Origin of the sequence: Leisingera sp. ANG59 (assembly GCF_013317235.1) — a bacterium.
Classification (GTDB): Bacteria; Pseudomonadota; Alphaproteobacteria; order Rhodobacterales; family Rhodobacteraceae; genus Leisingera.
On the sequence record NZ_WLCM01000004.1, the window covers coordinates 111,726 to 166,605 of the forward strand.

Annotated in this window: 57 protein-coding genes and 2 tRNA genes (1 of these 59 running past the window's edge); 39 read left to right on the forward strand and 20 right to left on the reverse strand. The window is 62.8% G+C overall.

Features of this window, described 5'->3' with window-relative positions; all coding sequences use genetic code 11:
* Together GKC28_RS04890 and argE are read left to right on the forward strand one after the other, a co-directional pair.
* A protein-coding gene (locus tag GKC28_RS04890) for an FAD-dependent oxidoreductase (protein WP_174145575.1) crosses the window boundary here: on the forward strand, positions 1 to 404 show its 3' portion. The gene continues 1,666 nt to the left of window position 1, outside the view; the window shows 404 of its 2,070 coding nt (coding positions 1,667–2,070); its start codon lies beyond the left edge, outside the window; it ends in the stop codon at positions 402 to 404.
* A 2-nt stretch (positions 405 to 406) separates the two neighbouring features.
* Positions 407 to 1,546 carry an acetylornithine deacetylase gene (gene argE, locus GKC28_RS04895; protein ID WP_174145577.1) on the forward strand — a complete coding sequence of 380 codons (1,140 nt, stop codon included), beginning with the start codon at positions 407 to 409 and terminating at the stop codon, positions 1,544 to 1,546.
* A 152-nt stretch (positions 1,547 to 1,698) separates the two neighbouring features.
* Here the strand turns inward: argE and GKC28_RS04900 are convergent, their stop codons facing one another.
* The gene (locus GKC28_RS04900; RefSeq protein ID WP_174145580.1) at positions 1,699 to 2,148 is read right to left on the reverse strand and encodes a lyase family protein; all 450 of its coding nucleotides are present in this window, start codon (positions 2,146 to 2,148) and stop codon (positions 1,699 to 1,701) included.
* A 370-nt stretch (positions 2,149 to 2,518) separates the two neighbouring features.
* Between GKC28_RS04900 and GKC28_RS04905 the strand changes: the two genes are divergently transcribed.
* The 4 genes from GKC28_RS04905 to GKC28_RS04920 are packed head-to-tail and all read left to right on the forward strand — an operon-like array spanning position 2,519 to position 6,410.
* Complete coding sequence (locus tag GKC28_RS04905) at positions 2,519 to 3,610, forward strand: ABC transporter ATP-binding protein (RefSeq protein ID WP_174145582.1); 1,092 nt, start codon at positions 2,519 to 2,521, stop codon at positions 3,608 to 3,610.
* Positions 3,610 to 4,539 (forward strand): ABC transporter permease, encoded by a 930-nt coding sequence (locus tag GKC28_RS04910; RefSeq protein WP_174145584.1) that lies wholly within the window; start codon positions 3,610 to 3,612, stop codon positions 4,537 to 4,539. The genes GKC28_RS04905 and GKC28_RS04910 overlap by 1 nt, the downstream gene beginning before the upstream one ends.
* A gap of 3 nt (positions 4,540 to 4,542) precedes the next feature.
* The gene (locus GKC28_RS04915) at positions 4,543 to 5,352 is read left to right on the forward strand and encodes an ABC transporter permease (protein WP_174145585.1); all 810 of its coding nucleotides are present in this window, start codon (positions 4,543 to 4,545) and stop codon (positions 5,350 to 5,352) included.
* Positions 5,353 to 5,372: 20 nt separating this feature from the next.
* Positions 5,373 to 6,410, forward strand: coding sequence for an extracellular solute-binding protein (locus GKC28_RS04920; RefSeq protein ID WP_174145587.1), 1,038 nt, complete (start codon positions 5,373 to 5,375; stop codon positions 6,408 to 6,410).
* A gap of 672 nt (positions 6,411 to 7,082) precedes the next feature.
* Here GKC28_RS04920 and GKC28_RS04925 read toward each other — a convergent pair.
* The 5 genes from GKC28_RS04925 to GKC28_RS04945 form a co-directional block, all read right to left on the reverse strand.
* A tRNA-Glu gene (locus tag GKC28_RS04925) sits at positions 7,083 to 7,157 on the reverse strand.
* Positions 7,158 to 7,261: 104 nt separating this feature from the next.
* A complete protein-coding gene (gene recJ, locus GKC28_RS04930; RefSeq protein WP_174145589.1) occupies positions 7,262 to 9,001 on the reverse strand; it encodes a single-stranded-DNA-specific exonuclease RecJ in 1,740 nt (579 codons plus the stop codon).
* A gap of 108 nt (positions 9,002 to 9,109) precedes the next feature.
* Positions 9,110 to 10,096 (reverse strand): class II fructose-bisphosphatase, encoded by a 987-nt coding sequence (gene glpX / locus GKC28_RS04935; RefSeq protein ID WP_174145591.1) that lies wholly within the window; start codon positions 10,094 to 10,096, stop codon positions 9,110 to 9,112.
* Between the two features lie 156 nt (positions 10,097 to 10,252).
* Positions 10,253 to 11,539: a homoserine dehydrogenase gene (locus tag GKC28_RS04940; protein WP_174145592.1), complete on the reverse strand. Its 1,287-nt coding sequence runs from the start codon at positions 11,537 to 11,539 to the stop codon at positions 10,253 to 10,255.
* Between the two features lie 115 nt (positions 11,540 to 11,654).
* Complete coding sequence (locus GKC28_RS04945; protein WP_174145594.1) at positions 11,655 to 11,909, reverse strand: hypothetical protein; 255 nt, start codon at positions 11,907 to 11,909, stop codon at positions 11,655 to 11,657.
* A gap of 167 nt (positions 11,910 to 12,076) precedes the next feature.
* On the opposite strand from GKC28_RS04945, the gene GKC28_RS04950 reads away from it, so the two are divergent.
* Positions 12,077 to 12,664 (forward strand): TetR/AcrR family transcriptional regulator, encoded by a 588-nt coding sequence (locus GKC28_RS04950; protein ID WP_174145597.1) that lies wholly within the window; start codon positions 12,077 to 12,079, stop codon positions 12,662 to 12,664.
* Positions 12,661 to 13,140: a GNAT family N-acetyltransferase gene (locus GKC28_RS04955; protein WP_174145598.1), complete on the forward strand. Its 480-nt coding sequence runs from the start codon at positions 12,661 to 12,663 to the stop codon at positions 13,138 to 13,140. Before GKC28_RS04950 ends, GKC28_RS04955 begins: the two co-directional genes overlap by 4 nt.
* A gap of 8 nt (positions 13,141 to 13,148) precedes the next feature.
* On the opposite strand, the gene GKC28_RS04960 is transcribed toward GKC28_RS04955, so the two are convergent.
* The 4 genes from GKC28_RS04960 to GKC28_RS04975 all read right to left on the reverse strand — a co-directional run bounded on the left by GKC28_RS04960 (position 13,149) and on the right by GKC28_RS04975 (position 16,734).
* Positions 13,149 to 13,451 (reverse strand): antibiotic biosynthesis monooxygenase, encoded by a 303-nt coding sequence (locus GKC28_RS04960; RefSeq protein WP_254604150.1) that lies wholly within the window; start codon positions 13,449 to 13,451, stop codon positions 13,149 to 13,151.
* 70 nt (positions 13,452 to 13,521) lie between these two features.
* Positions 13,522 to 14,433: a pirin family protein gene (locus GKC28_RS04965; protein WP_174145602.1), complete on the reverse strand. Its 912-nt coding sequence runs from the start codon at positions 14,431 to 14,433 to the stop codon at positions 13,522 to 13,524.
* 183 nt (positions 14,434 to 14,616) lie between these two features.
* The gene (locus GKC28_RS04970) at positions 14,617 to 15,804 is read right to left on the reverse strand and encodes a reductive dehalogenase domain-containing protein (RefSeq protein ID WP_174145604.1); all 1,188 of its coding nucleotides are present in this window, start codon (positions 15,802 to 15,804) and stop codon (positions 14,617 to 14,619) included.
* A gap of 54 nt (positions 15,805 to 15,858) precedes the next feature.
* Positions 15,859 to 16,734, reverse strand: a complete 876-nt coding sequence (locus tag GKC28_RS04975; RefSeq protein WP_174145606.1) for a LysR family transcriptional regulator — start codon at positions 16,732 to 16,734, stop codon at positions 15,859 to 15,861.
* A 120-nt stretch (positions 16,735 to 16,854) separates the two neighbouring features.
* Between GKC28_RS04975 and GKC28_RS04980 the strand changes: the two genes are divergently transcribed.
* Positions 16,855 to 17,811: an NAD(P)-dependent oxidoreductase gene (locus GKC28_RS04980; RefSeq protein ID WP_174146052.1), complete on the forward strand. Its 957-nt coding sequence runs from the start codon at positions 16,855 to 16,857 to the stop codon at positions 17,809 to 17,811.
* A gap of 104 nt (positions 17,812 to 17,915) precedes the next feature.
* Positions 17,916 to 18,392 (forward strand): hypothetical protein, encoded by a 477-nt coding sequence (locus GKC28_RS04985; RefSeq protein ID WP_174145608.1) that lies wholly within the window; start codon positions 17,916 to 17,918, stop codon positions 18,390 to 18,392.
* A gap of 20 nt (positions 18,393 to 18,412) precedes the next feature.
* Here GKC28_RS04985 and GKC28_RS04990 read toward each other — a convergent pair whose 3' ends face one another.
* The 3 genes from GKC28_RS04990 to GKC28_RS05000 are packed head-to-tail and all read right to left on the reverse strand — an operon-like array spanning position 18,413 to position 21,205.
* A complete protein-coding gene (locus tag GKC28_RS04990) occupies positions 18,413 to 19,042 on the reverse strand; it encodes a TadE/TadG family type IV pilus assembly protein (protein ID WP_174145610.1) in 630 nt (209 codons plus the stop codon).
* 4 nt (positions 19,043 to 19,046) lie between these two features.
* Positions 19,047 to 19,583 carry a TadE/TadG family type IV pilus assembly protein gene (locus GKC28_RS04995; protein ID WP_174145612.1) on the reverse strand — a complete coding sequence of 179 codons (537 nt, stop codon included), beginning with the start codon at positions 19,581 to 19,583 and terminating at the stop codon, positions 19,047 to 19,049.
* Complete coding sequence (locus GKC28_RS05000; RefSeq protein WP_174145614.1) at positions 19,580 to 21,205, reverse strand: TadE/TadG family type IV pilus assembly protein; 1,626 nt, start codon at positions 21,203 to 21,205, stop codon at positions 19,580 to 19,582. Before GKC28_RS05000 ends, GKC28_RS04995 begins: the two co-directional genes overlap by 4 nt.
* A gap of 336 nt (positions 21,206 to 21,541) precedes the next feature.
* Between GKC28_RS05000 and GKC28_RS05005 the strand changes: the two genes are divergently transcribed.
* The 17 genes from GKC28_RS05005 to ribD all read left to right on the forward strand — a co-directional run bounded on the left by GKC28_RS05005 (position 21,542) and on the right by ribD (position 38,578).
* Positions 21,542 to 22,972, forward strand: a complete 1,431-nt coding sequence (locus tag GKC28_RS05005; RefSeq protein ID WP_174145616.1) for a Glu/Leu/Phe/Val dehydrogenase — start codon at positions 21,542 to 21,544, stop codon at positions 22,970 to 22,972.
* A gap of 268 nt (positions 22,973 to 23,240) precedes the next feature.
* Entirely contained in the window at positions 23,241 to 24,494 is a 1,254-nt protein-coding gene (locus GKC28_RS05010; protein ID WP_174145618.1) for a sarcosine oxidase subunit beta family protein, read from the forward strand.
* A gap of 66 nt (positions 24,495 to 24,560) precedes the next feature.
* The gene (locus GKC28_RS05015; RefSeq protein WP_174145620.1) at positions 24,561 to 24,830 is read left to right on the forward strand and encodes a sarcosine oxidase subunit delta; all 270 of its coding nucleotides are present in this window, start codon (positions 24,561 to 24,563) and stop codon (positions 24,828 to 24,830) included.
* Positions 24,827 to 27,772 carry a sarcosine oxidase subunit alpha family protein gene (locus tag GKC28_RS05020; protein WP_174145622.1) on the forward strand — a complete coding sequence of 982 codons (2,946 nt, stop codon included), beginning with the start codon at positions 24,827 to 24,829 and terminating at the stop codon, positions 27,770 to 27,772. Before GKC28_RS05015 ends, GKC28_RS05020 begins: the two co-directional genes overlap by 4 nt.
* Complete coding sequence (locus tag GKC28_RS05025) at positions 27,765 to 28,310, forward strand: sarcosine oxidase subunit gamma (protein ID WP_174145624.1); 546 nt, start codon at positions 27,765 to 27,767, stop codon at positions 28,308 to 28,310. The genes GKC28_RS05020 and GKC28_RS05025 overlap by 8 nt, the downstream gene beginning before the upstream one ends.
* 37 nt (positions 28,311 to 28,347) lie before the next feature.
* On the forward strand, positions 28,348 to 28,686 hold the full coding sequence (locus GKC28_RS05030; RefSeq protein WP_174145626.1) for a hypothetical protein: 339 nt from the start codon (positions 28,348 to 28,350) through the stop codon (positions 28,684 to 28,686).
* Between the two features lies 1 nt (position 28,687).
* Positions 28,688 to 30,679, forward strand: coding sequence for a DNA primase (dnaG, locus tag GKC28_RS05035; protein WP_174145628.1), 1,992 nt, complete (start codon positions 28,688 to 28,690; stop codon positions 30,677 to 30,679).
* A 131-nt stretch (positions 30,680 to 30,810) separates the two neighbouring features.
* Positions 30,811 to 32,796: an RNA polymerase sigma factor RpoD gene (rpoD, locus tag GKC28_RS05040; RefSeq protein WP_174145629.1), complete on the forward strand. Its 1,986-nt coding sequence runs from the start codon at positions 30,811 to 30,813 to the stop codon at positions 32,794 to 32,796.
* A gap of 50 nt (positions 32,797 to 32,846) precedes the next feature.
* Complete coding sequence (locus GKC28_RS05045) at positions 32,847 to 33,332, forward strand: hypothetical protein (protein ID WP_174145631.1); 486 nt, start codon at positions 32,847 to 32,849, stop codon at positions 33,330 to 33,332.
* The gene (locus tag GKC28_RS05050; protein WP_174145633.1) at positions 33,333 to 33,776 is read left to right on the forward strand and encodes a DCC1-like thiol-disulfide oxidoreductase family protein; all 444 of its coding nucleotides are present in this window, start codon (positions 33,333 to 33,335) and stop codon (positions 33,774 to 33,776) included.
* Positions 33,773 to 34,318, forward strand: coding sequence for a DUF4166 domain-containing protein (locus tag GKC28_RS05055; RefSeq protein WP_174145635.1), 546 nt, complete (start codon positions 33,773 to 33,775; stop codon positions 34,316 to 34,318). Before GKC28_RS05050 ends, GKC28_RS05055 begins: the two co-directional genes overlap by 4 nt.
* Before the next feature lie 83 nt (positions 34,319 to 34,401).
* Positions 34,402 to 34,698 (forward strand): hypothetical protein, encoded by a 297-nt coding sequence (locus tag GKC28_RS05060; RefSeq protein WP_174145637.1) that lies wholly within the window; start codon positions 34,402 to 34,404, stop codon positions 34,696 to 34,698.
* 105 nt (positions 34,699 to 34,803) lie between these two features.
* A complete protein-coding gene (locus GKC28_RS05065; protein ID WP_174145639.1) occupies positions 34,804 to 35,205 on the forward strand; it encodes a hypothetical protein in 402 nt (133 codons plus the stop codon).
* A gap of 784 nt (positions 35,206 to 35,989) precedes the next feature.
* The gene (locus GKC28_RS05070; RefSeq protein ID WP_174145641.1) at positions 35,990 to 36,415 is read left to right on the forward strand and encodes a hypothetical protein; all 426 of its coding nucleotides are present in this window, start codon (positions 35,990 to 35,992) and stop codon (positions 36,413 to 36,415) included.
* Between the two features lie 59 nt (positions 36,416 to 36,474).
* Positions 36,475 to 36,891: a secondary thiamine-phosphate synthase enzyme YjbQ gene (locus tag GKC28_RS05075; protein ID WP_174145643.1), complete on the forward strand. Its 417-nt coding sequence runs from the start codon at positions 36,475 to 36,477 to the stop codon at positions 36,889 to 36,891.
* A gap of 122 nt (positions 36,892 to 37,013) precedes the next feature.
* Positions 37,014 to 37,481 (forward strand): transcriptional regulator NrdR, encoded by a 468-nt coding sequence (gene nrdR, locus GKC28_RS05080; RefSeq protein ID WP_019294728.1) that lies wholly within the window; start codon positions 37,014 to 37,016, stop codon positions 37,479 to 37,481.
* On the forward strand, positions 37,481 to 38,578 hold the full coding sequence (ribD, locus tag GKC28_RS05085; protein WP_174145645.1) for a bifunctional diaminohydroxyphosphoribosylaminopyrimidine deaminase/5-amino-6-(5-phosphoribosylamino)uracil reductase RibD: 1,098 nt from the start codon (positions 37,481 to 37,483) through the stop codon (positions 38,576 to 38,578). The genes nrdR and ribD overlap by 1 nt, the downstream gene beginning before the upstream one ends.
* 44 nt (positions 38,579 to 38,622) lie before the next feature.
* Here the strand turns inward: ribD and GKC28_RS05090 are convergent, their stop codons facing one another.
* From GKC28_RS05090 to GKC28_RS05100, 3 genes are all read right to left on the reverse strand, one after another.
* Entirely contained in the window at positions 38,623 to 40,635 is a 2,013-nt protein-coding gene (locus GKC28_RS05090) for a capsular polysaccharide biosynthesis protein (RefSeq protein WP_174145647.1), read from the reverse strand.
* 6 nt (positions 40,636 to 40,641) lie between these two features.
* The gene (locus GKC28_RS05095) at positions 40,642 to 41,775 is read right to left on the reverse strand and encodes a polysaccharide biosynthesis/export family protein (RefSeq protein WP_174145649.1); all 1,134 of its coding nucleotides are present in this window, start codon (positions 41,773 to 41,775) and stop codon (positions 40,642 to 40,644) included.
* A 95-nt stretch (positions 41,776 to 41,870) separates the two neighbouring features.
* Positions 41,871 to 43,163, reverse strand: a complete 1,293-nt coding sequence (locus tag GKC28_RS05100) for a capsule biosynthesis protein (RefSeq protein WP_174145651.1) — start codon at positions 43,161 to 43,163, stop codon at positions 41,871 to 41,873.
* 163 nt (positions 43,164 to 43,326) lie between these two features.
* On the opposite strand from GKC28_RS05100, the gene GKC28_RS05105 reads away from it, so the two are divergent.
* From GKC28_RS05105 to GKC28_RS05130, 6 genes are all read left to right on the forward strand, one after another.
* Complete coding sequence (locus GKC28_RS05105; RefSeq protein WP_174145653.1) at positions 43,327 to 43,914, forward strand: riboflavin synthase; 588 nt, start codon at positions 43,327 to 43,329, stop codon at positions 43,912 to 43,914.
* Between the two features lie 216 nt (positions 43,915 to 44,130).
* On the forward strand, positions 44,131 to 45,258 hold the full coding sequence (ribB, locus tag GKC28_RS05110) for a 3,4-dihydroxy-2-butanone-4-phosphate synthase (protein ID WP_039184167.1): 1,128 nt from the start codon (positions 44,131 to 44,133) through the stop codon (positions 45,256 to 45,258).
* A gap of 1 nt (position 45,259) precedes the next feature.
* Positions 45,260 to 45,811: a 6,7-dimethyl-8-ribityllumazine synthase gene (locus GKC28_RS05115; protein ID WP_174145655.1), complete on the forward strand. Its 552-nt coding sequence runs from the start codon at positions 45,260 to 45,262 to the stop codon at positions 45,809 to 45,811.
* Positions 45,808 to 46,290, forward strand: a complete 483-nt coding sequence (gene nusB, locus GKC28_RS05120) for a transcription antitermination factor NusB (protein ID WP_065269835.1) — start codon at positions 45,808 to 45,810, stop codon at positions 46,288 to 46,290. Before GKC28_RS05115 ends, nusB begins: the two co-directional genes overlap by 4 nt.
* A 171-nt stretch (positions 46,291 to 46,461) precedes the next feature.
* Positions 46,462 to 46,791: a hypothetical protein gene (locus GKC28_RS05125; RefSeq protein ID WP_174145656.1), complete on the forward strand. Its 330-nt coding sequence runs from the start codon at positions 46,462 to 46,464 to the stop codon at positions 46,789 to 46,791.
* Between the two features lie 351 nt (positions 46,792 to 47,142).
* Entirely contained in the window at positions 47,143 to 47,625 is a 483-nt protein-coding gene (locus GKC28_RS05130; RefSeq protein WP_174146053.1) for an MmcB family DNA repair protein, read from the forward strand.
* 106 nt (positions 47,626 to 47,731) lie between these two features.
* Here GKC28_RS05130 and GKC28_RS05135 read toward each other — a convergent pair whose 3' ends face one another.
* Both GKC28_RS05135 and GKC28_RS05140 read right to left on the reverse strand, forming a co-directional pair.
* Positions 47,732 to 49,267, reverse strand: coding sequence for a hypothetical protein (locus GKC28_RS05135; protein ID WP_174145658.1), 1,536 nt, complete (start codon positions 49,265 to 49,267; stop codon positions 47,732 to 47,734).
* A 125-nt stretch (positions 49,268 to 49,392) separates the two neighbouring features.
* A complete protein-coding gene (locus tag GKC28_RS05140) occupies positions 49,393 to 49,578 on the reverse strand; it encodes a DUF6324 family protein (protein ID WP_065269838.1) in 186 nt (61 codons plus the stop codon).
* A gap of 90 nt (positions 49,579 to 49,668) precedes the next feature.
* Between GKC28_RS05140 and GKC28_RS05145 the strand changes: the two genes are divergently transcribed.
* The gene (locus GKC28_RS05145; RefSeq protein WP_174146054.1) at positions 49,669 to 50,166 is read left to right on the forward strand and encodes a GNAT family N-acetyltransferase; all 498 of its coding nucleotides are present in this window, start codon (positions 49,669 to 49,671) and stop codon (positions 50,164 to 50,166) included.
* A 177-nt stretch (positions 50,167 to 50,343) separates the two neighbouring features.
* Positions 50,344 to 50,420 (forward strand) — tRNA-His (locus tag GKC28_RS05150).
* Between the two features lie 201 nt (positions 50,421 to 50,621).
* On the opposite strand, the gene GKC28_RS05155 is transcribed toward GKC28_RS05150, so the two are convergent.
* Complete coding sequence (locus GKC28_RS05155; protein WP_174145660.1) at positions 50,622 to 50,960, reverse strand: hypothetical protein; 339 nt, start codon at positions 50,958 to 50,960, stop codon at positions 50,622 to 50,624.
* 153 nt (positions 50,961 to 51,113) lie between these two features.
* Here GKC28_RS05155 and GKC28_RS05160 point away from each other — a divergent pair, with 153 nt between their 5' ends.
* Positions 51,114 to 51,695 (forward strand): hypothetical protein, encoded by a 582-nt coding sequence (locus tag GKC28_RS05160; protein ID WP_174145661.1) that lies wholly within the window; start codon positions 51,114 to 51,116, stop codon positions 51,693 to 51,695.
* Between the two features lie 9 nt (positions 51,696 to 51,704).
* On the opposite strand, the gene GKC28_RS05165 is transcribed toward GKC28_RS05160, so the two are convergent.
* Entirely contained in the window at positions 51,705 to 52,010 is a 306-nt protein-coding gene (locus GKC28_RS05165) for a DUF6476 family protein (protein WP_174145663.1), read from the reverse strand.
* Between GKC28_RS05165 and GKC28_RS05170 the strand changes: the two genes are divergently transcribed.
* The 3 genes from GKC28_RS05170 (at position 52,009) to GKC28_RS05180 (ending at position 54,880) form a co-directional block, all read left to right on the forward strand.
* A complete protein-coding gene (locus tag GKC28_RS05170; protein ID WP_174145665.1) occupies positions 52,009 to 53,034 on the forward strand; it encodes an RluA family pseudouridine synthase in 1,026 nt (341 codons plus the stop codon). The genes GKC28_RS05165 and GKC28_RS05170 overlap by 2 nt on opposite strands.
* A 161-nt stretch (positions 53,035 to 53,195) precedes the next feature.
* Positions 53,196 to 54,092 (forward strand): RNA polymerase sigma factor RpoH, encoded by an 897-nt coding sequence (rpoH, locus tag GKC28_RS05175; RefSeq protein ID WP_174145667.1) that lies wholly within the window; start codon positions 53,196 to 53,198, stop codon positions 54,090 to 54,092.
* Between the two features lie 518 nt (positions 54,093 to 54,610).
* Positions 54,611 to 54,880: a DksA/TraR family C4-type zinc finger protein gene (locus tag GKC28_RS05180; RefSeq protein ID WP_174145669.1), complete on the forward strand. Its 270-nt coding sequence runs from the start codon at positions 54,611 to 54,613 to the stop codon at positions 54,878 to 54,880.

Sequence of the window (54,880 nt, forward strand, 5' to 3'; positions counted from 1 at the left end):
GCGACTGGACCAACAACACGCTGGAGCAGGTGGCGATCCATCCGCGCCTGATTGAGGCCGGGGCGGAGATTGTGCTGAATCGCGGGGTGACTGAAATCCACGCGGGCCATGTGGTCAGCAACTGCACCTACACGGACCGCACCTGGACCATCGAGGCGGATGCCGTGGTGATGGTCGCCTCGCGGACCGGCAACGACAGCATCTACGAGGACCTGCGCGCCCGCGAGGCGGATTGGGCGGATGCCGGCATCAAGTCAGTCAAGATCATCGGCGACGCCAGCGCGCCGGGGCCGATCGCTTGGGCGACTTATGCGGGCCACCGCTATGCCCGCGAGCTGGACGGATCTGACATCGGCGATGCGCTGCCCTTTCGTCGTGAGATCACCGAGCTGGCCCTGGACTGACGATGACAGCGACGCTGGACATACTGGAGCGGCTGACCGGGTTCGACACGGTCAGCCGCAACTCAAACCTGGAGCTTGCCGCCTATGTGGAGGGCTTCCTGGTTGAGCGCGGTTTCGCAGTGATGCGGCTGCCGTCGCCGGATGGCTCTAAGACCGGGCTCTACGCCGAGAAAGGCCCGGCAGGGCAGGGGGTGCTGCTGTCGGCGCATACGGACGTCGTGCCGGTGGACGGGCAGAATTGGACCCGCGATCCGTTCCGGCTGATCCGGGACGGAGAACGTGTCTATGGCCGTGGCACCACCGATATGAAGGGCTATGTTGCCAGTGCCTTGGCGCTGGCGGACCGGGCGGCAACAGCGGATCTGAAAGAGCCGCTGAAAATTGCTCTGTCCTATGATGAGGAAATCGGCTGCGTCGGTATCCAGGAGATGCTGGAGCGTCTTGCGCCGCTGATCGGTCAGCCCCGCGCCTGCTTCGTGGGTGAGCCGACGGAGATGGAAGTCGCCATTGGCCACAAGGGCAAGGCGGCCCTGCGTGCTGTCTGCCACGGCCAAAGCGGCCATTCGGCCCTGGCGCCCAATTTCACTAACGCTTTGCACTTGGCAGGGGATTTCATAAGTGAGCTGCGCACGCTGCAGGATGATTTCGCCGCCATGGGTGCGCGGGATGCGGCCTATGCGGTGCCCTACTCAACGCTGCACGTCGGCAAAATGAGCGGCGGCACTGCACTCAACATCGTGCCGGACCGGGCCGAGCTGACCTTTGAATACCGCCATCTGGCCGCCGACCGCGGCGAGGACATCCTGGCCCGCATTAAGGCCGTTGCGGAGCGGGTCAGCAGCCGCTACCCGGCAAAGGCCCGCGTTGAGGTGGAAAAATACAACGCCTATCCCGGCCTCGACGTACCCGCGGACAGCCCTGTCGTCCTCTTTGCGCAGAAACTGGCCCGAAGCAATGGCACCACAAAGGCCGCCTTTGGCACTGAAGCCGGGTTCTTTGATCAGCTGGGCGTGCCGACAGTGGTTTGCGGCCCGGGATCGATGGCGGGGCAGGGGCACAAGGCTGACGAATACCTGGAACTGAGCCAGCTTGCCGCCTGCGACGCGATGATGGACCGGATCCTGGACGATCTGACAAATTGAGGGATCCTGCATGCCAATGACCACCTGCCCGCAGGCCATGGCGCGCAAGCCCCATCTGGCAGTCACCAGCAACCTGCCAGCATGATCGAAGATTTTGCCTGGTTCGGCGCCCTCGGGCTAATCGCCATCTTGGCGATCCTGCTGCACGGGCCTTAGCTTACCTTGGCGATGCCGTCGAAGGCCCGGCCGCGTTCGTCAAAGGCTTGCTGCACCCTGTGCAGCGCCTCGCAGAGCGGAGCGGTGCTGGCAAGTACTGCCAACCGGATCGGGGTCGGGTAGACGCCATTAGTTGATGGGCCGTGGTTCACATCGTCATTGGGGCGCAGATGAGTGTAGTCACCGGGCTGGCGCCCGATCCGCAACAGCGCCAGATTGGCGATCATCTCGTTGGTGTTCATGCTGGTGGAGGTGACGGCGCTGCCCTGAAATACATCGACGCTGAAGTGCTCGTGATGGCGATCATTCAGTACCTCTGTGCAGACAGCGGTGATCGCCGCGGCCTTGCCCGGTTCCAGCCCTTCAGTTTCTGCATTGGCGCGGGCGGCGGCGGTTTTCAACAGCGCCAGCGCCTTAACCAGTGCCGGGAAATGCGACAGCGGCACACCGGTAATTGGGAAATTTCCCGCGCCCGTTCCGTCTTAATGCCGTTCGGGCAGTCGGCAGGCAGTTCCACCTGGCCAATGGAGACTTGTTCCACGCGTGTCTTGTGCATTGTCTGCTGTCCTACTGCTGGGAGTTTTCCCCAAGGCCATGGCCAGATCCGCAGATGCGCCAAAGATGCGGTTTCCGTTGCAAGGAGAAGGGCCAGGCGAAGCAAGTGCGGCACCTTCTTGACCTTGCTAAGGCATTGCTTTGAATTGTTTTTTAAAGATTAGGCAAAGACTAACATTTGCTGAGGGAGTCAATTCTTAATGCCGCCCCCGGGCCTTCCTATGCTGGATCAAACGAAACGCGGCAGACGGGGAGGCGCAAGTGCCCGGTAACAAGACAGATGCGATTGATGTGCGCAATGCGGTCAAACGCTATGGGGATTTCACCGCCCTCAAGCGCATTTCGCTGACCATCAAGGACAATGAGTTTTTCACCCTGCTGGGGCCCTCGGGCTGCGGCAAGACCACGCTGTTGCGGATGATCGCGGGTTTTGAGGATGTGACCGAGGGCGAGATCCTGCTGTTCGGCGACGAGATCGAAAGCCTGCCGCCGCATCAGCGGCCGGTGAACACGGTGTTCCAGAACTATGCGCTGTTCCCGCATATGACGATCCTGGACAACGTCGCCTTTGGCCTGGAGATGCGCGGCAAGTCCAAATCCGCCGCCCGCAAACGCGCGGGCGAGATGCTGGAGCTGGTCCAGCTGTCGCAATTCGCTGCCCGCAAGCCGTCCCAGCTCTCAGGCGGCCAGCAGCAGCGTGTGGCGCTGGCGCGTGCGCTGGCGCCACAGCCTAAAGTCCTGCTTCTGGACGAGCCGCTGTCGGCGCTGGACCTGAAGCTGCGCAAGCAGATGCAGCTGGAGCTGAAGCACCTGCAGCGGGAGACCGGGATCACCTTCATCTTCGTGACCCACGACCAGGAAGAAGCGCTGACCATGTCCGACCGCATCGCGGTGATGTCGGCGGGCGAGATGCAGCAGCTGGGCACCCCGACCGAGATTTACGAGCAGCCGCGCAACATGTTCGTGGCGGATTTCATCGGGGAGACCAACCTGTTGGAGGTGTCTGTCGATCAGGTGATGAACGGCCGCGCGGTCTGCCATCTGGGCGGCGGCCACGCGCTGACCTGCAACTCGGTGGACGGCATCGGTGCAGGCGCCAAGGTGCATATGTCGGTGCGGCCCGAACGGCTGTTCATGTCCGACGTGCCGGTCGAGGCCGAGAGCCTCAAGGGCCGGGTCGCGGAGAACATCTTTGTCGGCACCGACATCAGCACGCTGGTTGATCTGGCCGAGGGGCCGCAGTTCATCGTGCGGACCTCCAATTCCGACCGCGGCAACAAGCGGATCTTTGAGCCGGGCAGCGAGATTTTCGTCAACATGGAGCTGGGGGCCGGGCGCCTCCTGATGGACTGATGGCAGCAGGCGCAGCAAGCGGCGGCTCAGCCCGCGCAGATACCTACAAGGACGCCCGCGGCTGGCTGCTGCTGCCGTCCTGGGCGGTGCTCGGCATCTTTGTGCTTGGTCCCGTCTGCATGATGCTGATCTATTCCTTCCTGACCAAGGAATTCCGCGGCGGGGTGATCTGGGAACCTTCACTCGCGGCTTACGATCAGTTCTTCTTTGACCGCGGGCTGTTCGGGGATGAGCCGCCGAAGCTCGAGTGGACCTATATCACCATCTTCTGGCGTTCGATCTGGCAGGCCGGGGCGGCGACGCTGCTCAGCCTTCTGATCGGCTTCCCCACCGCCTATTTCATCGCCACACGGCCGGAAAACGTGCGGCCCGTCTGGGTGTTCCTGATCACCATCCCCTATTGGGTGAATCTGCTGATCCGCACCGTCAGCATGAAGTTCCTGCTGCGTGATCAGGGGCCGCTCAATGACTTCCTGATCGGTACCGGGCTGATCGACAGCCCCATTCACATCGTCAACACCAACTTTGCGGTGCAGCTGGGGCTGTTCTACTCCTACCTGCCGTTCATGGTGCTGCCGATCTATGCCGCGGTGGAGCGCTACAACTTCTCGCTCAGCGAAGCTGCTGCGGATCTTTATGCCAGCAAATGGACCACCCTGCGCCGCATCGTGCTGCCCGCGGTGAAGCCGGGCGTGGTGGCGGGCTGCATCCTGGTGTTCGTGCCGTCAATGGGCTCCTTCCTGGCGCCGGATCTGCTGGGCGGGGCCAAGAACTTCATGATCGGATCGCTGATCGAGGAGCAGTTCAAGGGCAACGCGGGCAACTGGCCGTTCGGCGCCGCCGCCTCGATGATCCTGCTGACCATGGTGCTGATCATCCTGATGTTCTCCGCCCGCCAGCAGGCCAAAGCAGACAAGGCGGGAGGCTAAGCCATGGCGCATGTGAATGAAAATATCAAAACCTACAAAGGCTTCCGCGCGATCACCCTGCTGTGCCTGGTGGTGCTCTATGCCCCCCTGGTGATCGTCACCATCTACAGCTTCAACGCCTCCCAATCGATCACCAACTGGGAAGGGCTCAGCTTCCGCTGGTACGCCGATGTGTTCACCGGACCGGAAAGCGCCAAGTTCAAATCCGCGGCCTTCAACAGCTTCACCATCGCCATCATGGCCGCCACCGCCAGCACGATGATTGCCACATTGGCAGCCACCGCCATGGTGCGCGGCGGCCAGTTCAAGATGCGCACCGTGTCCTTTGGCCTGATCAGCCTGCCGCTGATGGTGCCGGAGATCGTGACCGCGGTGGCCACGCTGATCTTCTTCAATGCCATCGGCTTCACCCGCGGCTACTTGACCATCTTGGTTGCCCATGTCGCCTTCTGCATCCCCTTTGCCTATCTGCCGATCTCGGCCCGGATGCAGGGGATCGAGGACAGCTTCGAGCAGGCGGCGATGGACCTTTACGCCACCCGGCGGCAGGCCTTCACCAAGATCCTGATGCCGCTGATGGCACCGGGCATCATCTCCGGCTTTCTCTTGGCCTTCATCGTCTCGCTGGACGATTTCATCATCACCAACTTCGTCAAGGGCGCGGGCGTCGAGACCCTGCCCACCGCGATCTTCGGCTCGGTCAAACAGGGCATCAAACCCAACATAATGGCGATCTCGACCATGCTGCTGAGCGTCTCGATCGTGATGGTCACCATCAGCTACTTCGTCAGCAAATCCGACAGCACAAAATGATCCAACCTGGAGGGAAACACATGAAAAACCTGCTGAAATCCAGCGCCGCCGCACTTGCTCTGAGTGTCGCTGCCAATGCCGCCGCCGCCGAGGGCAAACTGGTCCTCTACCATTGGTTCGAATACATGCCGCAGGAGGTCCTGGACAAGTTCACGGCTGAGACCGGCATCGAAGTGACCATGGACACCTACGATTCCAATGAGTCCATGCTGGCGACGCTGAAGGCCGGCGGCATGGGCACCTATGACCTGGCGGTGCCGGGCGACTACATGGTCAGCATCATGGCGGGAGAGGGGCTGCTGGACACCATTGCCGATGGCGAACTGGCCAACAAAGGCAACATTGCCCCGGAGTGGGCCGACCCCAGTTTTGACCCGGGCCGCGCTTCCTCGATCCCCTACCAGTGGGGGTCGACCTCCTTTGCAGTGAACCGGGACGCCTACAGCGGCGACATCCAGACAACAGATATCCTCTTCAACCCTCCGGCAGAGTTGTCGGGCAAGATCAATATGCTGGACAGCCAGGGGGAAGTGATGGCGATGGCCTCCTTGCACTTGGGTATACCGCAGTGCTCCACAGACCGGGAACAGCTAAAGGCGCTGAATGCCATGCTGCAGGACGCCAAGCAGCATTGGGCCTCCTTCAATTCCGACACTGCCAAGGAAGTTCTGGTGTCGGGCGATGCCGCCGTTGGGCAGATCTATGACGGCTTTGCCGCCAAGGCCCGTGAGGAAGGCGCCAATGTGGAATATGCCTATCCCACCCAGGGCTATGTCGCATGGATGGACAACGTGGTGCTGCTGAAGGATGCGCCGAACCGCGAAAACGCGCTGAAGTTCATGGATTTCCTGCTCGAGCCGGAAAACATCGCCGCGGTCACCAATTATGCGCAGTATAATGCCGGGGTGACGGGCACAAGCGAGCACCTTGATCCGGCGCTGGCCGCCCAGCCGGAAAAGAACCCGCATGCACATGCGGGTGAGGGCGTGTTCATCGAGGTCTGTAACCAGGAAACCCAAGCGGTCTATGATCAAATCTGGACCAACCTGAAAAAATAAAATCCCCTGATAACGCCAAAGCCAGACTGCCCCGGGCGAGATAAGCCCGGGGCATTAGTAAAAACTCTCGTCTTAAGCGCCACTGCGAAATTGTTTCGAAGATGCTATGGTCCATGGGGCAGATTGCCTGGTGAAGGCTCTGCAGGATGAGCAAGTTCTGTACGCCAACGGGTTCCGTTACCTGATCGCTGGAAGGGCAGGCCCAATGTCACTTTGTTGGTGTGGATCCTAGCCTCGGGCCCCATTGATATCCGCCAAGTGAGATGATTAACGACCGCCAAATCGAGCTGTGATATGAGCTGTCGATTCTGGCTTGCCGAGAGCAGATGGCCGTCTGGAACCCTCCTTTCCCGCATTCCACGGCACCTCTCGTGTGGATGACCGGCGCGCCCGGAGCCTAGAATGGTATGCCGGCCAACAGGACTGAGAGTTCAACACTGGCACACCAAATTTTTTATCAGTGATGTCAAGCTGAGTAGAGTTTTCACAGAATGCCACGCCGATTTTCGGAGACCCTTAGTGCAAGCGGAGCAGAAACCAGCGCGCTTCAGTGAGTCTCCCAGGCCTTTTCCGGTGGTGGAAAGCGTCGGCGGGTGTGCTTAAGCTCTGCAGCCACGCAAATTTCGGCGGCGTCTGGACAGCACCCGAGTTGTCAGTTTTTGATTGGAAAAGTGGCAGCCCGTAGGGGAATCGAACCCCTCTTTCCAGGTTGAAAACCTGGCGTCCTAACCGATAGACGAACGGGCCACTCTGTGCGTGAGCGGGTATTTAGTTGTAAGCGCCGGAACCCGCAAGAGAAAAAATACGCCTTTGTGAAATTTCTTATCCACAGGCGGCAAGCCTTTGAAAAATCAAGCTTCGGCGGCGTCTTCCAGGCGGAGTTGCGGGCTTTGGCGGCCGCCCCAAGTATTGATTTCCAGCCGCCCGGCAAAATGAAATCGCGCCCCGCAGTGCTCCAGCAGGCGCGGGCCCAATGCGGTGTCGAAGGCGCCAAAGCAAATCGCGTCGACACCGCCGCCCATGCTGTCGCTGAGGGAGAGCTTCAGATGGCTTTCACCCACCTTTTTTGCAAACCGTACCTGCAGGTCCGGCAGTGCATAGCGCGGGGCGGGGGCGCCGGCACCAAAGGGGCCAGCCTGCTCAATCTGCTCAATCAGATCCACGGTGGCAGCGCCCGGCATCAAGGCGCCGTCCAGTTTGAGGTCCGCCGGGCCGCCCTGGCCTGCGCCTTGTTTGGCCAGCAGTTCGCTCAGCCGCTCCATGGCCGGTTCCAGTTTGTCCCGCATCACAGTCAGACCCGCGGCCATCTTGTGGCCGCCGCCCTTGACCAGCAGCCCTTCGGCCGCCAGCCGCTGGATTGAAGCACCCAGATCAACGCCGGACACGGACCGGCCCGAGCCCTTACCCTCTTCGCCGTCGAAGCCGATCACGATGGCCGGGCGGTTGGCAGCTTCCTTCAGGCGCGAGGCGACAATTCCGACCACACCCGGGTGCCAGCCCTCGCCTGCTGCCCAGACCAGGGGGGCGTCCAGGCCGCGTTCCTCTGCCTGTTCCAAAGCGGCGGCACGCACGGCGTTTTCGATGTCGCGGCGTTCTGTGTTCAACTCATCCAGCCGTTCTGCCAGCGCTGCAGCCTCATGCAGGTCGTCGGTCGACAATAGTCTCGCGCCGAGGTCGGCCTTGCCGATCCGCCCGCCGGCATTGACCCGCGGGCCCAGCAGGAAGCCGAGGTGGTAGGTGGAAGGGGCCGAATCCATGCGGGAGACATCGGACAAGGCCACCAGACCGGGACGTCTGCGGGCGCCCATCACCTTGAGCCCCTGGCGCACCAGCGCTCGGTTGGCGCCGATCAGCGGTGCCACATCCGCCACGGTCGCCAGCGCCACCAGGTCGAGCAGCGCCATCAGATCCGGACCCTTGGCGCCACCCTCGCGCATCTGGCGGCCAGCTTCGACCAGCATCAGGAACACCACGCCAGCGGCGCAGAAATAGCCGAGATCGCCGCTCTCGTCCTGCCGGTTGGGGTTCACAACCGCCACGCAGTCCGGCAGCGTCTCGCCGCCCAGGTGGTGGTCCAGAACGATCACGTCGGCACCTTTGGCGGCGGCAATCGGTTCGTGGCTTAAGGTGCCGCAGTCCACGCAGATGATCAGGTCATGGGCAGCGGCCAGTTCCTGCATGGCTGGAACATTGGGGCCATAGCCCTCGTCGATGCGGTCGGGGATGTAAAGCGTTGCCTGCAGCCCCATCTGCCGCAGCCAGACCAGCAGCAGCGCAGCAGAGCTGCCGCCATCGACGTCATAGTCGGCAAAAACCGCGATCCGCTGCTTGCGCCGCACCGCTTCCAGGAACCGTGTGGCGGCAGCCTCCATGTCCTTCATCTCGCGCGGGTCGGGCAGCAGTTCCTTCAGCTTCGGCTCCAGAAACCCCTTGGCCTCCATCGCCGGAACGCCGCGCCGCGCCAGCACCTGGCAGACAGAGCGGGGCAGGCCGGTCTGCTGCGCCATCATCTCGGAGGCGCGGTCCACTTCGACCCCGGGGCCAACCCAGCGGCGGCCGGTCAAAGACTGCTCAATACCCAAAAAGCTCATGCGTCTGCCCTCATGTGCAAAGACCGGACCCAATTGGATCCGGCCCTTCTTCTTTGCTCAAATACTCCTGCCGGAGGCAGCGGCGTAAGCCGCTTCCCGGGGGCCGGTTCACTTCTGATGCGGTTCCAGCGGCGTGCGGTAGGACATGCGGCGCACCGAGCCGGTCTTGGAGCGCATCAGCAGAGTGGTGGTCTCGACCCAGCCCGGGGTGCGCTTGATTGAGGGCAGCAGCGAACCGCCGGTCACGCCAGTGGCGGCGAAGATCACGTCCTGGGTGACCATCTCGTCGCGGGCATAGATCCGGTCCAGATCGGTGATGCCGGCCTTGGCGGCGCGGGCCCTTTCGTCGTCATTGCGGAACAGCAGGCGGCCGAAGATCTGACCGCCCATGCACTTCAGCGCCGCCGCTGCCAGCACGCCCTCAGGTGCACCGCCCTGGCCCATGTACATGTCGATGCCGGTCACATCGCTTTCGGCGCAATGCATAACGCCGGCCACGTCGCCGTCGGTGATCAGGCGGATGGCAGCGCCGGTTTCACGCACTTCGGCGATCATCGCCTCGTGGCGCGGGCGCTCCAGGATGCAGACGGTGATGTCGGACGGCGCGCAGCCCTTAGCCTTGGCCAGCGCCTCGACGCGCTCGCGCGGGGACATGTCCAGCGAAACGATGCCTTCTTCGTAACCCGGGCCGATTGCCAGCTTGTCCATATAGGTGTCCGGCGCGTGCAGCATGGAGCCGCGCGGGCCCATAGCGATCACGGTCAGCGCGTTCGGCATGTCCTTGGCGGTCAGGGTGGTGCCTTCCAGCGGGTCCAGCGCGATGTCGACGCCGGGGCCGTTGCCGGTGCCGACTTCCTCGCCGATGTAGAGCATCGGGGCCTCGTCGCGCTCGCCTTCGCCGATCACCACCACGCCGGCGATATCGAGCAGGTTCAGCTGCTCGCGCATCGCATTGACGGCGGCCTGGTCGGCGGCTTTCTCGTCGCCGCGTCCGATCAGCGAGGCCGAGGCCAGCGCGGCCTGCTCGGCAACGCGGGCAAGGCCCAGCGACAGCATGCGGTCATGAAAGGGCGCGTCAGAGGTGTTCGATGTCATACCGGAAATCCTGTCTCAACGGGTCAGATGTGAATGGGCGTTCCAAGCCGAATAGCGCGGGGCGGGGCTAGCTCGCAAGAGGCGATAGGCGCTGCTGCGGCAGGAAATCTCTGCCGCGGCGCGTAAATAAGCTCAATTTTGCCCCTTTGGCGCGGATCAGACCTCTTCGATGCGCAGGGCAACGGGGGTGCCGTCGACCACATCGGTGGCGGAAAGGCCCTCAAGCGCCGTGTCCAGGGTGGCGCGGGTGCATTTATGCGTCACGAACAGCACTGGCGCTACCGGCGCCTTGTGGCTGTACTGGCGCATCCGGTCGATCGACACGCCGGCCTCGCCAAGGATGGCCGCGACTTTGGCGAGCGCGCCGGGTTTGTCCAGCAGCCCCATGCGCAGGTAGAACGGCGCAGGCAGGCCGGTCTGGGCTGCGGGCACATCCTGCAGGGTGCTGGCGGGCTGGCCGAAGGTGGCAATGCGCAGGCCGCGGGCGAGGTCAAGGATATCGCCCATCACCGCGCTGGCGGTGGGGCCTTCGCCGGCGCCGGGGCCGCGCAGCACGACCTGCTCGATGGAGTCGCCTTCGATCACCACCATGTTGGTGCCGCCTTCCAGCTGGCCCAGCGGCGAGTCGGCCGGCACCAGGCAGGGCGACATGCGCTGTTCCAGCCCGCGGGCGGTGCGCTGTGCCACGCCCAGCAGCTTAATGCGGTAACCCATGTCGGCGGCGTCTCGGATATCTTCCAGCTGGATGCGCTGAATGCCTTCCAGCTCTACTTTTTCAAAGGCCGGTTTGGTGCCGAAGGCGATGGAGGCCAGCAGCGCCAGCTTGTGGCCCGCGTCGATGCCGCCCACGTCCAGATTCGGGTCGGCTTCCAGGTAACCCAGGCGGCCGCATTCCTCGAACAGGGCGTTGTAGCCCTGGCCGGTGGCCTCCATCTGGGTCAGGATGTAGTTGCAGGTGCCGTTCATCACCCCCATGACGCGGGTGATTTCATTTCCCGCCAGGCCTTCGGTCAGCGACTTGATCACCGGGATGCCGCCGGCGACAGCGGCCTCAAACCGGATCACCCGGCCTGCAGCCTCTGCCTGTTCCGCCAGTTCCTGGCCATGGATTGCCAGCAGCGCCTTGTTTGCGGTCACGACATCCTTGCCTGCCGCCAGCGCGGCCTCAGTTGCGGCCTTTGCAGCACCGTTGTGGCCGCCCATCAGCTCAACGAACACATCAACGTCATCACGCACGGCCAGCGCCACAGGATCAGCCTCCCAAGCGTAATCCTTGAGCGGCACGCCGCGATCCTTGTTCGGGTCCCGGGCCGATACGGCGGAGATCACGACAGAGCGTCCGGTCCGCGCCTCCAGCAGCGCAGCGTGACGGCGGATGATTTTCACCACGCCGATGCCGACGGTGCCCAAGCCTGCAATCCCTAGGCGAAGCGGTTCTGTCATGGCTGGAGGTCCTTTGTCCGAAACTTGTCCGTCCCGCCTTAGCGGGTTCGGCGCAAGCGTGCAACGCCGCTGCGGAACAAGGCGCATCCGTGCGGGCAGGAATGTCTCGGAGAGGTCAGAGTTCGGCGTTTTTGACAGATTCTGCACGGCGTTTCAGGCGGTCGCTGCGGGCATCAAGCTCATCCTGAAGCTCTTGGCCGGCCTGCTGCGGCGGGTCCAATGGTTCCAACGCGTCATCCAGCGGCAACAGGTCGGGATAATCCGCATCACGCAGGTCCGGTGCCAGCCGGTCCTCCAGCTCAGGCACACGGGTGCAGGCAGCGGAAGCCGCCACCGCCAAAAGAAATGCGATCCGTGTGCAAAACTGCATTGCCTAATCCCCATGCTCTGCAGCGCTGGTTTTAGGTGCTCCGGCGTCCTGGCACAATTGATTTCCCGCAGCATTTGGAGGATGGTCCGGCGGCAGTGTGCTGGCAGAAAAGGGAAACGGCGGCATTCGGCCTTTTTTCTGAACATCTGTTCAGTTATTGTCGGCCCATGGCACGTACCCAAGGTTCCCACTCCGATATCACCGGCCCCCGCATCCGCGAGGCGGCCCTGCGGCTGTTTGCGCAGCATGGCTATGCTGCCGTCTCAATGCGCCAGATTGCCAAGGAGGTCGGGGTGCAGGCCGGGGCGCTGTACAATTACACGCCGGACAAGCAGAGCCTGCTGTTCAGCCTGATGTCCAGCCATATGGAAGAGCTGCAGGCAGCCTGGGATGCAGTGCCGCAGGCGGACAGCGCGCTGGAGCGGCTGCGTGCCTTTACCGGCTTTCACATCCGCTTTCACCTGGAGCGCCCGGATGCGGTGTTCATCGCCTATATGGAGCTGCGCAACCTGACGGAGGCGAATTTCACCATCATCGAATCGCTGCGCCGGGACTACGAGAACGGCGTGGAAGGGATATTGAAGCAAGGGGTGGAGCAGGGCGAATTCGCCATTCCCGACACCAAGATCGCGACACTGGCGGTGATTGCGATGCTGAACGGGGTCAACACCTGGTACCGCTCTGAAGGCCGGCTGTCGCTGGACGAGGTGGAGCGGGTCTATTGGGGCATGGTGCAGAAGGCGGTCAGCAAATGAGCTTGCTGGATCTGGAAACCGGCCGACTGAGGGCTGCACCCTGGCAGGATCTGACGGCGGCGGAACTGGCGGATTTGTTTGCCCCTGAGGTGGTGCAATGGCTGCCGGCGGGGTTTCAGGCGCAGGGCAGCGATGAGAGCCGCCGGGATTTCCTGGCGGCAGTGTCGCAGCAGGCCGAAGTGGCGGCTCTCTGCAATACAGCGGGCAAGGGTGTCGGGCTGATTATCCTGTCCTTCCCGGAAGAGGGCGGTAGCATCCGGAACCTCGGCTATCTCTTTGCCGAAATCGCCTGGGGGCAGGGGCTGGCCAGCGAGCTGATCAGCGGATTGCAGGCGCATTTCCGTGGCAGCGGCGTCACCCTGTCCGGCGGGGTTATGCAAGAAAACGCGGCCTCGGCCTGGGTGCTGCAGAAAGCCGGTTTCACGCCGGAGCCTGCGGGAGCGGAAACCGTCTACAGCTGGTTTTCCGGCGGCTGAAGCGCGGGTCAGCTCAGTAGCCCGATCATGTCGTAGTGATCGATCTGGCGGCTCAGCACCATCGGGTCCTCTTCGGGCAGCACATGCGGCTGCTCCCAGTCCTCGCCTGCGAAGGCCTGCAGCGCTTCGATGCTTTCCCAGACCATCACTACACAGAATGTGGCGGGAGATTCGGGCCGCGGCAGCCCGGCGGTCACCGATACAAGCCCAGGCTGGCGGCGCACATGCGGCACCGCGGTATCGGTCAGAAAATTCTTGAAATCCTGAATCTTGTCGTCGCGGACGGTGGCACGGAACACCCGGATGATCATCACTCCCCCCATCGGTTACTGGACAGGGGGAGTATAGCACATCAGTGGCGCCAATTGGCAGGCGATCCGGTTAGCGTGCGGGCTTGATAAACGTCCCGTTGCGCAGGTCGCGGAAGGCTTGGTGCAGCTGCTCCTGCGTGTTCATCACGATCGGCCCGTGCCAGGCCACCGGCTCATTGATCGGCGCGCCGGAGATCAGCAGGAAGCGCACGCCTTGGGGCCCCGCCTGCACGGTGATCCCGTCGCCGGTGCCAAAGCGGATCAGGGTGCGGTCGCCGGACAGATCGCGGATGTTGACCTCCTGTCCTGCGACCTCCTTCTCCAGCAGCACCCCCTGCGGGGCTGAGGCATCGGCAAACGCAGCCTCGCCCTCGAACACATAGGCGAACGCCCGGCGGTAGGTGTCGATCGGCAGGGTCTTTTTGACGCCTGCCGCGACAAAAACATCCAGATACTGCGGGTCGGCGGCGATGCCGTCCACCAGCCCGCGCTTGCCCCAGAAATTGCCGGCGATCACTTTCACCCGGGTTCCGTCATCGTCGATGATCTCGGGGATTTCACTGCCTTTGATGTCCTGATAGCGCGGTGCGGTCATCTTCTGGCTGGCGGGCAGGTTGCCCCACAGCTGGAAGCCGTGCATCTGGCCCTTGGCATTGCCCGTTGGCATCTCCTGATGCAGGATGCCTGACCCTGCAGTCATCCACTGTACGTCGCCCGCCCTGAGGGTGCCAACGTTGCCCAGCGAGTCGCCATGTTCCACCGAACCGGCCAGCACATAGGTGATGGTCTCGATGCCGCGGTGCGGGTGCCAGGGGAAGCCACGCAGGTAGTCCTCCGGGTTCTCGTTGCGGAAGTCGTCGAACAGCAGGAACGGGTCCAGCTCCGCCGGGTCCTTGAAGCCGAAGGCGCGGTGCAGCTTGACGCCGGCGCCCTCGGTGTGGGGCTGGGCGGCTCGGGTTTCGAGAATGGGTCTGAGGGACATCTCAATGCCTCCTGTAAACGTTGACTGCGGCTAAGATAGGGTGTGAGCTGCCACCCTGAAACCTGTTGCCGGACACGGGGGCTGTGCGCAGGTAAACAGATGCCCCCGCAGCCCGCGGGGCTGCCCGGCCCAACGGGAAGCGGTGCCGAAAGTGCCAAGGACGGGCGGGCGCCGCTGCGTTTTTCAGTCCTGTCCGCCCGGGGCCGCAGCCCACCAGTCAGCGGGTTTCCTTCGCGCGCCATGCTTGGCGGCCAGCTGCAGCGCCAGTTTGCGCAACGGGCCAAGCGCCAGCTTCAGCCACAGCCGGTTCCAGCGCTTGGAAAAGTCCCGATTGAAAGGGCAGACCCGCATGCAAATGGCGCAGTCCGAGGACATCTTGGCCCAGAAGGAGAAACATTTCTCGGCGTCAGAGGTCCATTTTTTCACGCCTTTGATAGCAGAGACATTGGCCGTTTCAGTGGAGGGCGGCCCATAGGGCAAGGCCTTGACCGGGCAGGCGTCGGCGCATTTGGAGCAGATGTTGCAGAACTCTTTCACACCGAGGGGCTGCGGCACATCATGCTCCAGCGGCAGATTGGTGAAAATCTTGGAAAACCGCAGGCGCGGGCCGAACTCCGGGGTGATCACCATCTGGTTGCGGGCGTATTCGCCGAGGCCTGCCTTCACGGCGTAGGGGATCACCAGGCCGGTGTCGTTCATCGACGGTACCGCCTCATACCCTAGGTTGCGGATGTAGGCGGCGAGCTGCACCACGATGGATACCTCGTGGCTGTATTCCCGCCCCGTCGCGGCGCCTGCCAGCGCCGAGGGGTAGGTGGCCACCAGTTCCTTGTCCATTTCATGGCCGAGCACGATCACGCTGGTCAGCCCGTCTGGCAGGTCATGCGGTGCTTCTGACATGTCGCGGGCGTCGACGCGGGCGGTGTATAGCCAGCGTTCATCCAGATCGGTGATACCGCAGAGGTTGGCACCGAAGAATTTGGCGATGCGCTTCACCTCGGCGGACATCTTTGCCGGGTCGTCGATTTCCCGGGCATCCTTGGCCACCGGGGTGTCCGGGCGGATGGCGGCCTGGAACCCTTCGCGGATGCCTTCGTGCGCCCGCCGTGAGGAGACCACGTCGGAAATCAGCCAGGCCGCATTGCGCAGGGCGAAGTCGCGCTGTGTAAACCCGTCGCCGCGCCGGGGCGCCGCTTCCATCCGGTAGGAGGAGAAGAATTTTGCTGTGTGCTTGGACTTTACCCGGTCATCCCAAAAGGCGCGGGTGAAGATGTCGTTGCGTTGCGAGAACCGCTCGAAACCGTCGGTGACTTCGATTCCCGCGGCTGCGTCGCCGTCGCGCTGGGGCGGGGTGTTCTGTGGCCAGGGCATGGGCGGACGGTATCCGTCGTCAAGCCGCCGGGCAAGACGCGCCGGAGGCATTTCTTAACAAAACAAGGAGACGACCCAGTCCCGCACCATGGCGACCTCAGCGCTGTTGGGGGGCTCGCCGGCGGCGGGCATCAGGTAGTGGCCCTGGCCCATCGGGATCTCCGCGCCCGCCACAGGCGCCAGCCGGCCCAGCGACAGCGGTAGTTCGGCATAGCGGCGCATCAGCATGGCTACACCGGCGCCGGATGCTGCCATCTCTATCGCCGCCAATGAGGTGTCGACATAAAGCGGTGCGGAGCGGTCCTTGAGCGGCACGCCTGTCTGCTCGGACAGGCGCAGCCAGTGGTCCTGGTAGCCGTGGATGTGAATCAGAGTCTGGCCGAACAGCTGGTCCACCGATTTCAGCTGCTCCGCCAGCTGCGGCTGTGCCACCGGAATCACGCTTTCGGTTGCCAGCAGATGGGCGCGGCGGTCGAACCAGCCGGACGGCCCCAGCCGCAGGTCGATATCCACGTCCTCGTCCTGGGTGCTGTCTGCCCAGACGGCAGAGATCAGCCGGATGCGGATATGCGGGTGCGCCGCGTGAAAGGCCCCCAGCCGCGGTGCCACCCACAGGACCGCGGTAGAGACCGGCGCCCGCAGGGTCACGGTCCGGGTCTGCGCATGCCCCAGCAGCCCGCGCGTGGAGTAGGCAATGTCGGTCAGCGCCTGCGCTACCGAGGGGTAGTAGGCGTGCCCCAGCTGCGTCAGCTCCAGATGACGGGCGCGGCGGATGAAAAGGGTGATGCCAAAGCTTTTCTCCAGGCTGCGGACCTGGTGGCTGACGGCGGCCTGGGTCAGGCCCAGCTCATCAGCGGCTGCGGTGAAGCTCTGCAGGCGGGCGGCGGCCTCAAAGGCTCGCAGCCAGACGAGGTTGGGCAGATCGGACATTGTGTTGCAAAAAAAATGTGGGTCAGGAGGTGTTATTATTCGTTTTTGTTTTGCCTTGGGTCAAGCTAGCCATTTCGCAAGCGATCACCCCGGGAGGAGAAACGGGACATGAAAACGGATATGAAGATCGGCTTCATCGGCCTCGGCAATGTTGGCGGCAAGCTGGCGGGCAGCCTGGTGCGCAACGGGCTGGATGTGGCTGTGCATGACCTGGACGCGGCGCTGGTTGAAAAATTCGTGACGCGCGGCGCCAAGGCAGGCGGCAGCCCGGCACAGATGATGCAGGACTGCGATGCGGTGATCACCTGCCTGCCCAGCCCGGTGGCCTCTGATGCGGTGGTCACCGAGATGCTGCCGCATGTGAAACCCGGCAAGATCTGGATGGAAATGTCCACCACCGACGTGGAAGAGGTGAAACGCCTCGGCGCCTTGATCGTCGAGCGCGGCGGCGAGCCGGTCGATTGCCCGGTTTCCGGCGGCTGCCACCGGGCCGATACCGGCAATATCTCGATCTATGCGGGCTGCGAGCGCGCCACTTTCGACCGTATCCTGCCGATCCTGACCACCATGGGCCGCCGCATCCTGCATGTGGGCGAGATCGGCAATTCTTCGACCCTGAAGGTGATGACCAACTACCTGGCTAACATGAACCTGCTGGCAGTCATGGAAGCGCTGACGGTGATGAAGGCCTGCGGCATGGATCTGGGCATGACATTCGAGGCGATCTCGATGTCGTCGGGCACCTCCTTTGCGCATGAGACCGAAAGCCAGCTGATCCTGTCGGGCTCGCGCAATGTGAATTTCACCATGGATCTGGTGATGAAGGACATCGGCCTGTTCCAGACCCTGGCCGACCGCCGCAACGTGCCGCTGGAACTGTCGCCCCTGATGATCGAGATGATGAAGGACGGTCAGCGCCGCTATGGCGAGCGGGCGCAGTCCGACCGGATGATCGAGCGCCTGGAGGAGGCTACCGGCCTGTCGATTACCGCGCCGGGTTTTCCGCAGGAACTGGTAGACGACGAGCCGGAAGAGCCAGGCTACGAGGTTGTCGTGCGCCGCGCTGCTGCGGAATAAGTTCGCCCGAACAGTACGGCTGCATTCAGCCCCCGGTGTGCCGGGGGCTGTTTTCTTTTGCCGATCCGGTCTATGCCCGGCAGGGCAACAACGGGGAGCAGCAGATGAGCAACGAAGTTCTGGCGACGATTGAGGCCTCGGCCAGCCGGCGTGTGATGGGCACGGCGATGCTAGGGCTGACGGGCTGCCTGCTGGTCTATGTGGCCTTTGCTGCAACGCCCTCGCCAGCCTGGCTGGTATTCCTGGTGGTGGTTGGCGCAGGTGCCCTGTGGCTGGCCGTCCGGATGTGGCAGGCAACTGTGCACCGGATCGAACTGACGGCGGAAGAACTGCGCTGCTCTGACGGACAGGTGATCGCGCGGGTCGAGGATATCGAAGCCATCGACCGCGGCTTCTTTGCCTTCAAGCCGTCAAACGGTTTTCTGGTCCGCACAGGCACCCAAGGCAGCCGGGCATGGATGCCAGGGCTGTGGTGGCGATCAGGCCGCCGAATCGGTATTGGCGGCGTGACACCCGGATCGCAGGGCAAGGCCATGTCAGAAATTTTGGCCGCGATGCTGGTGCAACGCGGCCAAGGTTGACTGATTTATCTGATGGCTGATCAGGCGGGTGGCGAAACCTTTTCGGCGTCGTCGTTGTGGTTGTTGCCGTTGCCCTTGTCTTCGAGGAAGACAACCTGCGGCGCAAAGCGCGGGCGGGTGAAGACGAAGTTCTGGACATCCAGAAGCGGCAGCCCGATGTTGAAGGCCGGGGTCACTTCGTTCCAGGTTTCCACCACGATCACGCGTTCCTGATCGTACATTGCAGGCAGTTTTTCCTCGGCTTCGGTGATCGAACCATCGTCCCATTCGGTGAAGGTCGAGCCGCGGACTTTCGACCAGTCAACGTAGTAGCGCTGATCGTCCTCGTCCCAGCGAACCACGGAAATGCGTGTCGATAGGGAAGAGTCGCCGCGCACCAGCTCTGTTGCCAAGGCGTGCATGCTATCGATGTAGGTTTCGTTCACATAATTAGTCTCGCGTGAGATCAGGTCAGAGACTGTGTAGGCCGCTTTCAGGTTGACGTTCTCCTGACGGAAGGCATCGAAGAACGTATAGATCGCGGCGAACATGAACATCAGCAGCGGCGCATAGATGGCGAACTCCATCGAAACGCTGCCCTTGGTGTTTTCAACGAAGCCGCGCAGCGGCCGCGGAGTCCGGTTGGAAAAGCGGGAAATAAGCGTCAGCATGGCGTTACCTCGGTTCCTGGACAAAGGCAGAGGATGCAATCAGCTGAATGCGGCCGTCTTCGTCCTGTGCAATATGGGAGGCGAGCCCCCAGCTCGGGAAAATCGGATTGAACTTCATGCAGGCCCGCAGGAACATCAGCTCGTTGGACTGGCCGTTTTCAAAGCTGCGCACGGGCTGGGCATCGTCGATGACGTCGATGCAATCCGGCGTCGGATCAATCTCAGCCATGTTGAAGGGGTCCAGGCGGATCATCTCCAGCCGCAGCGAGTCGGAGCAGTTGCTGATGAAGCCTGAGCGGGCGCATATCGCGTCGCGAAGCTGGTCGTGCTGCAGGTCGGCGCCAGTGCTGAGGCGGATGTCGCGGACAGTCTGATCCACGGCGCGCTCCAGCTGTGAATGGCGCAGGTTGATGATGCCGAGTTCGACCGTGGCCAGCAGGATCATAAGGAAGGCTGGGACGATGATGGCAAATTCCATTGTAGCATTGCCATCCTCACGGTGCCGGAACCGGCGCAGGGCGGTTTGGATACGGTGTGTCATTGGGTGAGCCTCAGCTGACGGATGGAAGTCGCAATTGACGAGAAGGCGTCGGTGATCTCCAGGCCATCCACGTCAAAGAAGTGGGCGGGGGAGCTGGCGCAATCTTCGAGTACGGCAATGCCCTTGGAAGGTGCTTCGAAACCGACCGAGTACACGATGACGCCCTGGTCCTTGGTGATGTCACAGATGTGCTTGGTGTGCTGGTCCTTGGCGACACGGTTGTGGAAATACCGGCCTGCGTGGAACCAGTCGGCCCAGGCGCTGCTGCTGAATTCGTAAATGTATTTCGCGATCCAGGCCAGCGAGGCGCGGGCATGCAGTTCCGGGTAAGTCAGGCGGGAAGAGGTGCCTTCTTCGGTGTGGGTCGTGCAGCCATAGTAGTTGCAAGTCTCATAGGTGCCTTCCCCGTAAGGGTGGTCTTCCCAGCGGTTCATGTGCTCCCAGTAGTAGTTCTTGGTGCCGTTGGAATGATACACGGAGTATGCATCCGCAGTGGGGTTGTACCACACGTCTGAGTCGCCTTCCCGGCGCGACGGGTTCACCATGTACTGGTTGGTGTTCTGGCCGTCGGACATCAGCACGATGATCTTCAGCGTGTCGCCGCTGCCATAATCGGTGGGCCGGTCGACGAAGGATGCATCGATCACGCCATCGGCGATCAGGTCATTCACAACGCCGCGGGCCGTCGGGTCCAGCAGGGCGCTGCCCCACTTCATGCCGATATCGATCGAGGTGTTGCCGCTTGCAGTCAGCTTGTCGATATGCTCGTGCAGCAATGCAGCGTTGTTGGTCAGAGGCAGGATCTGGGAGCCGTCCCTTGTCGGGCAAACCGGCGTCGAGATCATGTTCTCTGAGTAGGTGAACGTGTCGAAATGCGCGGTGCGCTCGAGGTTTTCATCGCGGGGCAGCGTGTGTTTGCTGAACTGGTCCTTGATGAAGTTCACGCAGTGAGAATAGTTATGCTCCTGGGTGACATTAGTGTACTTGCTGAGCAGCGCCTCACCCACATTCACCTGGGTGGCGTAAGGGATGATCGAGATCGACAGATTGTCGATGTCGGTGTTCTGCGTAATCTGATCCACAAAACTGTGCGCCGCTGCTTTCAGGTTGACCAGCCGGTTGTTGCGGGACATCGAACCGGAAATGTCGAGCACCATGGAGATTTCGACAGCGCCGATGGTCTCTTCGGCCCGGGAATTCGCATAAACCGGAAGGTCGCCGACGCCGGCAAACTTCAGCAGATGTGCGGGGAAGGTTGCGTTAATCGTGCTCTCAACACTCTTGTAGCCCAGTGACTGTTCCACTTCCGGCTCGCTGTAATAGTCGGCAAGCCCGGCCTTGGTCAGGTATTCCTGAATAACTGTTGCCGGGTCCTGCTGCTGGTCAAGATCGGCAGCTGCGAGAACTGCGCGGTCCAGCGTGTATTGCAGAGTGGTGCGGTCGCGCTCCATTCGCATCAGGTCAACGCCCATACCGCCTGCGGCCAGCATAAGCAGCAATGTAATAATCATGGGCTTCGCCAGAACGCCGTCTTCTTCCCGCAGGAAGCCTTTGACCTTATCCCGGCAGCGCAGAATGAGCGGATTGCTCAGCGCAGTTGAATTCTTGTGGTGCTTACTCATTTAAATACCCCTTTCCGGCTGGGGAACGGGCCAGCTCGGTTTCTGCAGCGGAATTCCATTAATTAATGCTTGGTAAAGTGGGCGGAAATGGGGCGGGAATTGGCCGGAAACTCTCCGATTGTTGCAGCTCCGGGCGTCAATCCCGCGCGATTCCGCGGCGTTGTGGTGCGGGGCGGGACAATCGCTCCTTGGGAAAAGGCGAATCGCGCGCCACATGCCGGGAATTGATTCTTTTTGTCTGCAAAGGGTCAAAAAGGTCGCACTTCTCAAACATCTTTGCATAAAGTGAATGCATCATCGGCAGCGAGTCGATGTTTGATCACGGAGAAATTTTTTATGAGCAGCCGCACAGAGCCGAGCTTCCGCGAGAGCGTGGACCTGATGTTTAACCGGGCAGTGAAACTGATGGACCTGCCGCCGGGGCTGGAGGAGAAGATCAGGGTTTGCAACGCGACCTACACGGTGCGTTTCGGCGTGCGCCTGCGCGGCGCGATGCACACGTTCACTGGATACCGTTCGGTGCATTCGGAGCATATGGAGCCCGTGAAGGGCGGTATCCGCTATGCCACCGGGGTAAACCAGGACGAAGTCGAAGCGCTGGCGGCGCTGATGACCTATAAGTGTGCCTTGGTGGAAGCGCCGTTTGGCGGTTCCAAGGGCGGTTTGTGCATTGACCCGCGCGAGTATGAAGAGCATGAACTGGAGCTGATCACCCGCCGTTTCGCTTATGAGCTGGCCAAGCGCGACCTGATCAACCCGTCGCAAAACGTGCCCGCGCCCGACATGGGAACCGGCGAACGCGAAATGGCCTGGATTGCAGACCAGTATGCGCGGATGAACACCACCGACATCAACGCCAAGGCCTGCGTCACCGGCAAACCGCTTAACGCCGGCGGCATTTCCGGCCGTGTCGAGGCAACGGGCCGCGGGGTGCAGTATGCGCTTCGGGAGTTCTTCCGTTACGAGGAAGACAAGGCTGCCGCAGGTCTGTCCGGGAAGCTGGACGGCAAGCGGATTATTGTGCAGGGCCTCGGCAACGTGGGCTATCACGCCGCTAAATTCCTGTCCGAGGAAGATGGCGCATTGATTACCGGCATCATCGAGCGGGACGGCGGGCTGCACAGTGCTGATGGCCTCGACGTGGAGGCTGTCCGCAACTGGATCGTCAAACACGGCGGCGTGTCGGGCTACCCGGACGCGCAATATGTCGAAGATGGTGCGGTGCTGCTGGAGGAAGAATGCGACATCCTTGTCCCGGCGGCTCTGGAAGGGGTGATCAACCTTTCCAACGCCGAGCGCGTCAAGGCGCCGCTGATCATCGAGGCTGCGAACGGTCCGGTGACCGCCGGCGCGGATGAGATCCTGCGCAAGAAGGGCTGCGTGATCATTCCGGACATGTATGCCAACGCGGGCGGTGTGACGGTGTCCTACTTTGAGTGGGTGAAAAACTTGTCTCACATCCGCTTTGGCCGGATGCAGCGCCGCCAGGAAGAGGCGCGTCACCAGCTGGTGATCGACGAGCTGCAGCGTCTGGATGATGTAATGGGCAATACCTGGTCGATGTCTCCGGACTTCAAGGACAAGTACCTGAAGGGCGCGGGTGAACTGGAACTGGTGCGTTCGGGTCTGGATGACACCATGCGGGCGGCCTACCAGTCGATGCGCGAAGTTTGGCACAGCCGGGACGACGTGACCGACCTGCGCACCGCCGCCTATCTGGTGTCGATCGACAAGGTTGCCAAGAGTTACCACGCCAAGGGTTTGTAATCAGGCGCGGGTCTGTATTGCAGCTGCGGGGCGGAGGGGAACCTCTCCGCCCCGTTTTTTTCGAGCCGGTTCCGCTTAACGTCACAACCCGTCGCAATTAGCACTAGACACAAGTGATCAGTTCGTGTGACTTGCGGCAAAGCCGTGCTGAAGTGCCGCTAATTGAGCCTTGGGGCTAGGAGCAGCACGCGAAAGCGGGTAGCAATGCCGCCAAGACCCGGAACAGATTTTCCCGGGCGGCGGAAGTGATTTGACGGGGAGGGACGACATGCGGTTTTCGGGCTGGCGTGTGCTCAAGGAGGGGCTCACCGGAAACAAGGGGTGGACGCCCCATTGGCGGGACCCTGAACCCAAATCCGAATATGATGTGGTGATCATCGGCGGTGGTGGCCACGGGCTGGCAACCGCCTATTACCTGGCCCAGGAGCACGGCATCACCAATGTCGCGGTGCTGGAAAAAGGCTATCTCGGCGGCGGCAACGTGGGGCGCAACACCACCATCGTGCGCGCCAACTACTATCTGCCGGGCAACTCGGAATTCTACTCCCACTCCCTGAAACTGTGGGAAACCATGGAACAGGACCTGAACTATAACGCGATGATGTCCCAGCGCGGCATCATCAACCTGTTCCACAACGACGGCCAGCGCGACGCGGCGGTGCGCCGGGGCAACTCCATCGTCAACCAGGGCGATGACGCAGAACTGCTGAGCCGCGAGCAGGTGCGCGAGCTGGCGCCGTTCCTGAATTTTGACAGCAACCGCTTCCCGATCATGGGCGGGCTGATGCAGCGCCGGGCGGGCACCGCGCGCCACGATGCGGTGGCCTGGGGATTTGCCCGCGGTGCAGACATGCGCGGGGTGGATCTGATCCAGAACTGCGAGGTGACCGGCATCGACGTGGAAAACGGCAAGGTCGTGGGCGTGCAGACTGCCCGCGGCCCGATCCGTGCCAAGAAGGTGGCGCTGGCTGCGGCGGGCCGCTCCGGCCAGGTGGCGGCGATGGCGGGGCTGACTCTGCCGATCGAAAGCCATGTGCTGCAGGCCTTTGTGTCTGAGGGGCTGAAGCCGATCGTGGACCACGTGATCACCTTTGCCGAGGGGCACCTGTACATCAGCCAGTCGGACAAGGGCGGGCTGGTCTTTGGCAGCTACCTGGATTTCTACAGCTCTTACGCCGCGCGGGGGAACCTGCCGATGGTGGAGCACACGATGGAGAGTTTTGTGGCAATGGTGCCGGCGGTCAGCAAGGCGCGTCTTCTGCGAAGCTGGGGCGGCATCATGGATATGACCCCGGACGGCTCCCCGATCATCGACCATTCGCCGATCGAGGGCCTCTATCTGAACTGCGGCTGGTGCTACGGCGGGTTCAAGGCGACGCCAGGGTCGGGCAGCGTGTACGCGCATCTGATAGCAACGGACCGCCCGCACGGGGCGGCCACGAAGTTCAAGCTCGACCGTTTCCGTAGCGGCGTTGGCCTGATGGATGAGGAGGGGACCGGTGCGCAGCATAACCTGCACTAAGCGTTTGGAGCACGCCGGGCATGCCTCCGGCGGGAGTATTTTCGCAAAGAAGAAGGAGCGCCGGTCATGAGAATTACCTGTCCGCTCTGCGGCGAGAGGGACCGCCGCGAATTCTATTACAAGGGTGCGGCGCTGGTGCGTCCGGCCGAAGGCGCGGATCTGGATGCCTGGCATGAGTATGTGAACCTGCGGGAGAACCCGGCCGGGCCGCTGGATGAGCTTTGGTATCACGAAATGGGCTGCAATGCCTGGCTGAAAGTCGCCCGCAATACCGCGACCCATGAGATTCTGGACGTGCAATTGGCCTCCGAAGCCGGGCTGGGAGGTGAGAAATGAGACTTCCCGGGAAAGGTCTGAACCAGGGCGCCAAGCCGATCACCTTTGCCTTCAACGGCCGCCACATGATGGGGCTGGCAGGCGACACGCTGGCGGCGGCGCTGTTGGCAAATGATGTGCACCTGGTGGGGCGGTCGTTCAAGTACCACCGCCCGCGCGGGGTGCTGACCGCAGGCAGCGAAGAGCCGAACGCGCTGGTGACCATTGGCACCGGCGGCCAGCAGGACCCGAACGTGCGCGCTACCCAGCAGGAACTGTTTGAAGGGCTGGAGGCGCGCAGCCAGAACTGCTGGCCCACGGTCGAGCGCGACGTGATGGCGTTGAACGATCTTGCCGCGCCGTTCTTTGGTGCGGGGTTCTACTACAAGACCTTCATGTGGCCGGCGGCGTTCTGGGAGAAGGTCTATGAGCCGCTGATCCGCAATGCGGCAGGCCTTGGCGCGCTGTCGGGCGAGGCGGATCAGGACCGCTATGAGAAGGCCTTTGCCTTCTGCGACGTGCTGGTGATCGGCTCCGGTCCGGCGGGGCTGATGGCAGCGCTGACCGCGGGCCGGGCCGGGGCGGATGTGATCCTGGCAGAGGAAGACAGCCGCATGGGCGGCCGCCTGCTGGCAGAGCGCGAGGAGATCGGCGGCAAGCCGGGCCATGAATGGGCGGCAGAAGTGCTGGCCGAGCTGGAGGCGATGAACAACGTGCGGCTGATGACCCGCACCACCGTCACCGGCGCCTATGACCAGGGCACCTACGGAGCGCTGGAGCGGGTCTCGCATCATCTGCCGCGGCGGCATTCGCTGAAGGGCAGCCATCTGCCGCGCGAATGCTTTTGGCGGATTGCGGCCAAACACGCGGTGCTGGCGGCGGGCGCCATCGAGCGCCCGGTGGCCTTCCGCGACAACGACCGGCCCGGCATTATGATGGCGGGCGCGGTGCGTGCCTATCTGAACCGCTGGGGCGTGGCGCCCGGCGAGCGGGTGACGCTGTTTGCCAACAACGACCAGGCGCACCGCACAGCGCGCGACCTGCATGACGCTGGCGTGCATATCGCGGCGGTTATCGACAGCCGCCATGAGGCGCCGGATGGCGGACCTTATCAGGTGATCAAGGGCGCGCAGGTTTGCGGCTCCGCCGGCCGCCAGCGGCTGGAGAGCATCACCGTGCGCTCGGTCAAGGGCGAGGAGAAGATCCAGACCGACTGCCTGGCGATGTCCGGGGGCTGGAACCCGTCTGTGCATCTGACCTGCCATTTGAACAGTCGGCCTGTTTGGAAGCGCGAGGCGCTGGCCTTTGTGCCGGCGGATGGCGCCGTTCCCGGCATGGTCACAGCCGGCGCCTGCAACGGCACTTTCTCCACCGCAGGCGCAATACGCGAAGGCGCGGAGGCTGCCGCCAAGGTGCTGGAGGCGCTGGGCCTGAAATCAGCTGCCGCCGATCTGCCGGAGGTTGAGGATGATCCCTACCGCATCGCCGCGCTGTGGGCGGTGCCGGGCAAGGGACGCGCCTGGCTCGACTTCCAGAACGACGTGACCGTCAAGGATGTGAAACAGGCAGCGGTGGAGAACTTCCGCTCTGTCGAGCATATGAAACGCTATACCACCCAGGGCATGGCGACCGATCAGGGCAAGAACTCCAACGTTGCCGCGCTGGCAGTGCTGGCGGATGCAACCGGGCGGACAATCCCCGAGACCGGCACCACCACCTTCCGCCCGCCGTTTGTGCCGGTGTCCATCGGTGCGATGGGGGCGGGGGCCACGGATGAGGGCTTCAAGCCGCAGCGCTTCCTGACCTCGCATGGCGAGAGCGAAACCCGCGCGGCGCATCAGCTGGAGGTGGGCCTGTGGTACCGCGCTGCCTATTTCCCGAAACAGGGCGAAACCAACTGGCGTCAGTCCTGCGACCGCGAGGTCACGCTGGTGCGCAAGGCAGTTGGCATCTGCGATGTTTCAACCCTGGGCAAAATCGACATCCAGGGTGCCGACGCGGGCAAGTTCCTCGACTTCCTCTACACCAACACCTTCAGCACCCTGAAGGTCGGCAAGGTCCGCTATGGGCTGATGCTGCGCGAGGACGGTTTTGTCATGGATGACGGCACCACTGCGCGGCTCGGCGAGAACCATTTTGTGATGACCACCACCACCGCCGCAGCAGGGCAGGTGATGGCGCATATGGAGTTTGTCTCTCAGGCGCTGTACCCGGAATGGGATGTCCGCTTTACCTCGGTGACCGAGCAATGGGCGCAGTTTGCCGTCGCCGGCCCCAAGTCGCAGGAGCTGTTGAACGGGCTGCTGGACGAGGACGTGAACGGCGAGACCTGGCCCTTCATGGGCTGCGGCGAAGCGACCGTGCTGGGCGTCAAGGGACGGCTGTTCCGGATATCCTTCTCGGGCGAGCATGCCTATGAGGTGGCCGTGCCCGCGCGCTATGGCGAGGCCCTGTTCCGCGAGCTGCTGAAGCGGGCCGAGGCGATGGGCGGCGGTGCCTATGGCATGGAAGCGCTCAATGTGCTGCGGATCGAGAAGGGGCTGATTACCCACGCCGAGATCAACGGCACCGTGACAGCCTTTGACCTCGGCCTGCAGGGGATGATGTCCAACAAGAAAGACTTCCTGGGCAAGGCGATGTCCGCGCGCGAGGGCCTGATGGCCGAGAACCGGATGCGCCTGGTGGGCTTGAAACCCGTGGGTGCGGCCAAGGAGATCACCGCCGGGGCGCATCTGTTCACGCCGGGCGACCCGGTGGAGCGGATTTATGACCAGGGCTATGTGACCTCGGCCGGGTATTCGCCGACGCTGGGGCATCCGATTGGCCTGGCTTTCCTGAAAGAAGGGCCGGAGCGGATTGGCGAGACCGTGCGCCTGGTCGACCATATGCGCGGAGCAGATACCCTGTGCGAGGTCGTTTCGCCTGTGTTCTTTGACCCGGAAGGAGAACGTGCCCGTGGCTGAGCTGATTGCAAAGAGCCCCTGTGAGGGGCTGGTTCCGGCAACCATCGGCGGTATGAGCCTGACCGAGGAACACCCCGGCAGTATGTGGGCCGTGGCGCCCTTCAAGGGTCAGGAAAAGGCGCTGAGCAAGGCGCTGGAGACAGCCCACGGCATGGCGTTCCCGGCGCCGAACCGCGCCACCGGCAAGGCGGGCAGCCGGGCTGTCTGGTTTGGCCGGGACATGGCACTGCTGATTGGGCCTGCGCCCGACGCCGGTCTGGCCAAGCACGCCGCGCTGACAGACCAGAGCGATGCCTGGGCCGTGGTTAAGCTGGAAGGAGCAGGCACCGAGGACGTGCTGGCGCGGCTTGTGCCGGTCGATATGCGTAACCAGGTCTTCAAGCGCGGCCACACCGTGCGGGCGGAACTCAAGCACATGATGGCCTCGGTGACCCGTACCGGCCAGCAGGCGTTTCAGATCATGGTGTTCCGCTCGATGGCAAAGACGCTGGTGCATGATCTGAAAACAGCCATGGAAGCCGTCGCGGCGCGAGGGTAATCTTCGGGAATCACCAACTGATTCCCGGAGCGCATCTATGATCCGCATCGCCCTTGCAGCCGCCTTGCTGGCGGCGCCGGCCTATGCTTCTGAAACCAAAGAAGAAAGCTGCAAATACCAGGGCCAGGTCATGGCCGCAGTGCAGCAGGCGCGGCTGGACCGGGTGAAGCAGGAAGAGGTGGAGCAGGCCGTTCTGGACAGCGAGCCGGAATGGCCTGAAGCCTATTCCAAAGCGATCCCGCAGCTTACGAGCCACGTTTACGCGATGAAGCGGCGCGACCTTAAGGAGACCGACCTTGGCGCGCTGTTCGAACAGCAGTGCCTGCAGAACTGGGATCAGATCCAGGCGATGCAGAAACAGCTGAAGTCGAACTGATATGTCCCTGCCGCCCGGTTTTCTGGATGAACTGCGCACCCGCATCAGCATTTCTGATGTCGTCGGGCGCAAGGTTATGTGGGATCAGCGCAAGTCGCAGCCGGGCAAGGGCGACTATTGGGGGCCGTGTCCGTTTCACCATGAAAAGACTGCGTCCTTCCATGTGGAGGACCGCAAGGGATTTTATTATTGCTTCGGCTGCCACGCCAAGGGCGACGCGCTGAAGTTTGTCCAGGAAACTGAGAACGTCGGTTTCATGGAAGCCGTGGAAATCCTGGCAGGCGAAGCGGGCATGGAAATGCCCAAGCGCGATCCCCGCGCGCAGGAAAAGCAGGACCGCCGGACGCTGCTGGCCGATGTGATGGAGCAGGCGGTGCAGTTCTTCCGCCTGCAGCTGAAAACCAATGCCGCACAGGATGCGCGCGCCTATCTGCAGCGGCGGGGGTTGACGGCGCAGGCGCTGGACCGCTGGGAGATCGGCTTTGCTCCTGACGGCTGGCAGAATCTGTGGGATGCCTTGCGCGGCAAAAACGTGCCCGAGGACCTGATCATCGGGGCGGGGCTGGCCAAGCCGTCGAACAAGGGCGGCAAACCCTATGACACCTTCCGCAACAGGATCATGTTCCCGATCCGCGATGCACGCGGCCGGGCAATTGCCTTTGGCGGCCGGGCAATGGACCCGAACGACAACGCCAAATACCTGAACTCGCCCGAGACTGAGCTGTTCGACAAGGGCCGCAGCCTTTACAATCACGGGCCTGCGCGGGCCGCCTCGGGGCGCGGCTCCACCCTGGTTGTGGCCGAGGGCTATATGGATGTGATTGCGCTGGCAGAGGGCGGCTTCCAGTCCTCCGTGGCGCCGCTCGGCACCGCCATTACCGAAAACCAGCTGCAGATGCTGTGGCGGATGTCGGATGAGCCGATCATCGCGCTGGATGGCGACACCGCGGGCATTCGCGCCGCGATGCGGCTGATCGACTTGGCGCTGCCCTTGCTGGAGGCGGGCAAGTCGCTGCGCTTTGCCATTATGCCGGAGGGCAAGGACCCGGACGACATGATCCGCAGCGAAGGGCCGGAAGCGGTGCAGGCGGTGCTGGATCAGGCGATCCCGATGGTCAAGCTGCTGTGGCAGCGCGAGACCGAGGGCAAGGTCTTCGACAGCCCCGAGCGCAAGGCGGCGCTCGACAAGGCCTTGCGGGAAAAGATCCGGCTGATCCGCGATCCCTCGATCCGCAAGCATTACGGCGACGACATCAAGGAACTGCGCTGGCAGCTGTTCCGCGGCAACCGGGACAGCGGCAGCTACCAGCAGCGGGGCGGCAAGGGCGGGGGCTTCCGCGATGGCGCCCGCGCGCCCTGGAAACCAGGAAAGGGATTTGGCCCGATACCGCAGCCGCGCGCAACTACACGCTCCTCTCTGGTGGCGGGTTCAGATGATGAATCCTTTGCCGCCATGCGCGAGGCAGTGATCCTGGCCACGGCCATCATCACACCTGAAGTGATCCCGGAATTCGAAACCAGCCTGGAGCGCCTGCAATGCGCCGATCCGGACTTGGCAGCCTTGCGCGACATGGTGCTGCGCCACGGCATCAGCGCACCGGAGCGGCTGCGTGAGGAAATCGATTGGTCTTTGGGGCCTCATGCCCTTGAAAACCTCTTTGCCCTTCGCCACGTTGCAATCATCCCATGCCTGCGCAAACCCGGCGATACCGAACTGGCCAGCATGACGCTGGCCGAAGAGCTTGCAAAACTCGAAGCGCTGCGCGGGCTGGATGCGGAACTGGCAGAAGCCGAAGAGGATTTGCATGGCCTTGCAGATGAAGCGCTGACATGGCGGCTGCGGCAGGCGGCAGAGGCCAAGAACAAGGCCCTGCGCAGCGAAAATGAGGACAAAGCGACGTATGACGTGGGCAAAAACGGCGCCCGGCTCAACCGGGATGAGCGCGACGCCTTTGGTGCCCTTTTGGACCGGATCGGCTTTTCCGAGAAGTAACACGTGGGAGTGATTCTGCGTTTTGCTAAGGAAGAGCACAGGAAAATTGGGTAAACGGGGTGACGAATCAGATGATCGCGCTAATGATTCGCTCAGCGAATCGCCCCGCAGCCCCTGAGTAGGAGCATTTAATGGCCGCCAAAGACACCGACGACCGCAAACCTGACGATCAGGACGCCGAAATCTCCCTTGATATGAGCCAGGCTCAGGTCAAGAAGATGATCGCGGAGGCCCGCGAGAAAGGCTACATCACCTACGATCAGCTCAATCAGGTTCTGCCGCCGGACCAGGTCAGCTCGGAACAGATCGAAGACGTGATGTCGATGCTCAGCGAAATGGGCATCAACATCATCGAGGACGAAGAGGCCGAGGAAGAAGAGAACAAGGGCACCACTGACCTTGTGACCACCGAAGGCCCACGCGAGGTTGCGCTGGCGGGTGCCCAGACCGAGAAGCTGGACCGCACCGACGACCCGGTGCGCATGTACCTGCGCGAGATGGGTTCGGTCGAGCTCTTGAGCCGCGAAGGCGAGATCGCCATTGCGAAACGAATCGAGGCGGGCCGCAACACCATGATCGCGGGCCTCTGTGAAAGCCCGCTGACCTTCCAGGCGATCACCATCTGGCACGACGAACTTCTGTCCGAGGACATCCTGCTGCGCGACGTCATCGACCTGGAGGCCACCTTCGGCAACCAGCTGGACGAGGACGGCGAAGAGGAAGAGCCGGTTGTCGACACTTCCGCCGTGGCAGCGGCCAAACCGGCCAAGGAAGAAGGCCCGGAGCTGGACGCCGACGGCAACCCGATTGCCAGTGATGATGACGACGACGAAGACGATCAGGCCAACATGTCGCTGGCCGCGATGGAAGCCGCGCTCAAGGACCGGGTTCTGGTCACGCTGGAGCGGATCTCCACTGACTTTGCCGAGCTCAGCGAAATGCAGGACAGCCGGATCTCGGCAACTCTGAACGAGGACGGCTCCTTCAGCAGCGAAGACGAGGCGCGCTATCAGTCGCTGCGCTCGGAAATCGTCGAGCTGGTGAACGGCCTGCACCTGCACAACAACCGTATCGAAGCGCTGATCGACCAGCTTTACGGCATCAACCGCCGCGTCATGCAGATCGACAGCTCGATGGTGAAACTGGCTGACCAGGCCCGCATCAACCGCCGCGAGTTCGTGGACGCCTACCGCGGCCGCGAGTTGGACCCGAACTGGCTGTCCGACATGGGCGAGAAGCCGGGCCGCGGCTGGCAGATGTTCATCGAACGCTCCACCGACAAGGTTGAGGAGCTGCGCGCCGACATGGCCCAGGTGGGCCAGTATGTCGGTCTGGATATCTCTGAGTTCCGCCGCATTGTGCAGCAGGTCCAGAAGGGCGAGAAGGAAGCCCGTCAGGCCAAGAAGGAAATGGTCGAGGCCAACCTGCGCCTGGTGATTTCCATCGCCAAGAAATACACCAACCGTGGCCTGCAGTTCCTGGACCTGATCCAGGAGGGCAACATCGGCCTGATGAAGGCGGTGGACAAGTTCGAATACCGCCGCGGCTACAAGTTCTCGACCTATGCGACTTGGTGGATCCGTCAGGCCATCACCCGCTCCATCGCGGATCAGGCCCGGACCATCCGGATTCCGGTCCACATGATCGAGACCATCAACAAGCTGGTACGCACCGGCCGCCAGATGCTGCACGAGATCGGCCGCGAGCCGACTCCGGAAGAACTGGCCGACAAGCTGCAGATGCCGCTGGAGAAGGTCCGCAAGGTGATGAAGATCGCCAAGGAGCCGATCTCGCTCGAAACCCCGATCGGCGACGAGGAAGATTCGCAGCTGGGCGATTTCATCGAGGACAAGAATGCCGTGCTGCCGCTCGACAGCGCCATTCAGGAAAACCTCAAGGAAACCACGACTCGGGTTCTGGCCTCGCTCACCCCGCGTGAGGAAAGGGTTCTGCGGATGCGGTTCGGCATCGGCATGAACACCGACCACACGCTGGAAGAAGTCGGCCAGCAGTTCAGCGTGACCCGTGAACGGATCCGCCAGATCGAGGCGAAGGCGCTCCGGAAGCTGAAGCACCCCAGCCGAAGCCGCAAACTGCGTTCGTTCCTGGATCAGTAAGTCAGAAGGCGCCCCACGGGGCGCCTTTTCATTTGTTAAGGAGCAGTGTTTTGCGTATTTTCCTGTCCGGCTTAATTTTTCTGGCATTCAGCACGCCGGTTCAGGCTTGCCCCGAAGGCTCCGAGACCCTGGTCTCCTGCACATTTGGCGGTGGATCAAAGGCGCTGACAACCTGTCTGCACGGGAAACAGGCAACCTATGCATTCGGAGCGCCAGGGCGGCAGCCGGAACTGTCAATGAAGCGGCATGTCCGGGATGTCGGTTTGACTCCATGGCCAGGCATCGGCGGGTCAATCTGGGAGGAAGTCATCTTCAGCAACGGCGATGCCCGCTACATCGTTTACTACAGTGTCTCAAAGGATCCCGGAGCGCTTACACCTATGGAAGGTGGAGTGATTGTCGAAAGTAACGGCAGCGAATTGGCGCATCTGCGGTGTGATGCCGGAACCGTGGACAGCGGCTACCCTTTGCCGCTGTTTGACGCAAAAGTCGCGGCAGGGCAGGAATACTCCCTGGAAACGGGGGAGTGGGAATAGGTGAAAGTCAAATCGTCAAGCCCGGACCCGGAGTACCAGAACCTTATTGTCTTCGATGGCGAATGCGCGCTGTGCGCCGGCTTCTTCCGCTTCATGCTGCGCCATGACCGGGCCGGCAGGTTTGCCTTTGCCACCGCGCAATCGCCGCTGGGGCAGCAGCTCTACAGTGATCTGGGCCTGCTCGCGGATGATTTTGAGACCAACCTGGTGATCGTTGACGGCCGCTCCCATCAACGTCTTGACGCCTTTGCCGCGGCAATGCGGGCGCTGCCGTGGCCCTGGCAGATGCTGTCTGTCTGCCGGTTCCTGCCTGGGTGGCTCAAGGATCCGCTGTACGTCAGTATTGCCCGCAACCGCTACCGCCTGTTCGGACGGAGTGACACTTGCATGATCCCCGGTCCCGAAGTCCGCGCCCGCTTTGCCCGCGGGGGGTATGGCCGATGAGGGACGCTTTTGGTGAAATCATCGCCGCGAAAACTCTGCAGGTGCCGCCGACGCTGATGCGGTTTCATGCAGAACCGCCGGAACGCAGCTTTGGCGTGGTACGTGTCGAGGGCGGCACCCGCTGGGCGAAGCTGCTGGCCCGGCTTGCAGGATTCCCGCCGCCGATGCCGCAGACCCGGTTCCGGCTTGACGTCACACCGCAGGGAAACGGTCATGTCTGGCGGCGTGTTTTCGGCAGGCATCAGACCCGGTCGTTCCTGCGCTATGATGCGCGCCGGGGCCGTGCGCTGGAGCGCTTTGGCCCGGTCGAGCTGGAGCTTTCAGTCCGGATGCAGCAGGGCGCACTGATGGTTTCGGTAGAAAAAGCCCGCTTGTTCGGACTTGCGCTGCCACGGGCTCTGTGCCCCGAAAGCGCGTCCATGGAATTTGAAACGCAGCAGGGGCACCTGGGGTTTGACATCTCCGCCAGCTTGCCAAAGATCGGCCAGCTGGTGCGCTACACCGGCCACATTGAGCTGCCGGAACTGAACCTTCGGCGTTAACCATTTGCTAACCGTAGCGTTGCCCGTTTGCGGCCCGCGCCATAAACTCGCAGCATCCGCATTTACCTTCCGGGGGGAAGAAGATGTCTGCACATGCCGATTTGAATGGAGCGCTGGATGCGCTGCAGGGAAAACTCCAGTCGCTGAACAACTTGGTGCGCGCCAACCAGTTCATGGTGGAGGCGATGGCCAGCCAGGGCGACGCTCTGAAACAGATGAGCAGCGACCGAACAAAGGACATGCTGCGCCATCAGGCCCGGGCTCGGTTTCATCCCGAAACCGGAACTGCACCTGATGCAGCGGTTCTGGCCATTCTCGAAGAAGTACTAGCTGTTCAGCAAGAGAGTGCAGAGATCATTCCCTTTCCTGTCCGGGCCTGACACTTGCAGGCACACATCTGCGGGAGGTTGCCGCCAAATCCTTGATCGCCCCTTGGAGGCAAAGAGCTCATTCCCTATGTTGAAATGAACTTAGGGAAATTGCGGATGAAAAACCTCATTGCTGCCGCTGTGCTGGCTTGCGCCTTCGCCGCTCCCGCTGCTGCAGATACCTTCCTTGGCAACCGTGGTGTGCGTGTTCTGCCGGTCAACGATATCGTCTTCGAGGTGGTGCCGGGCCGTTCTGGTGGCACTTGGGACTATTGGTGCGCCGCGGCGCAATATGCCCGCCGGGTATTGGGGGCGAAATGGACCGACCGCTACTACGTGGTGCGCGGGCGGGACGTCAGCGTCACCACGGGGCGCCGGTCTTCAGTGCAATTCACACTTAAACCAGAGCAGGCAGGTGTACCTGCCAAGACGGGCTGGCTGTCGCTGGGTTTCCGTTCTGGCGAGAGTCTGTCTGTGCAGCAGGGGTATGGGTACTGCGTGCAGGCGCCGGCGCTGTAGTTCCAGCCCGGGCGCGGTGCGGTGCGGAGTTCACTGCCAGCCACAGCATTGTGCGGCTGCTGCGAGAGAGCGCAGGATATTCTGGTCACAACCTTTTGGGCTGGGTTTCCTCGGCAGCCAGCAGAAAGATGCCGTCTGTATGCCCCAAGTATTTGTGATAATTTGGAATTTCCAGGGCGCGTGTAGCGGTGCCCTGCGTCGTCTTGGCTTGAAGCCTAAGGACGGTTCTGCCCGCACACCAGTGTGAATGGCCTGTGCTTCGGATTTCCTTACCCTGAAAGCAGGGCGCAGCGTTTTGCGTCTCGTTGAAAGAAAGGGTGCCGCCATGAAACCTGCCTCCGCAACTGCAATCGCCGTCACGATCCTGGCACTCGGGCTGTCCGGCAGTGCCGAAGCCAATGCCAGCCGCCACAGCATACGAGTTAATCCAATGCCGGGCGGCATATTCGAAGTGATACCTAAAACTGGAAACGGTTACTTGTTCTGGTGCGGCGCCGCTGACTATGCCCACCGCGTTATAGGGGCACCATGGAATGCCAGCTTGCACATATCACGCGGTCTGGGACCAAGTGAAACCACGGGGCGCAGGTCCGCGGTTCAATTCACGCTGGATACAAGTTTGGCCCAAACGCCTCCGCCGGGCGGTTACGGGTCTGTTAACAGCCTGCAAGCTGGTGATACAATGAGTGTTCAGAGAGCGTTTGATTATTGTTTTGTGCCGTTCGGACGGCCGTGAAGTTATTGTGATCCACGGCCATTCCGGATGGCGGAATAGGAGGTTGAGATGACCTGCAAGAGACTGTGGCTGTCTGGAATGCTGGCATTGGTTTTGTCCGTGCCGGTGCCAGCGTCCGCTTGGAGGGCGATGAACCGCAATGAAGTGCTGCCGGTCTCCGAGGGGGTTTGGGAAGTGGTGGCCCGGAGCCGCTCCGGCGCCCAAGACTACTGGTGCAGCATTGCCGACTTTGCCATCCGCCAGCTGAGAGCGCCGGTGAACCAGCGGATTTACGTCTGGCGCGGAGAGGGGCCGTCGGTGAACCGGCCTGGCCGCAAAGCGGTGCAATTTGCTTTTGGCCTGCCGCCGGGGGTTCCGGACCGCTCAGGCAGCCTGTCGCTCAATGTGCGCGAAGCAGGGGACAGCCTGCGGGTAACCTCGGCGCAGAACTATTGCTATGACCGGCTGCCCGGGCGCGACCGCTGGCTGCCGTAACAAGCGGAGGCCGCAGGTATAGGGTTGCCTGAACGGCTTACGAAGGCCAGAAAAGCCTCATGCAGCATGACTTCACCATTCCGACGCGCGGGCAGGGGCTTTATGAATTTACCCGCGAAGTGACGGCCTGGGTGGCGGCAAGCGGTTACCGGGACGGGCTGTTGACGCTGTTTGTCCGCCACACGTCCTGCTCATTGCTTATCCAGGAAAATGCCGACTCTGAGGTGCAGGGGGATCTGCGGGCGTTTTTTGCCCGCCTGGTGCCGCCGTCGTCCGATCCGTCGATGACATACTTGCGTCACACCTATGAAGGGCCGGACGACATGCCTGCTCATATCAAGGCTGCGATGATGCCTGTCAGCCTGTCGATTCCGGTGCGCAGCGGCGCAGCGATGCTGGGCACTTGGCAAGGTATCTACCTGTTTGAACACCGCGATGCGCCGCACCGGCGGCAGGTTGCCGCACACTTGGCCTGAACCTCTTTATCTAGCGGCGGAAAATGCCCCCTACCCAAATTATGGAGGGTCGCCTATAGTTGTGGATAACCGGAGAAATTCCGGCACAAAAAGCAGGCTGACAGGATTGAGGGAGCAGGCGGATGCGCTGCCCATTTTGCGGAAATATCGACACCCAGGTCAAGGATTCACGCCCCGCCGAGGATCATGTTTCGATCCGCCGGCGCCGGTTCTGCCCGGCCTGCGGCGGCCGTTTCACCACCTATGAGCGGGTCCAGCTGCGTGACCTGGTGGTGATCAAGACCAATGGCAAGCGCGAGGATTTCGACCGCGACAAGCTGGAGCGCTCGATCCGCATCTCGATGCAGAAACGCCCGATTGAGCCGGAGCGCATCGACCAGATGATTTCAGGCATCGTGCGGCGGCTGGAAAGCATGGGCGAGACCGATATTCCCTCCAAGAAAATCGGTGAGATCGTGATGGAGGCGCTGGCCCGGATCGATACCGTGGCCTATGTGCGATTTGCCAGCGTGTACAAGAATTTCCAGGCGGCTGACGACTTCGAGGATTTTGTTCACGAGCTGCGCCCGCCGGTGGCCCCGGAAGAATAATGGACACAGATCACCGTTACATGGCGCTGGCGCTGTCCCTGGGGCGGCGCGGGCAGGGCAATTGCTGGCCGAACCCGGCCGTTGGCTGCGTCATCGTGCAGGGCGGCCGGATTGTGGGCCGCGGCTGGACCAAGCCGGGCGGCCGCCCGCACGCCGAGACCGAGGCGCTGGCGCAGGCCGGGGAAGCCGCCCGCGGCGCCACCGCCTACGTGACGCTTGAGCCTTGTTCCCATCAGGGCGAAACGCCGCCATGCTCTCAAGCGCTGATCGACGCAGGGGTGGCGCGGGTTGTTGCTGCGATCGGGGACAGCGATCCGCGGGTTTCCGGCCAGGGCATCCGTATGCTGCGCGATGCAGGCATCAGGGTGGACACTGGCGTCTGGGGCGCCCAGGCGGCGCGCGATCATGCCGGATTTTTCCTGAAAACCGAGCAGGGCCGCCCGCTGGTGACCCTGAAGCTGGCCAGCAGCTTTGACGGCCGCATTGCCACCGGATCGGGGCAAAGCAAATGGATCACCGGGCCGGAGGCGCGCCGTGCGGTGCACGCGATGCGCGCCCGCCACGATGCGGTGATGGTCGGCGGCGGCACGGCGCGGGCGGATGATCCCTCGCTGACGGTGCGCGATCTGGGGGTGGAGCATCAGCCGGTGCGGGTGGTGATCTCGCGTCATCTGGACCTGCCGCTGATGGGCCAGCTGGCCCGCACTGCCAAGGACGTGCCGGTATGGCTGTGCCACGGCCACGGCGCCGATCAGGAACGTATCCGCGCCTGGGAGGGGCTGGGCGCCAGACTGATTCCCTGCGCATCGCACGGTGTGCAGCTGGATGCCGGCGATATTCTGCAGCAGCTCGGCGCTGCCGGGCTCACCAGGGTGTTCTGCGAAGGCGGCAGTGCGCTAGCGGCGTCGCTGCTGGCCTTTGACCTGGTGGATGAGCTGATCGGCTTCACCGCTGGTCTTGGCATCGGGGCTGAAGGGCTGCCCTCGATCGGCGCGCTGGGCATCGGCCGGCTGGAGGAAGCACCGCGCTTCGAATTGGTTGAATGCCGGCTTATCGGCAAGGATATCCTGCACCGCTGGACCCGGGCACTGCGCTGAGCACAGTATTTTCAAGCGTCAATCAGGTGTCAACCGGACCCGCTTTAGCGCCACAGATGGGCGTAAGTGGCAAACAGCCCCTGCAGCTTGAACAGCAGCCGGTTGCTGAGGCCCGGATGCGGCAGACGGCCCTCGCGCAGGCGCATGACCGCAACTTCCGGCGGGCAGGGCTGGCCGGTCACCGGATCGAAGTAGCGGGGATAGTCGATCAGGGTTGCGTGGGCGAGACCCAGTAGCGGCACCTGCGCCTGCCGCCAGGAGGGGGCCGGCGCCAGGTCGGCAGTGAGCCCCCAGCCAGCATAGAATGGCGTTCCCAGCGTGGTCACCTTCACCCCGCGCAGCAGTGCCTCGAATCCCAGGAGCGAAGTCATTGTCCAGACTTCCTCCACTTCACCAAGCAGCGCCATCGGGTCTGCCTGTCTGGCAACAACGTCGGCCAGCCCTTCTGCCGCAACCCGGCCTTTGCGCAGGCCTGCCTCCACATCCGGGTGCGGCTTGTAGACGATCACTGCCTCCGGGTTGGCCGCCCGCACGGCGCGCAGAAGATCCAGGTTGGTCCGGACTCCGCCGGCGCCGCAGAGGATCGAGGCGTCGTCCTCCACCTGGCCCGGCACCAGGATGCGGCGGCCTGCGGGCAGGGCCGGGGTGGCGCCGCCGAGATTGTATTTGGAAACACCATCCCTAATCAGCGATTGAACCAGGCGCTCGGCTCGCAGCTCCTCTGCCTGGGTCATGTTCACGCGGCGTGCTATCAGCGCGTCCAGATCCGAGGGCGTGCGCGGGTCATAGTAGATCCCCCGGTGGTCGGTCACTAGCGACAGGGGCGGCACCAGCTCTGCGCCCAGGCCGCGCGACCGCAGGAAGCCGTCCTCCACCTGCACCGCACCGGCATGGCCCTCCGAGGCCTTGCCAGCCCAGACCATCCGCCTGCGGCCGCTGGCCTGTGCCTTGGCGGGGACGTCGGTGAACAGCACCCGCTTTTCCGAGCCAAAGAATTTTTGCAGCGGCTTGCGCTTCCACAGCCGCATGCCGGCGGCCGCCCAGCCATGGTGGTCTTGTCTCCAGGCCCGTGCCAGGGCCTCCAGGCTGTCCAGCACTGTTTCCAGTTCGCACAGTTCATCCCGGAACGGGTCGTACCATTTGGGGTATAGGATCATCGCCGCCGCAAACAACTGCGCCCGGGTCAGACGCCGCTGCCGCCGGGGCGGCGGGGCGTCGTCCACGCTCAGCCCCCAGCCCGCATAAAACGGCTGCCCGAACACCCGCGGTTTGTGGCCCGCCAGAATCGCCTCGAATCCCAGCTGCGATGAAACTGTGTAAACCCCGACCGCCCCCTCCAGCAGCGCCCACGGGGAGACACTGCCCGTAAACAGTTCCACACGCCCATGCGCATCATCGGCATCGTAGTACCCCGCACGGAAGCCGCGCAGCGTCTCGGGGTGGGTTTTAATCAGCACCCGCGCACCGGGATGCTCCTCTTGTGCAAATGCCAGCATCTCCAGGAAACGCGCCCGGTCCGCGCGTGAGGCGGTGACGGAAGCATCATCGCGTGCCTGATCCGCAACCAGCACATAGCCGGGCGCAGGCACTGGTTCCTCGGGATTAAAAGCGTTGTACTTGCTGAGATGCGCGTCCTTGAGGCGGGCAATCGCATCACGTGCCCGGCGCATCAGATGCGCGTCATCCAGCGGGTGGCTGGCCAAAAGCTGCTCCAGATCCGACGGCACGCCAGCATCGAAATGCACTCCTGCCCGGTCCAGAAGCAGCCCCGTGGGTGGCTCCCCGGCGCGGCCGGGATTTACCGAGCGCAGGAAGGCGTCCTCCACCCGCAAGAGCCCGCAGCCGCGGCGTTCGGCCACCGCAAGGCCGCGTTGCGCAGTGGGCGAGGCGCCCCAGATGCCGACCAGATCCTCCGGCCGGGGCAGGCCCAGCCGGATATCATAGCCTGACAGCTGCAGAATCCGCCGCACCCGGCGCTGGGTCAGAAAGCCGCCGTTGTAAACAAAAAGCCGGGACGCATTGTTCCCGGCTTCCTGGCGGCCTGCTCTCAGGCTCATGCTGCCTTAGCCGCTAACCGCTGAGGACGTGCTGGCCAGAGAGCCCACCGGGGCCAGCAGCAGCGAGATGGTCTTGGTCCACTGGGCGTAGGGTGCTTCAGTCACATAAAGCGTGTCGTCGTCGCGGATCACAAAATCGCGGGCCATAAACAGCCCATTCGGCTGTGTCAGGTTCAGCACGTAGACCATCCGCTGCGCGCCGATCAGATCATCCCGGCCCAGCACCTGGTTGGCAATCTCGGCAGGCTCATTGCGCAGCACGAACACGCCGGTAGGGTCTGCGGCCGTGGAGATCAGGCCGCCGACCTGGGCAATGGCTTCCAGCGCCGACAGGTCCTGGCTTTCAAACGGCACCCGCGCTTGGGCCGATGTTGCGCCCAAGGCAGTGAAGGAGCGTGTGTCTTCCTCGACCAGAATGCGGTCACCGCCGCGCAAGGCCACGTCCAGTTCCGGGTGGTCAAACAGGTCCTGGAACCAGATCTTTCCCTTTTCCCGGCCCCGGATCACGGTGACCTGGGCAATTTCAGGCTGGATCGTCACGCCACCAGCCTGAGCCAGCATTGCCGACAGGGTTCGGGTCGGGCGCTCGATCGGATAGACGCCCTGCGCGCCCACAGAACCGGTCAGGCTGACCGTGGCACCATCCCCTGCCAGCCGCCGCACTTGCACCTGAGGGTCGGGGGTTTGATCCTCGAGCTTTTTGGTGATGGTTTCGCGCAACTGCTCAGGGGTATTGCCGGAGGCGCGCAGGCGGCCCGCATAAGGCACGAAGATGTAGCCGGCGCTGTCGACCTGCACCTCTTCCAGCACAGTAGAGTTGGTGGCTTCTGCAGCCAGCAGCCCGTCATCCACGTTTTCCCAGACCGTCAGTCCGAGAACGTCGCCGGGGCGGATGGTGTCCGAGGTCAGCTTGCCCGCCGATGTGAACCCGGAGGAAAAGCCGAGTGCCGGAACCACAGCTGTGGCACGGGCAACCCGGTCATTGACGGAAACGATAAAGGCATCGCCTTCGCGCTGTACCGAACCGGCGAAAATCTGGCGCTTGTTAGGGCCGACTTTTGGCAGCCCGCAGGACGCCGCAAGCGCCAATGCCGCCAGCATTGCCACGGGGCGCGCCCAGCGAAGGGGAACGGATTTCACTGCTCGGTCTCCTCGACCAATTATTGTTTGCCTCAAGTTTTAGGGGCAACCTAACTGGCTGGCTGGAAAAAATCCAGCCTTTGGGCCGATCCGCTTCAGGTCACCAGCCGCAACTGTTGCCGTGGTGCCGCTGTGCCCAGCCGCAGCGCGTCATAGGGGTCTTCACCCGCCAGCATCATGTCAGCAACCTGGCGCAACAGCTGGCGACGGCCTTCGCGTGAATAAAACCCGCCGGGCACTTGCGAGGTTTCCAGCAGGAAGCGCCGGTAATCTTTATAGGCGCGGCTGTCAGGTCGCGCAGGGGCCGCAAAGAACTGGGCCAGCGGTTGTTCCGACACAAACTCCGGCTTGCCATAGACAGCGCGGCCGAACACCCGCAGAGGGATGCCGCGCCACAGCACCTGCTGGCCTGCGGTGGAATTGACTGTCACCGCGCTGCGCGCCTCATTCAGCAGCTGCGCCAGCTTGCCGCCGCGCACATAATGGACCCGGCCTTCAAGGCCATGCTCCCGCGCCAGCCGCCGCAAGGTACGGCGCACCTGGGCGCGGCCATCCTCCAGCGGATGTGCTTTGATAACCAGATGGTGATGGCGTGGTGCGCCTTCTGCAAAACCGGTAATCACCTCCGCCAGAAAATCGCCCATGCTGGTGAACGGGGAATGCATCTGGAAGGAACTGTCATGCTCCAGCTGAAGCAGCGCCAAGTGATAGGGAAAGCCGCCATTACGGATGCGCCGTTCCGCCAGCCGCCGTTCCAATGCCTGTACGGGCATCAGCAGCAGCCGCTTCAGATACAACTGGAATTCCTTAGTCACTGGCAGCGCCCGGTGGGGCCGGAAATTGCGGTATTTGCGGTTCCGGAACATCACGAACCAGTGGTACAGCGCGCCATAAAAAACATGCTGGCGCATGTCGCCCCAATGGGCGGGCGGCAGCGATGCCTCCATGTCGGACAAGGCCAGCGCTTCCTGCATCCCGGATACGGTCATTTCCATCAGCCGCGAATGGCCGTTGGCGCCGCCGCGCTCATAGGTTACCCAGTAGGGGCGCAGATAGCCTTCTTCAAAAACATGCACGGTGATGCCGCGCCGCCGCGCCGCCTCAACGGCAGTGGCGTGTATGGGGCGGGTGTCCCCATACAGCACGATATCCGTCACGCCACGGCTTTCCAGCAGACCTGCCACATAATCCGGCCAATCCTGCGGACTGCCGCGATAGGGAAGGTAGCTGGCCTTGGGGCGCCAGAATGCCTGGTCGCCGGCATTGAAACCCACCCGCGCCACCTCGCATCCCGCCGCCATCAGCATCCGGCCGAGCGCGGCAAAAAACGGTCCGTGCGGACCTTGCAGGAACAGGAAGCTGCGGTGGTTCAAAGCGGCGTTCGGCATCACGAGTATTGTTTTAAGGGAGTGGATTCAGGGTTTGATTAACATTTGACTGGGGCGAAACTATGGCTGTGCCGGCTGTGAACACAAGCCGGGGCTTGTGAAGGAAGCGCGGCTTGGCTACCTCTGCGGCAGGAATGACATATCACCTGCGGGGAGCGCACCCATGTTTACTGGCATCATCACCGATGTAGGAACCATTGCCGAACTGGAACAGCAAGGCGACCTGCGCGCCCGCATCAAGACCAGCTACGACACGGCAACCATCGATATGGGGGCCTCAATCGCCTCCGATGGCGTCTGCCTCACGGTGGTCGCGCTGGGCGACGACTGGTACGATGTGCAGATCTCGGCAGAGACGGTGTCCAAAACCAACCTGGGCGATTGGTCCGTGGGTAAGCGCGTGAACCTGGAGCGCGCCCTGAAAGTGGGAGATGAGCTTGGCGGCCATATCGTCTCCGGCCATGTGGATGGCGTTGCGGAGGTGGTGGAGTTGCACGATGAGGGGGACAGCACCCGTGTCACCCTGCGTGCACCGAAGGACCTCGCACGCTTCATCGCGCCCAAGGGTTCGGTCGCGCTGAACGGCACCTCGCTGACGGTGAACGATGTGGAGGGCTGCGATTTCGGCATCAACTTCATCCCGCACACCAAGGAAGTCACCACTTGGGGCGACGTGAAGCTGGGCGACCGCATCAACCTGGAAATCGACACCTTGGCCCGCTACGTCGCACGGCTGCACGAAGCAGGCTGAGCAGGCCAGCTCTTCATCTTTCTCCAAAAACTTCTGGGGAACGCCGGTGGGCCGAGGGGCAGCGACCCTCAGTGTCCTGAGCGCAGATGCACAGGGCGCGTCCGGACGTCCGGTTGCCGTTTGCAGGACTGGCATTTGCCGCTGGCCTGGGCTATCTGGCTGGGAAAGAACCCGCAGTGCCAGGCGTGCTGCCCAAGCGCATCGAAAGGCTGCCATATGAGCTTTGAAACACCAGGGCCGGTTGAGGCGCAATTGCGCGATGCCATTAGCCCAATCGAAGAGATCATCGAAGAGGCCCGCCAGGGCCGCATGTTCATCCTCGTCGACCACGAGGACCGCGAGAACGAAGGCGACCTGGTGATCCCCGCCCAGCATGCCGATGCGGCTGCGATCAATTTCATGGCAACCCACGGCCGCGGCCTAATCTGCCTGACCATGCCGGCCGAGCGGATCGAGGAGCTGGGCCTGCCGATGATGGCGCTGCACAACTCCTCGCGCCACGAGACCGCCTTTACCGTCTCCATCGAGGCGCGTGAGGGGGTTTCCACCGGTATTTCCGCCGCCGACCGTGCCCTGACCGTGGCCACCGCCATCGATCCGGAGAAAACCGCGGCCGACATCGCAACCCCGGGCCATGTCTTCCCGCTGCGCGCCCGCCGGGGCGGGGTGCTGGTCCGCGCGGGCCACACCGAGGCCGGCTGCGATGTCGCCCGTCTGGCGGGCCATTACCCGTCGTCGGTGATCTGCGAGATCATGAAGGAAGACGGCACCATGGCGCGTCTGCCCGACCTGGTCGAATATGCGCAGAAGCACGGGCTGAAGATCGGCACCATCTCCGACCTGATCACCTACCGTGCCCGCAACGACAATCTGGTGGTGGAAACCTCGCGCGAGACCGTGACCTCGGAAATCGGCGGCGAGTGGGAAATGCGGCTGTTCACCGATCAAACCCACGGTATCGAGCATGTGGTGATGATCAAGGGCGACATCACCACGCCGGAGCCGGTGCTGGTGCGCACCCATGCGCTGCATGAGGCAACCGACATCCTGGGTCTCGGCCCCAAGTCCGCCCGCCAGCTGCCCCGCGCGATGGAGATTATTGCTGAAGAGGGCCGCGGTGTTGTGACCCTGTTCCGCCAGCCGCGCAACGCGCTTTATGCCAACGAGGACGAAGGCCCGCGCACCGTGACCATCAAGCAGACCGGCATCGGGGCGCAGATCCTGTCGAGCCTGGGCCTGCATGAGCTGGTGCTGCTGACCGACTCGCCCTCGACCAAATACGTCGGGCTGGACGCCTATGGCTTGGCCATCACCGGCAGCCGCCCCATTCTGAAGGACGCTTGATATGGCTGGACATGAAACCCACTACACCCTGCCGCGCGCCGAGTTCGACAAGCCTGTGAAGCTGCTGATCGTTGTGGCGCCGTACTACAAGGACATAGCAGACAACCTGGTCGCAGGCGCCGCGGCGGAGATTGAAGCCGCAGGCGGCACCTTCGAGATCGTCGAAGTGCCCGGTGCGCTGGAAGTGCCGACTGCAATTGCGATTGCCGACCGCACCTCCAACTTTGACGGCTACGTGGCGCTGGGCTGCGTGATCCGCGGCGAGACCACCCATTATGACACCGTCTGCAACGACAGCTCCCGCGCGATCCAGCTGATGGGGCTGCAGGGCCTGTGCATCGGCAACGGCATCCTGACCGTGGAAAACCGCAAGCAGGCAGAGGTGCGCGCCGATACCGCTGACCAGAACAAAGGCGGCGGTGCGGCGGCTGCGGCCTTGCATCTGATCGCGCTCACGCGTAAGTGGGGCGCCCAGACCAAAGGCATCGGCTTCAAGGCGCCCGCAGGGGCGTATCAGGTCGCCGGTTCAGACAACGGATCCACCAGCGCATGAGCACCCAGGACAGCCGCCCCAAGGGCAACGGCAAGAATCAGATGAGATCGGCAGCGCGGCTTTATGCCGTGCAGGCGCTGTTCCAGATGGAGCACAGCGGCCTCACCTTCGACAAGGTGATCGTCGAGTTTGAGGATCACCGTTTCGGCGCTGTCTACGAGGGTGACGAGATGGCGGAAGGCGATACTGCCGTCTTCCGCAAGCTGGTGCGTGAGGCCGTGAACCACCAGGCACGGATCGACCAGATGACCGACCGTGCCCTGGTGGCGAAATGGCCGATTGCCCGCATCGACCCGACCCTGCGGGCGCTGTTCCGCGCCGCCGGTGCAGAGCTGACCCAGTCCGACACCCCGCCCAAGGTGGTGATCAACGAGTTTGTCGACATCGCCCGCGCCTTCTTCCCCGAAGGCAAGGAGCCGAAGTTCGTCAACGCCGTGCTCGACCACATGGCGCGCGAGGCCCGGCCGGAAGCATTCTGAGCCGCCATTTGCCGCTGAATTGAGCTGAAAAAAGGCGCGCCTCCGGGCGCGCTTTTTTGTGCCGCTGTCAAGGCGGGCGATGGGTGCGGCAAATTCCGCTCATCCCTTCCGGAACCGCTGGACGCCGCCGCAAAGGCTGATAACCTCTTCTTGCTTATCTGGAGGACTCAGATGCCTGAACTGGTGAAAATGTACATCCGCAACGTGGTGATCGGCTTTGGGATCGCTGCCGCCTTTGTGGCAATGCTCCTGTGGATCAACGTGATGAACCTCTGGGCGCTGGTCTCCGCCTCTGACGTGGGGCTGCTGGCGGTGTTCCTGTTGTGGTTCATGAACGGCATCGTCTTTGCCGGCGTGCAGTTCGCCTGGGCAGTGATGGCCATGGCCGAAAAGGATGACGGCCCCCGCCGCGGCACCCCGGCGGCGCATGAATTCCAGCCGGTGCGCGTCCCGGCGGAGGAAACCTCCCAGCGGCAGCGCCAGCTGAACCGCCGCCGCTGATCCGCGCAATTGCTGAATATCCGCCGCGCTTTCCCACCGGAAGGCGCGGTTTTCATTTGCGGGGAGGGGAGGAAGCGGCGGGACCACCAGTCAACCGTGCGGCTTTGATTCCCGAGGACCTGTATATACAGGTGGGCGCCAGGTAAACGGACCAGGATCCGGACAGAGCCAGCTCCCTCGGAATTGCTTAAGGCCACCGGAATGCTGCCTGTCACGAGAAGGGCAGAACCCGCCAAGCCCGTAAGTAAGCTGCCGGGCGCGCCGTTACAAGGGGGCTGCGGCTGTCTTCACGCGTTTCGCTGCAAAAGCGCAGGATTGCAATTTGTTCCCCAATTGTTCACATTCATCGGCATGATGGAAGATCTGCAGCCTGGCCAGAAACTTGCCCGCGGGGTGTCGCGCTACCTGCGCTCTCTGGGCTATGCGCCGCTGGAGGAATTCGTGCCCGCCCGCGGTTTGCGGGTGGACGTGATGGCGCTGGGCCCCAAAGGGGAGCTGTGGGTGGTCGAGTGCAAGTCCAGCCGCGCCGATTACCAGTCTGACAGCAAATGGGAGGGCTATCTGGAGTGGTGCGACCGCTATTTCTGGGCGGTGGACATCGATTTCCCCACCGAAATGCTGCCCGGCGGCACCGGTCTGATCATTGCCGATCCCTATGATGCGGAAATCATCCGCATGGCACCGGAGGACAAGCTGGCGCCGGCCCGGCGCAAGAAGCTGGTCCAAAAGTTCGCCATGGACGCCGCCCGCCGCCTGCAAACCCTGCGCGATCCGCGCCCGGGCAAGGATGGTCTGCTGCTGGGCGGACCTGCTGAGGAGCAGCCGGACTGGTGATCCGGCGAGGTTCCCGCGCCCGCAGAGGCCTTGGCTACGCCGGCGCCACCTGGCAGCCTAGGGCCGGGCAGCGCACCTGCGGTGCGCTGCAGGCGGCTCTGCCGGTTCAGGCCGTTGCATTCAGCGCGGCCGGCTGGTGCAGCAGCGCAATAGGGGCGTTCCGGCCGGTCGCTACGCCGATGGCGCCGCCTTGGGAAACGTTGGTGAAAGTGATGCTTCCGCCGGTGTCGAACGTCAGCGTCAGCGTGTCGCCGTCGCGGGTGGAGCTGTAGGCGGAGGCGCCCATCTCGCGCAGCTGCACGACGGCGTTTGCGCCTTCCTTCAGTTCGACGGTGTCATGACCGTCGCCGAGGCTGTACTGCAGCGCCACGGTGCCGCCCTGGAGGATGAAGCGGTCGTCGCCGCTGCCGCCCCGTGCGGCCAGAGTCTCACCCACCTGCAGGGTGATCTGGTCGTCCCCGCTGCCGCCGCTGACCTGGGCGTAGCTGCTGAGTGCCTGGCGCATCTTCTCCGCCGCTGGGGCGTCGGTATTGTAAACTGGTGCGGCGCCTTCGTTCGGGCCGCGCAAGGCGCGCTGAGCCGCGACCGAGATTACGTCGTTGCCGGCACCGCCGCGGATCCGCGATACCAGGGTGGCCGCAACTGCGATACTGTCATCGCCTGCTCCGGCACGGACACCGCGCAGCGTGCCTGCCTGGATTGCAATCGCGTCATTGCCGCCGCCGGTGCTGATGTTGCTGGCATGGCGGGCGCGAATCGACACCGAATCCGCATTGGAAAACTGTTCTTGCCTGCGCGCTTGGCCCGGCGCATGCTGGTGCCCAAGCGCAAGGCCCTGCATGCGGTTGAGCCGGCGGCCATAACCGAAGCCGGGGCCTTCGAAGGGGCGGGCGGCCATGCGGTCAGTGTGAACGCCCTGCACGATGCGCCCTTCCAGCGCCACCGCATCGGCACCGTCACCAGTGGCCACTTGGCGGATCACATTGGCGCGCAGCTCAACCGTGTCATCGCCGGCGGTTCCCACCGTGTCCGTTCCAGTTGCGGGGATGTCTTGCCGCGGAGTCTGCGGCTGCTCTGCCGCCGGCTGCACGGGGGCGTCCGGCTGCTTTTCCGGTAGGCCGGTCAGCAGGATCAGCGCCACAGAATGCTCCGGCCAGGGCTGGGAGGCCAGGGTGTGCAGCGCCTTTGCCATCTCGAATATGCGCTTCTCATAATAGGAGGCTTCCGGACCGGCGGCACTGGCCTGGGTCACTTCCAGCGGCGGCAGAACCTCTGCGGCAGGGCTTTCCGCAGGGGCAGGGGACGGCTGCAAGGTGACTGATGCTTCCGGGGCGGTTTGCTCCGCCGGCGTGCCGGATTGCGGCGGCGCATCCGGCATGGGCGCAGCGGGTGTGCCACCCAGTTTCACCACCGCATTCTGGACCTGCGGATTTTCCCACCCGTGGGCGGCGGGCGGCAGGCCTTCCGGTCCGCGGCGGCCCTGGCCGCCGAACAGGGAATTGGCTTGCTGCTGCAATTCATCGGCACTCAGGCCGAGGGCCGGATTGATCCCGCCCAGGGAAGCGCGCGCGCCGCTGGTCACAGCGGCCAGTTGCGCCGAATAGAAAAAGGGGGTGGCTGTGCTGCTCGTCAGGTTCACCATAGTACTCGCTCCGATAACTGGCTGAGCACAAAGGTGAGCCTTGGGGCTTTCGATAGATATAATAGCTAAAAATGCAGTTTCGAAAATTCGTCTGAAAACAGAGGCGGATTTTCTGAGAGCTGATCTTACTTGACGGTACGGGCCGCCTGCGCTGCAGCCCGCAGTTCGTCGGCGATTTCCTCTGCCTCTTCCGGGTCAAAGTCCATCGGGATTTCGACACCGTCCGCCTCGATGAAAATCCGTACCATGCCTTGATCGGTCGGGCCGATCTGCATGTTTGCTTCCACGTCGCGTTCGGTATTGATGCCCATCTTGCACTCCACTGGCAGTCGGCCGCTTGAATGCCGGTGCTAGCCCGCCGCAGGCTGAAACGCAAGCCGGGTTTGCGCTACACTGCCTGCATGATGGAAGTAACGCTGCGCCGATTCGCCCCGACCGACATGCAATGGCTGGTGGCGCGCCACCAGGATCTCTATTCCCGCGAGGCTGGGTTCGACGGCAGTTTCGGCCCTCTGGTCGCGGATATACTGCACAGCTTCTGTGCCACCCATGATCCGGCGTGCGAGCGCGGCTGGATGGCAGTCAGCGGCAAGGAGCGGCTGGGCACGGTATTCTGCATGAAGAAGGATGCGGAGACAGCGCAGCTGCGGCTGTTCCTGCTGACGCCAAAGGCGCGCGGCAAGGGGCTGGGCAAGCGGCTTTTGCGGGAATGCATGGAGTTTGCCCGAGCTGCCGGTTACTGCGGCATGATGCTGAAGACCCATGAAAGCCACCGCACCGCCTGCGCCCTTTATCGCGCTTTCGGCTGGCAGTTGCAGGACAGCCGCCCTGTGCGTAATTACGGCCAGGATCTGGTGGAGCAGACCTGGCATCTTTCGTTTCAGGACGCTGTAACCTGATTAGAGGGGCGGCGGGTTTCTGGAGCAAATGCAAGCGGTTGCGGATTGCGCTCTGCACTGTTCCGTTTGTTTTGCGGAGGTCTTGGCCGGGCGTGCTCCCGGGTGGCGGTTTTCTGAAACGGAAAGGTGAAAAACCTCTTGCACGCCTCCGGAGCGTGCTATAAATGCCCCCTCAGTGCCGCCTTAGCTCAGTTGGTTAGAGCGCTGGATTGTGGATCCAGAGGTCCCCCGTTCAAGCCGGGGAGGCGGTACCACCTACTCATTCTACCTGCCAGATTTTCCGCGTCGGCAAGTGGCAGCCCAGCCGCCAGTTCGTGGTGTCTTTGCCTTTGCAGGCTGCGGTTCTGGGCGGCAGTCTGCTCTAAGCTCAACGGTCCGCCGCATGAAAATGCGGCGGACCGTTGTGATTTGGCCGGAGTTAATCCGTCCGTGCTGCCGCTGGCGGCGCCGCAGGATCAGTCTGTCGTAGTTGTTGTCGTGGTGGTTCCATCGTCATCAGCAACCACAATCACGAGCAGGGCTCCACCGACAACGGCGGCCGTTGCTCCGGCAGACAGGCCGGTTTCCGGCAGGCCGCCGGCAGTGGCTTGCGCCACCGTTTCGGCACCTGGTGCCCGGCAGGTAACCTGGAGCGAGCCATTGGGAAGATAGCCGGCGGACACCGGTACTCCGGCACCGCAAGCCAGCCGCCGCTTGGCTTCGTCCAGCGCCGGATTTGCCTGGGCCAGGGCTGCCTGGCTTGCAAGGGTCAGCGGAACCAGCAGTGAGGCCGCGCGCAAGATACTGGTATACATGGTAAAACAACCTTATGCTTTGAGATGGGTAAAGGGTAACCGGCAGCCGGAAATCGGGCAATACGGCGAAATAGCAGCATGTGTGCTCCGGCGGGATGCTGCTCAGATGCGCCGCTCAATAAGCGGGTTTCAGACTGTAATGAGGGTAATGATATGTTCCAGACAGCCATAAGGATCTTGATCGCGGGGGGCTCAAGTCTAGCACTGGCCGCCGCGCCCGCGCTGGCTCAGGCCCCGGGCGGGCTTCTCTACACGGTAGTGGTGCCAGCCGGCGAATTCGGTTCTGCAGCTTTTCTGACAGAGCTTTTAGGTACATTGGCAGCTGCCAAGGCCTTTTGCCGTTCGACCGGCGAATTGTCGCTGCAGGTGGACTGCTTGTCCGAACGTTTGGAGGCCGCGGCGGACGGCATTCCCAAAGGCACAGACTACGAAGAAGTGCGGGGCGTCCTGCAGGACACCTCTCAGCAACTGAAACGGCTGGCCCGCCAAAACAGGGACCCGAACCGGGGGCGGGTGACGGTCACCAGTTCCACAGATCCGGCGCAAAGAACAAACCGGCCGCTTAATCCGGTCAGTGCTGCGGCGCAGGCTGCGGTCAATCAGGAAGCCGCACGGATCCTCGAAGATGCGGCCACTGTGCTCTTGCGCAGTGCAGAAGCGGCGCAGGAAAGGCAGACGCAATATGCACAGATCGCCGCGGCTATCGACTCCAACAAGGTTCTGCTCAGGTCCTGACCAGCCGGATTACTCGGCGATCTGAATTTCCTGGCGCAGATCACCGGTCTCGCGGTCAAAGATCAGGATGCGGTTGTCTTGGCTGACAATGGCAATCCAGTCGCGCCCCAGGGTCACCGCTTCGGCCTCAACTCCGTCAGGCAGGGCGATTTCAGCAGGCAGCGGCGTGTCGCTTGCTTGCAGGCGGATGACAAGCAGAGAGATTATCACTACAAGCCCGCCAATCATCACCACGGTCAGCGTGGTCACCAGCCGCCGCAGGAACCGGATCTGCGGCGGTTCCTGTTGGATTTCTGTCTCGGAAGGATCAGTCATGGGCAGCCGCCGGATTGAGTTTGTCATTGCGGAAAACCCGCCTAAGCGGCTTGATAAAGCGGTTTCGCGCGATGTGCCAGAGGAGGCATCGCTGTCGCGCACCCGGCTGGCCCGGCTGATCGAGGAGGGCGCGCTGACGGTAGACGGCGCGGTCGTGCAGGACCCCAAGGCCAGGATCACCGAGGGCGCACAGATTGCCATCCAGGTGGAGGAGGCCGGGGACAGCCATATCGGCCCGGAGGACCTCCCGCTGGAGATCGTGTTCGAAGACGATGACCTCATTGTCATCAACAAGCCTGCGGGCATGGTGGTGCACCCGGCGCCGGGCTCGCCCTCAGGCACGCTGGTCAACGCGTTGCTGCATCACTTCGGCGGCAACCTGTCAGGCGTCGGCGGGGTCAAGCGCCCTGGCATCGTGCACCGTATCGACAAGGAAACATCGGGTCTCCTGGTGGTCGCAAAATCCGACGCCGCCCACCAGGGGCTGGCCGCGCAGTTCGAGAAGCACACGGTGGAGCGCTATTATCAGGCGATCTGCTACGGCGTGCCGGATGGCAACGATCCCCGCCTGCGCGGGGTCAAGGGCGCCAGCTTCGAGCCTGGCAATATCCTCAAGCTCACCACCCAGCTGGCCCGCCACAAGACCGACCGGCAGCGGCAAGCGGTGCTGTTTCAGGGCGGCCGCCACGCGGTGACCCGGGCGCGCATCGTCGAACGTTTCGGCACCCCGCCCAGCCTGGCGCTGATCGAATGCTGGCTGGAAACCGGCCGTACCCATCAGATACGAGTACATATGGCCCATGCTGGCCACGGGCTGGTCGGCGATCCCACCTATGGCGGCCGCCGCAAACTGGCTGCCAAGGCGCTGGGCGATGCTGGTCAGGCGGCGGTGCAGGCCTTCCCGCGCCAGGCGCTGCATGCCGCGGTTCTTGGGTTTGATCATCCAGTGACAGGCGAAGCCCTCAGGTTCGAGGCTCCGCTGCCCGCGGATATGGCCGAACTGCTGGACGCTTTGCGCCAGTAAACTGACAGCAAATAAGCGTGTTCCGTCCTGTGATGCAATTCACAGACAAAAAGACTCGGGCTAACATAGAAGAATTCCTTAAGCGGTCCTTGAAAAGGTCTTAGCGCTAACACATATGCGCTGATGTTAAGTCCTTATACATTTTGGGAGGGACACTTTATATGGCGAATTATGCAAACCTGCCTGCCCCGACACCCGAAGGCGGCCTGAACCGGTATCTCCAGGAAATCCGCAAGTTTCCGCTGCTGGAGCCGGAAGAGGAATACATGCTGGCCAAGCGCTGGGTCGAGGAACAGGATGCGGCCTCTGCGCACAAGATGGTGACGTCCCATCTGCGGCTCGCGGCCAAGATCGCCATGGGCTACCGCGGCTACGGCCTGCCGCAGGCCGAAGTGATCTCCGAGGCCAACGTCGGCTTGATGCAGGCGGTGAAGCGTTTTGATCCAGAAAAGGGGTTCCGCCTGGCAACCTACGCCATGTGGTGGATCCGGGCCTCGATCCAGGAATACATCCTGCGCTCTTGGTCGCTGGTGAAGCTTGGCACCACCTCGGCGCAGAAGAAGCTTTTCTTCAACCTGCGCAAGGCCAAGGCCCGCATCGGCGCGCTGGAGGAGGGCGACCTGCGCCCCGAGAATGTCGCGCAGATTGCTCACGACCTTGGCGTGACCGAGGATGAGGTGATCTCGATGAACCGCCGTATGTCCGGCGGCGATGCCTCGCTGAATGCCACCGTCGGCTCCGAGGGCGAAGGAACCATGCAGTGGCAGGACTGGCTGGAGGACGAAGATGCCGACCAGGCCGGCGACTATGAAGCCCGCGATGAACTGGAAGCCCGCCGCGAGCTGCTGGCCGAGGCGCTGGATGTACTGAACGACCGCGAGAAGGACATCTTGACCCAGCGCCGCCTGATGGATCAGGCGGTGACGCTGGAAGAGCTGAGCACGCAGTACAACGTCAGCCGCGAACGGATCCGTCAGATCGAGGTGCGCGCGTTCGAGAAGCTGCAGAAGAAAATGCGCGATCTGGCGATGGAAAAGGGCATGCTGAACAGCGTCTGATCTATCATCAGCGCGAAGGTTGGAAAGGCGGTGCACTGCACCGCCTTTTTTCGTCAACAGACAATGACGCTGGCTTTACGGCAGCGGTTCTGCCGTAATGTTTCGCGCGCGAAACATTTGGTCAGACGTGCTGACCTACAGGGCTGGCGGATGCTGGCATGACACCCTGTCTGGCACGGGCCTGGCGGTAAGCTGGGTGCGAGGCTGAATGGGAGGGCTGGCAGAATTGCTGGCTGATTGGTCTAGGCGCGGCTGGCTGAAATCACTCCGGTTGCTGGCGAAGCTTGCTATCTGACTGCCCTGACGGGTGGCTAGAGCGCTGGCTGCTTGCGGCCTGGTGATTCTGGCTTGCTTGCAATTTCTGTATTCTATGTAGCTGGCCGGGGCAGGGCGGTCAATGGAAAATGCAATAAAATCAGATAGTTGATAGATTTACTCGGAAATTCGCGGCGGCGGGCACTGGTCAGACCGCGCAAGCGCCCCTAAAATTCATGTGCTTTGGTGATGGAGGAGACCCCATGGCAGGCGGCTGGGCGCAGGACGGCGCGGTGAATGAGCAGATCGAAGCCTCGATCAACGACGAACTGGCGCGGCTGAAGGCGCAGAAACGTCCGGTGGGCGAGAGCTTGACCCACTGTGCTGAATGCGAGGAGCCGATCCCGGAAAAACGTCGCGTTGCCCTTCCCGGCGTCAAGCTCTGCATCGACTGCCAGCAGGAACGCGACGGCATCCACCAGGCACGCGGCGGTATAAACCGGCGCGGCTCCAAGGACAGTCAGCTGAAATAG

Bases quoted from the DNA above. Each gene is read 5' to 3' on its own strand.
- GKC28_RS05130 (WP_174146053.1), top strand. From the start codon at position 47,143: ATGATGGAAGATCTGCAGCCTGGCCAGAAACTTGCCCGCGGGGTGTCG.
- GKC28_RS05160 (WP_174145661.1), top strand. From the start codon at position 51,114: ATGTTCCAGACAGCCATAAGGATCTTGATCGCGGGGGGCTCAAGTCTA.
- GKC28_RS05155 (WP_174145660.1), bottom strand. From the start codon at position 50,960: ATGTATACCAGTATCTTGCGCGCGGCCTCACTGCTGGTTCCGCTGACC.
- argE (WP_174145577.1), top strand. From the start codon at position 407: ATGACAGCGACGCTGGACATACTGGAGCGGCTGACCGGGTTCGACACG.
- rpoH (WP_174145667.1), top strand. From the start codon at position 53,196: ATGGCGAATTATGCAAACCTGCCTGCCCCGACACCCGAAGGCGGCCTG.
- glpX (WP_174145591.1), bottom strand. From the start codon at position 10,096: ATGACATCGAACACCTCTGACGCGCCCTTTCATGACCGCATGCTGTCG.
- GKC28_RS05135 (WP_174145658.1), bottom strand. From the start codon at position 49,267: ATGGTGAACCTGACGAGCAGCACAGCCACCCCCTTTTTCTATTCGGCG.
- GKC28_RS04940 (WP_174145592.1), bottom strand. From the start codon at position 11,539: ATGACAGAACCGCTTCGCCTAGGGATTGCAGGCTTGGGCACCGTCGGC.
- GKC28_RS04960 (WP_254604150.1), bottom strand. From the start codon at position 13,451: ATGATCATCCGGGTGTTCCGTGCCACCGTCCGCGACGACAAGATTCAG.
- ribD (WP_174145645.1), top strand. From the start codon at position 37,481: ATGGACACAGATCACCGTTACATGGCGCTGGCGCTGTCCCTGGGGCGG.
- GKC28_RS05100 (WP_174145651.1), bottom strand. From the start codon at position 43,163: ATGCCGAACGCCGCTTTGAACCACCGCAGCTTCCTGTTCCTGCAAGGT.
- GKC28_RS04975 (WP_174145606.1), bottom strand. From the start codon at position 16,734: ATGTCCGATCTGCCCAACCTCGTCTGGCTGCGAGCCTTTGAGGCCGCC.
- GKC28_RS04995 (WP_174145612.1), bottom strand. From the start codon at position 19,583: ATGACACACCGTATCCAAACCGCCCTGCGCCGGTTCCGGCACCGTGAG.
- recJ (WP_174145589.1), bottom strand. From the start codon at position 9,001: ATGAGCTTTTTGGGTATTGAGCAGTCTTTGACCGGCCGCCGCTGGGTT.
- GKC28_RS05000 (WP_174145614.1), bottom strand. From the start codon at position 21,205: ATGAGTAAGCACCACAAGAATTCAACTGCGCTGAGCAATCCGCTCATT.
- GKC28_RS05145 (WP_174146054.1), top strand. From the start codon at position 49,669: ATGATGGAAGTAACGCTGCGCCGATTCGCCCCGACCGACATGCAATGG.
- GKC28_RS05115 (WP_174145655.1), top strand. From the start codon at position 45,260: ATGGCTGGACATGAAACCCACTACACCCTGCCGCGCGCCGAGTTCGAC.
- ribB (WP_039184167.1), top strand. From the start codon at position 44,131: ATGAGCTTTGAAACACCAGGGCCGGTTGAGGCGCAATTGCGCGATGCC.
- GKC28_RS04970 (WP_174145604.1), bottom strand. From the start codon at position 15,804: ATGCCCTGGCCACAGAACACCCCGCCCCAGCGCGACGGCGACGCAGCC.
- GKC28_RS04920 (WP_174145587.1), top strand. From the start codon at position 5,373: ATGAAAAACCTGCTGAAATCCAGCGCCGCCGCACTTGCTCTGAGTGTC.
- GKC28_RS05005 (WP_174145616.1), top strand. From the start codon at position 21,542: ATGAGCAGCCGCACAGAGCCGAGCTTCCGCGAGAGCGTGGACCTGATG.
- GKC28_RS05070 (WP_174145641.1), top strand. From the start codon at position 35,990: ATGACCTGCAAGAGACTGTGGCTGTCTGGAATGCTGGCATTGGTTTTG.
- GKC28_RS05090 (WP_174145647.1), bottom strand. From the start codon at position 40,635: ATGAGCCTGAGAGCAGGCCGCCAGGAAGCCGGGAACAATGCGTCCCGG.
- GKC28_RS05055 (WP_174145635.1), top strand. From the start codon at position 33,773: ATGAGGGACGCTTTTGGTGAAATCATCGCCGCGAAAACTCTGCAGGTG.
- GKC28_RS04915 (WP_174145585.1), top strand. From the start codon at position 4,543: ATGGCGCATGTGAATGAAAATATCAAAACCTACAAAGGCTTCCGCGCG.
- nusB (WP_065269835.1), top strand. From the start codon at position 45,808: ATGAGCACCCAGGACAGCCGCCCCAAGGGCAACGGCAAGAATCAGATG.
- rpoD (WP_174145629.1), top strand. From the start codon at position 30,811: ATGGCCGCCAAAGACACCGACGACCGCAAACCTGACGATCAGGACGCC.
- GKC28_RS05170 (WP_174145665.1), top strand. From the start codon at position 52,009: ATGGGCAGCCGCCGGATTGAGTTTGTCATTGCGGAAAACCCGCCTAAG.
- GKC28_RS04965 (WP_174145602.1), bottom strand. From the start codon at position 14,433: ATGTCCCTCAGACCCATTCTCGAAACCCGAGCCGCCCAGCCCCACACC.
- GKC28_RS05030 (WP_174145626.1), top strand. From the start codon at position 28,348: ATGATCCGCATCGCCCTTGCAGCCGCCTTGCTGGCGGCGCCGGCCTAT.
- GKC28_RS05010 (WP_174145618.1), top strand. From the start codon at position 23,241: ATGCGGTTTTCGGGCTGGCGTGTGCTCAAGGAGGGGCTCACCGGAAAC.
- nrdR (WP_019294728.1), top strand. From the start codon at position 37,014: ATGCGCTGCCCATTTTGCGGAAATATCGACACCCAGGTCAAGGATTCA.
- GKC28_RS05125 (WP_174145656.1), top strand. From the start codon at position 46,462: ATGCCTGAACTGGTGAAAATGTACATCCGCAACGTGGTGATCGGCTTT.
- GKC28_RS05020 (WP_174145622.1), top strand. From the start codon at position 24,827: ATGAGACTTCCCGGGAAAGGTCTGAACCAGGGCGCCAAGCCGATCACC.
- GKC28_RS04955 (WP_174145598.1), top strand. From the start codon at position 12,661: ATGAGCTTGCTGGATCTGGAAACCGGCCGACTGAGGGCTGCACCCTGG.
- dnaG (WP_174145628.1), top strand. From the start codon at position 28,688: ATGTCCCTGCCGCCCGGTTTTCTGGATGAACTGCGCACCCGCATCAGC.
- GKC28_RS05180 (WP_174145669.1), top strand. From the start codon at position 54,611: ATGGCAGGCGGCTGGGCGCAGGACGGCGCGGTGAATGAGCAGATCGAA.
- GKC28_RS04985 (WP_174145608.1), top strand. From the start codon at position 17,916: ATGAGCAACGAAGTTCTGGCGACGATTGAGGCCTCGGCCAGCCGGCGT.
- GKC28_RS04980 (WP_174146052.1), top strand. From the start codon at position 16,855: ATGAAGATCGGCTTCATCGGCCTCGGCAATGTTGGCGGCAAGCTGGCG.
- GKC28_RS05105 (WP_174145653.1), top strand. From the start codon at position 43,327: ATGTTTACTGGCATCATCACCGATGTAGGAACCATTGCCGAACTGGAA.
- GKC28_RS05060 (WP_174145637.1), top strand. From the start codon at position 34,402: ATGTCTGCACATGCCGATTTGAATGGAGCGCTGGATGCGCTGCAGGGA.
- GKC28_RS04945 (WP_174145594.1), bottom strand. From the start codon at position 11,909: ATGCAGTTTTGCACACGGATCGCATTTCTTTTGGCGGTGGCGGCTTCC.
- GKC28_RS04910 (WP_174145584.1), top strand. From the start codon at position 3,610: ATGGCAGCAGGCGCAGCAAGCGGCGGCTCAGCCCGCGCAGATACCTAC.
- GKC28_RS05140 (WP_065269838.1), bottom strand. From the start codon at position 49,578: ATGGGCATCAATACCGAACGCGACGTGGAAGCAAACATGCAGATCGGC.
- GKC28_RS04950 (WP_174145597.1), top strand. From the start codon at position 12,077: ATGGCACGTACCCAAGGTTCCCACTCCGATATCACCGGCCCCCGCATC.
- GKC28_RS04990 (WP_174145610.1), bottom strand. From the start codon at position 19,042: ATGCTGACGCTTATTTCCCGCTTTTCCAACCGGACTCCGCGGCCGCTG.
- GKC28_RS05075 (WP_174145643.1), top strand. From the start codon at position 36,475: ATGCAGCATGACTTCACCATTCCGACGCGCGGGCAGGGGCTTTATGAA.
- GKC28_RS05165 (WP_174145663.1), bottom strand. From the start codon at position 52,010: ATGACTGATCCTTCCGAGACAGAAATCCAACAGGAACCGCCGCAGATC.
- GKC28_RS05015 (WP_174145620.1), top strand. From the start codon at position 24,561: ATGAGAATTACCTGTCCGCTCTGCGGCGAGAGGGACCGCCGCGAATTC.
- GKC28_RS05065 (WP_174145639.1), top strand. From the start codon at position 34,804: ATGAAAAACCTCATTGCTGCCGCTGTGCTGGCTTGCGCCTTCGCCGCT.